The organism is Paenibacillus sp. J22R232 (assembly GCF_056269165.1).
Genome location: NZ_JBWDNK010000012.1, coordinates 1 through 57,671 on the forward strand (window position 1 = coordinate 1; position 57,671 = coordinate 57,671).

Consider the following 57,671-nt stretch of genomic DNA (forward strand, 5'->3'; position numbering starts at 1 on the left):
TCATCTGTGTTTCTTCACTAACTCTTCTTCCTCCCATAACGGATCATCTCCCTTGTCTTAAGTTTAAATTATTGGATGGGAGGACTCCAGTTTAATTAGGGGGCCTAAGAGATATTGCCTAGAAACTGCAAAGCACGTTGTAGTAAGAAAATTTCCTATAATAGATTGGTGGACCACCTGTTATGTGATGCCAAACGCTCTTTGCTAATACGCTGTATGTGATGCTTTCTCAAACAAGTCTGCACCAGCTAAGGCTACGTTGTAGTTTCTGCAATAGAAACCAGATTTATGAGGTGATTCATCAGCTACATTGCAGTTTTTGCAATAGAATCGATCTTTTAAGGCTGAATATGGCTGAGATTACTAGCTTACGTTGCATAAAGTACAATCTAAACCAATAATGAGGGAGTCAACAACACTTTCTGTTGTACTTTCTACAACGTACGATTACCATTCAGTAGCTATCGTGGATTATTGGGATGGGGATGAGCAACTGCTAGTTGGATAGTGAAAGCTGTTGCTTGGGAAGCACCTGGTGTGTAGGAATGCCGAAAATTCTGTTGTATTTTCTACAACGTACGATTACCATTCGGCAGCTATCTTTGTTTATTGAAATGGGGATGAGTACCTGTTGGTTAGAAAGTGAAAACTGGTGCTTGGGCAGCCCGCGACGTGTAGGTTAAGAAAGTGAAAGCGGATGCTTGGGAAGTCCGCGGCGTGTTGGTAAGTTGCTAATTGTTGCGACCTGCTGTTGGTTGAGGAGCTGGGAGCGCTCGATAGGCAGCCTGCGTAAACGAATAATGCTAGCCGATTGTTGCGACCTGCTGCTGGCTATGAAACAAGGACCGCTGCCTAGGCAGCGGTCCTTGAATGCTATTATGCTGGTTAGCTGCTTGCGGCAACCGTATCAACTGTTGCAGCTTCTGCCGTGCTTGCTTCTGCTTCAGCAAGCATAAATACAGTAAGGATAAACATCGCGTGTGACCAAGTAAGCGGCACGACCCAGGCTGTTTCACCGGTGTTTTTGTCAACTTGCTCGGGTAGCAGTCCCATTTCCGTACGGTGATCGATCGCCCATTTGAGCAGCTGCTTGGCTTGGTCAAGGCTTCCTGTTTGAATACGGTAATGGGCCAGCCATAGCGTGGTTAGAATCCATGGATTGCCACCGATATAAATGTCATCTTCATATCGTTTGATGCCACCAACGCCGGGCACGGTTAAAGCCGCTTCCACTGCGTCGGCTGTCCGGCGCATATATTCGTGATCAGCTGACACAGCCCCGAACGGAACCGCAATGCCGAGCAGGCTGACGTCGATGATCGAATCGTGATTGATGATATGCTTCTTATTGCCTTTATTGCCTTCCGCGATATAGCCCGTTGCGCCGTCAGCAATCGCCTGCGTATATTTGCTTTCATGAACGGTTAGCTCCACACCGCGATAGAAGGCACCGCCATCCTCGTTCCAGCATAGCTCTTTAATAGCTGATGCCATACGCTCAGCTGCAATCGTCCATTGTGCTGCTAGCTCCGTTTTATCCATAAGCTGCGCAAAGCATGCAGCTGCGGTCAATCCGCCGTATACGGCAGCGGAGGAGTAAGTATGGGAGGCTTCGCGTTCTTCCCATAAGTCGATGCTCGGTTTTGGCAGCCCGCTCTCGTTATCGATAAAGCTCATTAAGAAAAAAGCGCCTTTCTCAACGGCCGGCCATACTTGCTCCGCGAACAGCCGATCTTGTTTCTCCATGTAGTGCTGCCACATCCCCCAAATAATGGATGAGCCCTCGTCGATCTGAAGTCCCCATGATGGCGCAAGGCTTCCGTCATGATAATGGCGCTGTTGCCACGAGCCGTCAGGCGACTGTGCGGTAAGCGTCCATGCGTAGAAGCTGTCCGATAAGGAGCCTAGACCTGCTCTATCAAGCGCAGTTGTAATGAATGCGGCATCTCGGCCCCAACAGAACGAATATCCGCCGCAACGGACGAATTGTTCATCAAATTCCGGTGCCGCGATAATGCTTCCCGTCTGCTCGTCGGACATAAGCTTGAACATCAGCAAGGAGCGGTCATACAATTCGGAGATGTCTGCATCAGCAATAGGGCAAGGCACGGCCGAGGATAGGAATTGCTGCCAGTAGCCTGTCGTATCTCCCAGCCACTCAGCGCTTTCTTTCTCCTTCACCAAACGCATTTGCTGCAAAACGCTTTGTTTATCATGCCCTGCGGCAATATAAACGGGGATCGTTAGCGACTCACCGGCAGCAAGCGAACTAACCTGCCACTTTATTGCCCCGTCAGGCTTCATATCGATCTCGTTGCCATTCAACTGGCCGCTTTGGGCAGACTCCCATGAAAGCCCCGATTGAAAGTTTGTGCATACGTTTGCACTTGAAAGCGCAAAATAATATTTATGCCGAAAATGAACCAAAGCATCGTCAGTTGCCACGAACATTGTAGTGTTATATAGCTGATTTTCACTGACGAGAAATGAGGAATGAACGATAAAAGAGAAGGAGAGCGGTTCATTGCTTGTATTCGTAAAAGTATATTCCCGCACGATTGCATCTTGGCCAGGAATGGCGAAATGAAGGCTTTCAACCCGAAGCGGCTGCTGCACGGAGCTTGCTGCCACGCGGAATATGTTCGTTTTATCCACATATTGGGCTTCATGCTTCCAGCCATCGGTTTCTTCATCGAACCAAGATATGCTCCCTTGCTCATATTGGATCCCCGTTCGAATCGCATCGACATGCTGGGGAAGATCGATGTTTGGCCACCACAGGCGGTACATTTTGCCTGTGCGGCCAAGGGACGCGAGGAATTTGGAATTTCCGATGATTGCGTCAACTAAATAGGGCTTTTTATCTGACATGAGGTCAGCTCCTTTTGGATATGTTCTGTATAGACGACTCCCGAACAATCAATCTATGTGGGATGATCATTCTGTTTTGGTGCACGCTTTCCTCCTGAATGAAACGAATCAGCATTTGTGAGGCAGTATAACCAAGCTGGTAAGTTCCGATATCGATGGAGCTGATAGGAGGCGTTGCTAACTCGGATAGGGCAATGTTGTTGAAGCTGACAATGCTCAAATCATCCGGTACTTTGAATCCGAGCTCCGTCAGGCCGCGCAGTACGCCGAACCCGACAACATCGTCAATGACGACAAGGCCGCTTGGCCGCTCAGGCAAGCTCATCATGAAAGACATCGCGCGATAGCCGCTTTGCTGCAGAAACTCGCCTTCCACAATCCATTCGGACCGGACCGTGAGGCCTGCTTCGCGCATCGCTCTCCGATAACCTTCCATCCGGTCATGAGCTACGGTAAGCGTGGGTGGCCCGCTAACGAACCCGATCCTTTCATGGCCTTGCGAAATAAGATGCTGGGTTGCATCATAAGCTGCGAGCTCGTTGTCGTTATCGACGGATAAAATATTCGGGCGATCTTCCGTTCTTCCAATTAACACGGTAGGGAAGTTATGTTTGTTCAAGAGGTCTATTAATGGGTCATTTACTCGTGACGACAACAAAATAACGCCATCAACCCGGCGGCCGAATACAAGTCTGGATACCGTTTCTGTTTCGTCGCTTGGCGAGGTTGCGGCAGTAAGAAGCATGTCATAGCCAGCTCTTGTCGATTGTGCCAAAATACCGCGAAGCAATTCACCGAAGAAAAAATCTTGGAACAGCTCCTCGGCAGGTCGAGGAAGCATGATGGCCAGCGTCTGGGTTGTTTTTGAGACAAGGCTCTTCGCCATCACGTTAGGATGATAGCCCATCTCTTCCATAAACCGTTTAACCTTCAAGGTTGTTGCTTTACTGATTCGAGGGTGATTGGATACGACCCTAGATACGGTAGAAGGAGACACTCCGGCGGCTTTTGCAATATCTTTAATGGTTACCATAGTAAGTACCTTCCCCCATTGCGCAATCATGCATGCTTTATATGCTTCATCCTAATGCAATTGTTGCCTAAAAGTAAATATATATCTAAAGAAAGCGTTTCACAAATGATAAAAAACTGAATCAGAAAGAGAGAAAAGGAGAATAACGAAGAAAACGCAGTATTTGTTCCGTATAATGAACTGTGCAAACGTTTTAACAAATGATACAGCTTGTTGTATGATGAATCCACGAATAGAACGCTTTCAAAGCTGTTTACTCAGGTCGGCATCGCAAATAACGCTAAATTAGCCAAATGCGAGGCTATTTTTTTGACAGACTGTACAAACGTTTGCACTCATCGTGCAGGAAGCTTTTCCAACCGGAAAGGACGATTGCGGAAAGTGACAAATGAACAGTATTCGACGCAGTCTGCACATTCTGATCTGGAGAACCGTTTGAACGGCGTTGATTCAAAAAAAAGCATGGAACACATTATGGAGGGGGATCACCCAGCATGAAAAAGTGGTTTGTAATGTCATTAATTGTTTCCTTGTTTATCGTATCCGCATGCGGCGGTTCGAACAACGGAGGTAAAACGGAAAATGCCGCTAACGCTACAAATGCACCTGCTAACACAAACAACGCAGCTGGCAATGAGAGCGAAGGCGCAGCAGAATCCGACGAAATAACACCCGAGGAAGGCGCATCCTTGCTCGTATGGGAGAGTAAAGAAGAGCGTCCATTCGTTGAAGCGATTTCAAAGGAATTTACTGAAAAATACGGCATTGAAGTGAAATTCGAAGAGGTTGGCGCCGCTGACCAAGTAACGAAGTTGACGACTGACGGTCCTGCGGGACTTGGCGCAGACGTCGTTGTTTTCCCGCATGACAACCTGGGCAGAGCGGTAACGGCAGGCCTTGTTCTTCCGAACGATTTCTATGAAGAGCAAGCCAAAACGGATAACTCGGAAATTGCTGTAAACGCTGTTTCTTACGGCGGTACGCTGTACGGATACCCGCGCTCGATCGAAACTTACGCTTTGTTCTACAATAAAGCACTCATTAAAGAAGCGCCAAAAACGTTTGATGAAATCGTAGCGTTCGCCAAAACCTACAATGACGTACCAAACAACAAATTCGCTCTGATGTGGGAAGTAGGAAACTTCTACTTCAACTATCCATTCATCTCAACCGGCGGCTATGTTTACGGTGAGAATGGCCAAAACAAAGACGATATCGGCTTAAACACGGAAGGCGCGGTTAGCGGCTTGAAATATTACGGTTCGCTAAAAGACAGCATCCTGCCGCTTAATTCCGGCGACATCACGTATGACATCAAAAAAGGCATGTTCACTGGCGGTACGCTTGCAATGGACATTAACGGTCCTTGGACGATCGCGGATTACAAAAACGCTGGCATTGATTTCGGCGTGGCACCAATCCCGAGCATTAATGGCCAACCGGCGTCTTCGTTCTCCGGCGTTAAGGCATGGTATGTCAATCAATTCTCGAAATACCCGAATGCGGCTCGCTTGTTCGCGAACTTTGCTTCCACAAAGGCTGCGCAATTGAAGGATTTCGAATTGACAGGCGCGATTCCAGCCAACACAGAAGCAACGAATGATGCGGCCGTTCAAGGCAATGACATCGTCAAAGGTTTTGTTGCACAGTTCAACCAATCCACGCCTATGCCTTCGATTCCGGAGATGGGCAACGTATGGAGCCCAATCGCGGCAGCGTTCTCTGATGTATGGAACTCCGGCAAGGATGCGAAAGCGGCTCTTGATAACGCGGTCCAACAAATCAAGGATGCCAATAACGGTACGGCAGCAAAATAATATCCATATCCGGCAGAACCCGCCGAGCCATGCTCGGCGGGTGAGCCGATGTGTTGAATTCCGCGGCTTTTTTTGAGCATATGGCGGTTTAAATTGCTTTTGACATGAAAGGAAGGGAGCTTGGCGGGATGAAGCGTCATCGCAGCACCGCGGCTATATTGTCGTTACTCGTAATGGGTCTTGGCCAATTGTATAACCGCCAGTTTATGAAAGGCTTAATCATGCTTGCTGTCGAAGCGGCAGCGCTAATGTATTTTATACCGAATTTGGGAAGAGCCATCTGGGGTATCGTCACATTAGGTGAAAAAACGCAAGGTCTGGAGAAAATCGGAAAAATCAGTGTGCGCGTGGAGGGAGATCACTCGATCTTTCTATTAATCAGCGGTTTAATTACGCTTTTCCTATTTGTACTTTTTATCATCATTTACATTATGAATATTCGCGATGCTTATCGGAATGGCAAGCAGAGAGATGAAGGCGTGCTGCCTGCAAGCTTCCGGCAGACGTTGGCTTACGTGACGGACCGTAATTTTCCGCATTTGATGCTAACCTTGCCGGCGCTCGGCGTTTTGTTTCTAACGATCATGCCGATTATCTTCATGGTTATGCTTGCTTTCACCAACTACGCGTCGCCTGATCATATTCCTCCGGCCAAGCTGGTGGATTGGGTAGGCTTTCAAACGTTTGCTAACTTGCTCACGCTCAAAACGTGGAGCCACACGTTCATCGGCGTGTTTACCTGGACGATCATTTGGGCCGTTATCGCCACGGTAACGACGTATTTCGGCGGCCTGCTGGTAGCCTTGCTAATCGAGCAGAAGGGCATTCGTTTCAAAAAGCTATGGCGGACGCTGTTCATTATTCCATATGCGATCCCGCAGCTGATTTCTTTGCTCGTCATGCGCAATCTATTCAACGGGCAATTTGGTCCGATCAATCAGTACCTAGGTTATTTCGGCATGGGCAAGCTGCCTTGGCTGACAGATCCTTTCTGGGCAAAGGTAACGGTTATTCTAGTCAATATGTGGGTGGGCATACCCGTATCCATGGTGCTCATTCTCGGCGTATTGACCGCTATTCCGAAGGACCTGTATGAAGCGGCGGATGTTGACGGAGCGACGGGTATCCAGAAGTTCCGTATCATCACGATTCCGTTCGTACTGTTCTCCACAGCGCCGATTCTGATTACGCAATTTGCTGGCAACATTAACAACTTCAACGTTATTTTCCTGCTTACGAACGGGGACCCGGTAAAAGGTGATTATCAATTCGCCGGCAGCACCGACTTGCTCGTGACGTGGCTGTATAAACTGACGCTGAACAACAGTCAATTCAATATGGCCTCGGCCATCGGCATTATTATTTTCATCATTGTCGCTACATTCTCGATTTACAACTATCGCCGTACGCGGTCATTCAAAGAGGAGGATATGATCCAATGAAAATGGGGCGCAAAACAGCGAATGTTGTCCGTTTGACGTTAAGCTATGTCTTATTGATTGCGATTGCCATCTGCGCGATCTATCCGGCGCTTTGGGTGCTGCTGTCGTCGCTTCGTCCGGGCACGTCGCTTTTCAGTTCGAGCTTGATTCCGGAATCCTTTACGCTGGTCCATTATAAAGAGCTGTTCACGAACCCAAGCTTCCGTTACGGTGTCTGGTACTTGAACACGCTGAAGATCGCAACGTTGACGATGATTTTCTCTACGATTCTCGTTACGCTTAGTATGTACGCGTTGTCGCGTTTCCGCTTCCGCGGCCGCAAGATGACGCTGACGATTATGCTCGTACTGGGCATGTTTCCCGGCTTTATGAGCATGATTGCGATCTTTATTTTCTTGCTGCAGCTTAATTTGCTGGATACGCATGCAGCGTTGATCATCGTTTATTCGGCAGGTGCGGTACTCGGAGGCTTTGTTGTAAAAGGTTTCTACGATACGATTCCGCGCAGCTTAGACGAAGCGGCGCGCATTGACGGCGCATCTCATTTGCAAGTATTTGTGAAAATCATGCTTCCGCTGTCGCGTCCGATGCTTACGTATGTGGCACTAACGACATTCGCGGGCTCATGGGTTGATTTTATCTTTGCGAGATTGGTGCTGCGCAGCAAGGATAACTGGACGCTGGCCGTCGGGATGTGGGATCTCGTCAATTCGTATCAGAACAGTAACTTTACGCTCTTTGCAGCTGGCGCGGTCTTGATTGCCATTCCGATTACGCTGCTCTTCGTCTTCTTGCAGCGCTTCCTTGTGCAGGGGCTGATGTCCGGCGCTTCAAAAGGATAAAGGATGATAGACAAACGTTTGCATAATGTGAGTATTGTCCTGTTTAGTCTCATGCTGGTTGCCGCACTTTCTGCTTGCTCTGTGGGCGGCAATAGCACCGAGCCGCATTCGGGAAATTCGGTTCTAGGAAACAATGCCGTGAGTACACGAGATGGTGATGGCATAGGCGAGGTTAAAGGCGAACCGGCAGCAGCCGCTTATCAAGCGGATGAGCAGCCAGGCGGCGTTTATTATGAAATCTTTGTGCGTTCCTTCTACGATACGAATGGAGACGGGATTGGCGACTTGAACGGAGTTACCGCCAAGCTTGATTATTTGCAGGAGCTTGGCGTTAGCGGCATTTGGCTCATGCCGATCAATGCCTCTCCAAGCTATCATGGCTATGACACGACCGATTATTACGCCGTTAATCCGGAGTACGGTACGCTTGAGGACTTGAAGCAGCTGCTGGGTGAAGCGCATAAGCGCGGGATTAAGATTATTATGGATTTTGTCGTGAATCATACGAGCAAGGAGCATCCATGGTTCAAAGAAGCGCTCGCAGATGAGAATAGCCCTTACCGCAGCTGGTATACGTTCGCGAAGCTTGACGAGAAGGTCCGCGCAGACGGCGCGGTTGGCGGCGACCCTTGGCATAGCTTCGGCGGCTTGAAGTATCTCGGCGTATTCTGGGAGGGCATGCCTGACCTGAATTTCGATGAGCCTAAGGTTCGCGAGGAAATGGTCAAGATCGGTCAATATTGGCTGAATCAGGGATTGGACGGATTTCGGCTGGATGCAGCGAAGCATATTTACGGAGACTTCGCTTCTACGGCGAGCACGCCGGACATTCAGGCGAAGAACAAAGCCTGGTGGCAGGAATTCCGCATAGGCATGACGAAATCGAAGCCCGATGCCTATCTCATCGGAGAGGTCTGGGATTCACTGACCGTCATTGCGCCTTACTTTGACCAAGCGCTGGATTCCGCGTTTCACTTTGATTTGGCAGGGCGCTTGCTTAGCGCGGCAGACAAAGAATTGGATGCAGACTTGGCTTTCTCGCTAGGGCGCGCCTATGGCGTCTACGGGAAATCCTCGGGCGGCAAGTTCGTGGATGCGCCGTTCCTGAGCAATCACGATCAGAATCGCGTCATGACCGTACTGAACGGAAACGTTGATCATGCCAGAATGGCGGCGGCCATGCTGCTGACGCTTCCGGGAACGCCTTATCTCTATTACGGCGAGGAGCTCGGGATGAAAGGCGCCAAGCCTGATGAATACATCCGTGAGCCGATGCCGTGGTATAGCGATCCAAGCGGCGGCGAGGGTCAGACGGCATGGGAGAAGCCGCGACATAATACGGAGCCGCAAACGGTGTCCGTAGAAACGCAAACGAATGATGAAAATTCCCTACTGAACCATTACCGCCAATTGATAAAGTGGCGGAACGAGGAACCCGCGCTGCAGGACGGAAGTATTGCGGAGTTCAAGCTGGAGCCGGAAAATCAGAAACTTAGCGCCTATGTTCGGATGACAGCCACAGAACGCGTTCTCGTTGTTCATAATTTATCCGCAGACGAGCAAACGACGGCGTTGCAAGCGTCGCAAGCATATGGCAGCTTTGAGTCGCTTGTCAGGGCTACGAGCACAGAAGCCGAATTAGCTGAGGGCAGGCTCACACTACCTGCATACAGCACCGTTATATTGAAATGATGAAGAGGGAACTGCACATAAAGTGCGGTTTCCTCTTTTTTGCATGCAGAGTGGGGATGAACTGTCTGAGGAGCATCCGCGTGCTTGGGTTGCCTAGCAAGCGACAGGGTAGGAGATTTGCAAAAACATAAAATGTAATGCCTTTTTTAAAGGCCTGGGTCCCGCATGGGCAATGTGGGAATTTACGAATGTGCTGGTACTGGTTGGGTTCGTATATGTCGTACATCTCATCAGAAGCGGAATGGGGAACAAGACGACGGGTACTTCTTGACTAGGAAGGTTATTCTTTCCTGAACTGGGCAGGAGACACGCCAACATGTTTTTTGAATGCTTTCGAGAAGGAGAACAGATCGGGATACCCGACGGATTGAGCGATTTCAGCAAGCTTGTAGTCGGTCTGCTTCATAAGCAATCTAGCTTCGTTCATGCGCAGCTGCTGCACATATTTCATCGGTGAGAGTCCGAAAGCCTTGGAGAAGCTTTTGGAAAAATGAGTGCGGTCGATGCCTACGTAATCTGCAACGCTTTCAATAGTAATGCCGTCGGCATAGTGGATCTCCAAATAGTCCTTTGCCCGCTGCAGCCAGCTTCCGGAAGATGCGGGAACATCTTGCTGAACATTGCTTCTTGCGAGGATATCGAATACTTGATGGAAGATGGACAGGCGCGTCAAATCCGAAGCAGGTTCTACCTTGTCGGTGGCGAGGTTGAAGAATTGCCCCATTCGCTCAATCGCAGCATTGGTTAGGCCGTCCCGCAGATGGGGCTGATAGGGGGTTAACCCGACTCGCTCCAGGAGTGACAGTGCGTGTTTGCCATCGAATGCAAAGAAGATTTTGCGCAGCAAAGCATGCTCGCTTGTGTAATATTCATGCGTCACCTGAGGAAACAGGCAGTAGAGATCGTTTTTGCGCAGCGGATACGTTTGTCCACCTTGAATAAAGGTGCCTTCCCCTTCAAGCACCATAATCAAATAATAGTAAGGCGTAATTCGGGGACCGATATGATAGCCGGGCTTCGCGATATTGGCACCGAGTCGAATAGGCCAAGCTGCGCCTGCCTTCTCGAATGCAGACGGCGTGAAATAGTGGATCTCAAGCTGCTCGTGATGATCCTCTTTCATGTTATGGAACATGGCTGGCCCCCCTTTTTTACCATTGCTTTTCTGATGTGAAGCTTATCCTATGATTTGGTTCATACCTATGAAACCACAAAATGACAAACAACTCAAGCTACGAATTGACATTTACACGAAGGGTGCCTCCTTGCTATTATTCAAATAACAAATTAATCCGATAAATTTTGTTGGTTATCTACCGGACAACTGGTGAAACGGCAATATTCGCATCGTATGCGTTTGTTGTTGTATGACTCGAACATAGCATTCTTTACTTCACGACAACGAAGCGTAAAGGGGATAAACGAAATGAGCAAGCAAGCAAAGGTGGAATTTGGCTGGTTTATTCCGACAAACGGAGATGGCCGCTATATAGGCGTGAAGCCGGAACGGGAACCGTCGCAGCAGTATTTTGTAGAGGTTGCACAGGCCGCAGAGGAAGCGGGCTATGAGTTCGCGCTCATTCCGGCTGGAGGGGATTGCTGGGATGGCTGGATCGTAGGTTCTTGGGTAGCCTCGGCGACAACGAAGCTGAAGCCGCTAATAGCGATGAGGCCGGGTCTCGTCTCACCTGTGCTTGCTGCCCGCATGGCCTCGACGCTGGACCGGATGTCAGGCGGACGCGCGCTCATTAATGTAGTAACCGGACATTACCCGGCAGATCTAAAAGCAACCGGAGATCCGCTGCACGGCAGCCATGATGAGCGTTATGAGCGGACGAAAGAGTTTCTTGAGGTTGTGAAGGGTGTATGGCAGCAGCCCGAAAGCGAAGGAGTAGGCTTTAATTTTGCCGGGAAACACTATGAGGTAGAAGGCGGCCTTAGCAAGCCTGCGCCGATTCAAACGCCGCATCCCCCTCTGTATTTTGGAGGAAGCTCGGTCGCTGGCAAACGCGTGGCAGCGGAAACGGCGGACGTTTACTTAATGTGGACGGAGCCGCTTGATTGGATTGAGGGTCAAATTGCCGAAATGGAAACGTATCTGGCTGAGCTTAGAGCAGAGAAAGGTATCGAAAGAGAGCTGCGCTACGGCATCCGGGCACAGGTCGTGGTTCGGGAAACGGAAGAAGAGGCTTGGGCGGCAGCTTGGAACATTCTGAGCAAAGCCGATCCGGAGCAGCTGAAGGCTAAGGAAAAGCTGCATTCGAAGACGGATGCGACGAACCAGAAACGCCAGATGGATTTGTTCAGCCAATCGAAGGAGCAGGACTATGTAATCGGACCTAACCTTTGGTCAGGGCTGTCTGCGATTCGCGGCGGCGGCGCGGTGACGTTCGTCGGAACGCCGGAGCAGGTATCGGATCGTTTAATCGAGTTTATTGATGCAGGCGTCACCTCATTTATTTTATCGGGTTATCCGCATCTGGAAGAAGCCAAAATTTCTGGCGAGCTGCTGCTGCCTCTCGTGAAGCAGAAGCTGGCCGCTAAAGGAATCATCATTTAATCCATTGGGGGAATGAGAATGAAATCATTACGTAAACGGCAACTAGCGCTTCTGGCGCTAACGATTATATTGAGCGTGGTGCTGTCGGCCTGCGGTTCGAACAGTTCTGCGAATTCGAATACGGGCGGGAACAAGCCGGCTGAGGGTGCGGAGGAAGGCGGCAACGGAAATAAGCCTGTAACAATCAGCTTTATTCACTGGCGCGGCGAGGATGCTGCCGTGCTCGATGGCATCATTAAGAAGTTCGAGGAGAAGAATACGAACATTAAAGTGGAAACGCAAGTGTTCCCTTCCGATCAATATCAATCGACAGCTCAAGCGAAGCTGCTTGACGGTTCGGTAGGCGACGTGTTCGCTTCATTCCCGGGCGCCCAATTCGAGGCGATAGCCAAAGCCGGCTTGTTCACCGATTTGACAGGAGCCTCTTTCGTAGGCAACTTTACGCCATCCTTGATTGAATCGGGCCAAAAGGACGGCAAGCAGCTGGCGGTTCCTTACCAGCTGGTATACAACATTCCGATTTATAACGTAAAGCTATTCGAGAAATACGGCATCGAGGTGCCGAAGGATTGGGAGGGCTTCCTTGCTGCGGCTGAGAAGCTGAAGCAGGAAGGCATCGTGCCGATTGCATTCCCTGGAGCAGATATCGGACCAGGCCAATTCATGAACCCGATGGTGATGAATAACGCGCCTGATGAAGAGGTATTCGTGAAGCTTGAGGCGGGCGAAACGAAGCTTACCGATGAATGGTGGGTCAAGACGCTGTCTCAATTCAAGGAGTTAAATGACAAAGGCTATTTCCAGAAGGATGCGCTCGGAACGAAGGGCGATGCGGCAGGCGCATTGTTCGTGCAGGAGAAGGCGGCGATACTGGCTACTGGCTCCTACCAGCTCGTAGGCAATAAGAAAAACAACCCGGAGCTGCAGCAAGGCTTGCTTGCGCCGATTACGGTTTCTGCCGATCAAGCCGTGTTCGAGGGGATTCATACGACGACCTTCATGCTCGCCGTGAACAGCAAGTCGAAGCATCCGGAGGAAGCGAAGAAATTCATCGAATTTCTCAGCCAAAGCGATGTTGCCGGCGAATACGCGAACGGAACGGGACAGAACGTTACGGTCAAAGACGTGGCATACACGAGCGACGAGCTGAAGGCTGTTGCTGAATGGACGGCGAAGAAAACGCGGTTCCAACCGCGCTTTACGATTAAAAACGCAGAGGTTCAGAAAGCGGTCACCAGCTCCATACAAGCCGTGTTAGGCGGGACGGAGCCGGCGAAGGCCGCGGCAGACGCGCAAGCGATCGTGGACCAGCAGATAGGAAAATAAACGAATGAAAAAGGCAGCGAAGCTATTACCGTTTTTTGTACCGGGCATTGCCTTGTACCTTGTACTCTTCATTTATCCGACGGTTACCGGCTTTTATTATTCTTTAACGGATTGGGACGGCTTATCGCCGTCCTATCAGTTCGTCGGGGTGGATAACTATGCGAACGTAGCCAAGGATATTATTTTCCGCAAATCGATCGTAAACAACATTAAATTCATGCTCGCTGTCGTTGTGGTGCAGACGCTCGTTTCGCTGCTGCTTGCGCTGCAGCTGTCCAAGCAGACAAAGGTGAACGCAGCGCTGCGTTCCCTCTATTTTGTCCCAACGATTCTCTCGTCCGTATCGGTCGGTTTCATATGGACGTTCGTCTACGATCCCTCGCTCGGGTTATTGAATGGCTTGCTTGAGGCGGTTGGCCTGTCATCCTGGACACAAAATTGGCTGGGCGATGCAGGAATAGCGATATTCTCGATTGCGGCCGTTCAAGCTTGGGCGCATATCGGACAAATGGTTATTTTGTTCGTGGCGGGACTGCAGGCGATACCGGAGGAACTGGTAGAATCGGCAAAGCTGGACGGCGCAACGCGGCTGCAGCTGTTCTTTCGGGTGATCTGGCCGCTGCTCGCGCCGGCCGCCGCGATCGTAGTTTCTTATACGACTATCCAATCGTTTAAGGCGTTCGACCTTGTGTTCACGATGACTGGAGGCGGACCAGCGTATTCCACTGAAATTTTATCGACTTATATTTATAACTCGGCGTTCATGAATTATACGTTTGGCAAAGCATCTACGGCATCCGTATATTTCCTTCTGCTGATTTCGTTTATTACGTTTCTTCAATTCCGCGCGCTTCGGACCGATCGCGTATCCTATTAGCAAGCAGGCAGGTGAAATCATTGGTTCTCAAATGGTTAGGCAGATTGCTGCTGCTGTTGTTCGCAGCTGTTATTCTCGTTCCTTTATTGATCGTATTGTTTACCTCATTAAAGACGACACCGCAGTTCTATGCAAGTCCGCTCGGCCTGCCGGAATCGTTGTCGCTCCACAACTTCAAGGCGCTGTTCGACGGGCAACCGATGTGGGGATATTTCCGAAATAGCGTTGTCGTTACGCTGGCAACGGTAGGTCTGGAGCTACTGCTTGCCGGATTTATCGGGTATGGCATTATGCGCTCTGGACGCCGGGTAGGGGCATTCGTATTCGGTTTATTCGCAATTGGACTGATGGTGCCGTCACAAGTGAATATGATTCCGATCTACACGTTCGTGCATAAGCTGGGCTGGAGCAATTCGTTAACGGGATTAATTGTCGTGTCCGCATCGGTGCTGCTCCCGCTCTCCGTATTCATGCTGTCTGGTTTCATGAAAACATTGCCGAAGGAAATTCTGGAGGCAGGAGAGATCGACGGTGCAGGCGAATGGACGCTGCTTGCGCGTATCGCACTCCCTCTTAGCGCTCCTTACCTCGCGGCAACAGCAGCTTTTTTATTCGTTATCGTGTGGAATGACTTGCTGTTTCCCATGCTGCTGCTGAACGGAAAGGATAAGCTGACGCTCCCGCTCGCCATGCTGCAGTTCCGGGGAGAGTACATTACCGATTATCCCGTCCTGCTCGCAGGTGTCGTCATAACGGCATTGCCGATGATTGCTTTGTTCGTATTTCTTCAGCGTTATTTCATCTCGGGCGCGCTGGCAGGCTCATTAAAGGGTTAGCTTCTCTATGCACCTCCATTCAGTTATTGGAAGGCGCGGATAGCTGTGAAACGCCGGTAGGCGATCATGCCCGCCAGCAGCATGGCGGCACCGCTTGCGGCGATGATGACGGCAGGGCCGTACAGATCCGATAAGGTGGAGAAAACGGCCAGCCCGATTGGCGGTGCGACGCTGGTTAATGCACCCACTAGGCCGAATACCCTGCCCTGCATGGATGGTTCGACGGCAACCCGCAGCGCAATGAAAATAATAGTCGTGCTGAACGAGAAAAGGAAGCCGACAAGCAGGATAAGCGGTAGCGCTGCGCTTGCCGAAGACAGGAGCGAAATGGCGATAAACAAAGGCCCCATTAGGATCATGCTCCATAACGTCCATTTCCCTCTGCTTTTTAGCCGCGTATCAAGCCGCATGATTAATATCGAGCCAATCACGTAGCCTAGCGGGATACATGCTTCCATGAGCCCGAAGACAAAGGGCTGCGCATGCCACACCTTCACGGCCATAACCTGTATAAGCATAAAGGTCGATAGGAAGAAAAACATGACGAGCGGGAGCAGCAAAACAGCAGCTTTGGCAAATGGCTCCTTCCATACATAATGGAAGCCTGCTGCGAGATCTTCCTTGAAGGAGTTCTTCGCTTTGGCTACGTCCTTAGGTGCTTGGTAAGGGAATTTGCCTGCAACCAGCAATAGGATTGCCGAGAGGAGGAAGGTGGCAGCATCGATTGCAATCGCGAAGGCGCCGCCGAATGCAGTGACTGCTATGCCTCCGAGCGCAAAGCCGGATATACGGATGATATTATCGGAGATGCTGATTGCGCCTACTGCCTGGGTAATTTGCTCTTTGCCTACGATCTCGACAAGCGAAGCTTGGAAAGCAGGCGTACGGAATGCACCGGCAAATGCGACAAGCCCGGTTAACAGGACGATATAGGCAAAAGGCACATTTGGCAAGTAAATGAGTATAGCGATCGCTGCGACAAGCACAAAGCGTACCGCATCGGATACCCACATTAATGTGCGGCGGTCGGTTCGATCCGCAAAGGTACCTGCGAAGGACCCGAACAGCATGCTGATGACGAGATGCGTGATGAGAACGACGGACATGAGCTTGGCGCTTCCGGTCGTTTGCAGCACCCAGAGATTAAGCGCGATGCTGTGAAAGGTGTTGCCTAGCAGTGATAGGCTGTAGCTGGAGAATACGGCGAGAAAAGTCCGGTTTTTCCAAATGGATACCGCACTGCCGTCATACGGGAGAGCTACCGTATCGTTTGTAGACGGTTTTGCTATCTCAAGCATGAAAAAACCTCCTAAATGGATAGTTGGAATGAGGGGTGAGCCATTGGGCAATTTTTTAAAATTGCTTTTCGTTATTGTCACTTAAACGTTTAAGTTACCATAGATATGTGGATGGCTAACCGCTGTCCAAGCGATTGGACAGCGAATGAGCATCGTTAATTCGGTTTGACTGCTTTCACAAGCACATATTGGTTTTCGGGGCCTTCCCTCGGCGCTGCTAAGAGCTTCATCATTAATTGATAAGCAGCTTCCGGCTTGTGATCGCCAAACGTGATGCGTATGGCTGCGTTCGGTAGAATGTCCGGGCAGCCTGCTGAGCATATCACGGCTAAATTCGCCGGACTCACGTATTTGGCTGCCATGATGGCTGCAAATTCGCTTAATGCCAATCCTGTCTGATTCGTCTTGCTGCTCAGAAAGCGTGAGAGCGATTGCTCATCCTTTAGCAAATGGACCGCGTCCTGCCCCAAGCCCGAGAGAGAGGCAATATTCTGGCTAAGCTCCTCATTGTTGAAGCTGTCGATAATGATATACCCGAAGGGGGCGAGTGGGGATGCTTTTGCAAGGGCGAAGGCATCGCCGTAATCGTAATTCACCTTGTAAAACAAAGAATCATCAATGATGCTGTCCACTACGATAAGCGGTACGCCTACGGAGAAGCGACTTGAGATAAGGTGGAAATTTTCAGTTCGGACATCGACGACGAAGACGCCATCGAGCTTTCGCTCGGAAATAATATCGAGCTTCGGATCAGCAGCGTCGAGGCTGAATAATACAACATGATAGCCGCGTGCCGTGAGCAGCTGCTCCAGGCGATTGATGAATGGCGAATAATGCAGCTGCTTCCAAAAGCCTTCATTGTCGGTGCGATTGACCAAAATGCCAATCAAGCCGGACTTCTGCTTCACAAGCGATCTAGCCGCTAGGTTGGGCACGTAATTCAGCTGCTTGGCTGCTTCCAGCACGCGGCACTTTGTCTCCTCGGGGATCGTCTGCGTAGTCACGTTGTTGAGCACATAGCTGACGGTTGCGACAGACACCTCGGCGGCTTTGGCAATATCTTTGAGCGTAGCTTTCTTGATTGTCATGCAGCTCCCTTCCTCATTGCCTGTAAGCAAAAGTAGAATGGCATTGGGTTATATAACTAACTCATGCAGCACAATTATTATGACTTAAACGTTTAAGTTATTATGACATCATACAAGCTTCTTTGTCTAGGGGAATCGTAATGCAGCAAAGCCCAACTAGGTGAGGAGCAGCAGGGATCAGAAAGGAATGCCTGGCGTACCGACATCCACTCGAGACATTCCTTTCTGGGTTGCCTGTTATTATTCGCTTTGCTCTAATACAACAAAACCGTATGCCGGAAGTGTAAGGTCAAGCTTGCCGCTGATTGTCGCTACATTCAAAGCATCGTTTTCTGCAGGAGCGGAATCGCTTGAAAGCACCTTTGTCCAACGGGTTTCGCTCACATCGTCAGTCGTTTGGATGATGCTTGCTTCTGCATTCTTAGCTGTAAGCAATCCAACCGGCGGTTCTGAATCAGGGTTCGCAAAGCCGGTAAATACGATGGTTTGCGGCTGCAAGTCATCGCCATCTTGTACAGCTGCGATAGGGATGCTGATCTCCGCTTCATTCTCTCGCGCATTTAATGCGACCAGCAAACGCTGGCTGCCTTCACGCCGTTCATAGACGAGAATACCGTCTGTACTGCCGGCATGGACGAAGCGAATGTCTGCGCTGCGGAGCGCATCGTATTGGTGACGAAGCCCGATTGCAGATGAATAGAAGGCGAGTAGCTCGCTGTTCTGCCCGGCTGGATCCCATACCATGCATTTGCGGCATCCGGGATCTCCGGCACCGTCTATCCCGACTTCGTCTCCGTAATATATGCAAGGAGTACCAGGATAAGTGAGCTGGAACAGCGCAGCAAGCTTCATGGCTGCTTCGTTATTGCCGCAGATTGTAAGCAGCCTCGCCGTATCGTGGCTATCCAGCAGGTTGAAGGCCGTTTCGGTCACCTGCTGCGGGTAAGCCGCCAGCTGCTCGCCGATTGCCAGCGCAAATTGTGCGGCATCAATCGTCTGGTAGGCGAAGAAATCCAATACGGCGTTCGTGAACGGATAATTCATGACCGCATCGAATTGGTCCCCCTGCAGCCACATGATCGAATCATGCCAAATCTCGCCCAAAATGTAAGCCTCCGGATTAACCTTTTTCACCGTCAATCGGAATTCGCGCCAGAACTGGTGGTCAACCTCGTTCGCTACGTCAAGGCGCCAACCGTCGATTCCGATTTCCTCGATCCAATAACGCGCAACCTCGAATAAGTATTGCTTCACCTCGGGATGCTCGGTATTCAGCTTGGGCATAAGCGGCTCGAACGCAAACGTTTCGTAAGTCGGGACGCCGTCAACGACTTGCAGCGGCCATTCCCTTACATAGAACCAATCCGCGTATTTGGAATCACGCCCATTCTGCTGCGCATCGACGAATGGCGGGAAGGTTTTGCCGGAATGGTTGAAAACGGCGTCCAGCAGAACGCGAATGCCGCGGGCATGGCAAGCGTCAACAAGCTCTTTGAGCTTCTCATTTGTACCGAACTGGGGATCGACCTTCATATAATCCCGCGTATCATACTTGTGATTGGTCGTGGCCTCGAACAAAGGCGTGAAATAGACGGCATTAATGCCAAGCGCGGCAATATGGTCTAGGTGATCGATTACGCCCTGCAGGTCCCCTCCGAAGAAATTGTAAGGCGTCGGCTCACCGCCCCATGGCAGAACGTTGTCTGGATCAAGCGAAGGATCGCCGTTCGCAAAGCGCTCCGGGAAGATTTGATAGAATACGGCATCCTTAACCCAAGCAGGCGGCTTGAATACGTCAATCGGATTGATATAAGGGAAGTCGAAAAAAGTGTTCGGGTTATTCGGGAGCAATAGCTCGAAGCCTTTATCCGTGAGCAAGATGCTCTCCGAGCCGCTAGTTAAGCGAAAAGCATAGCGAAGGCGGCGAAAAGGGGGAATAACAGCCGTTTCCCAATAATCGAATCGCGTATCCGTGGACAAAATACGCATAGGCACCGCTGTGATGGTTTGGTCCCAAGCATATTTGTCGCCGACGATCGCCTCTACCGCGGCTACGTCATTTTTTTTGGTACGGATGCGAAGGTGCAAGGTTTGATCGTCGTAGGCATAAGCCCAGTTCTGCTTTGGTCTGTGGTATACCGCTTCTAATAACATCATAATCGCTCCTTTTAGCTAAATGGGAGAAAGGATGAAAACGCGAAAAAAGGTACAACCTCTGCTTATAAAAGCCGAGGTTGTACCTTCTCCCATAACACGTTCAGGCGCCGCTAACGCGATGCATAATGCGAACATATGGATGCGGTAGCATTGCCTTTCTATTGTAACTCTCAACACATTTATTATACATAATTTGCACGTATCGTACCAGTATGAATTTAAAAAAAATTTATGCGTGAATGGCTTCGTGTGCTTGCGATTCCAAGAAGCGCTCGCAATCCAGCGCAGCCATGCAGCCGCTGCCTGCCGCCGTAATGGCTTGACGGTAATTGCGGTCCTGAACGTCGCCGCAAGCGTATACGCCTGGGATGTTCGTCTCGGAAGTACCTGGTTTCACGATAATATAGCCTTGGTCATCGGTATCGATCTGTCCGCCAAGGAAGCTTGTATTCGGCGTATGGCCTATCGTAATAAACACGCCGTCCGTCTCAAGCAGCTCTTCCTCGCCGGTTTCATTATTGCGCACTTTCAACCCTTGCAAGCCCATGCCTGTCGCTGCCACTTCAAGCGGCGTGCGGTTGAGGCTCCATACGATCTTTTCGTTGGCGCGAGCGCGGTCCTGCATGATTTTGGAAGCTCGCAAATCATCGCGGCGATGGACGAGCCTGACCTCGGAGGCGAAGCGGGTAAGGAATACCGCTTCTTCCATGGCGGAGTCGCCGCCGCCGACTACAATGATTTTTTTGCCGCGGAAGAAGAAGCCGTCGCAGGTCGCGCAAGTGCTGACTCCGCGTCCGATATTGTCCTGCTCGCCAGGAATGCCAAGGTACTTGGCGGAAGCGCCTGTCGAGATAATAATCGACTCCGCTTGCAATTCGCCGATGCCCTCAACGTCGAGCGTGTAAGGACGCTTGCTGAAATCAACGCTTTTCACGGAGCCTATTTTGAATTTCGCCCCGAAGCGCTGTGCTTGCTTGCGCATGTTGGACATCAGCTCGCTGCCCAAGATACCGTCCGGGAACCCGGGAAAGTTTTCTACCTCTGTCGTTGTTGTAAGCTGCCCGCCTGGCTGCCAGCCTTCAATGACGAGCGGCTCCATGTTCGCGCGCGCTAGATAGATGGCAGCTGTTAAGCCTGCAGGTCCTGTGCCGATTATGATCGTTTTGTAAGTCATCTATATTCTCCTCCATTCCGTATACGTTCAATGTAATAAATACTACTTTAAAATTATTACAATCTATATCGAATGTCAATATCGTTCATGTAACGTTCATGTTCGTATTATATGCTGTTTGGAGAGATTGCTTGAGCGCGACTGGAGGACGAACGATATGCCGAAAATTGTAGTTGTTGATGATGACCCTAATATTCGCGAACTGGTCAGCCTTTTCTTGAAAAGGGAGGGCTACCAGGTGATCGAAGCCATAGATGGAGTAGATGCGTTGGAGCAGCTTGATGCGGTTCGCCCGGATTTTGCCATAATCGATGTGATGATGCCGCGAATGGACGGATGGGCGCTTTGTACCGCGCTGCGGGAAAGCTACGACATTCCGCTGCTGATGCTGACGGCGAAGGGGGAAACGACCCATAAAGTAAAAGGCTTCGAGCTTGGAGCGGATGATTATATGGTCAAGCCTTTTGATCCGCCAGAGCTGGTAGCGAGGGTCAAGACCTTGCTCAAAAGATACCGGATAACCGCGTCACAGACTGTCGAGTTCGGCGAGATTACAATGAATCAAACCGATTTCCACATGTCGGCAGGCGGAGAAAAGATTACCTTGCCTCCCAAAGAATTTGAGCTGCTGTTCAAGCTCGCCAGCTATCCAGGCAAGACGTTCGCGCGCGATCAGCTGATTGAACAAATATGGGGCATGGATTACGAGGGAGACGAGCGGACGGTCGACGTACATATCAAACGGCTCAGGGACCGTTTTCCGGAGGAGTCCTACCGCTTCCGTATCGTTACGATTCGCGGGCTTGGATATAGGCTGGAGGAATGGTCATGATTCGCAGCTTATATGTCCGCATTACAGCAACTTTCCTCGTCGTCGTCTTAATTAGCATCGGCGTTGCCTTTTTGTTTACGAATCAAATGTTCAAGCGCGACGCAAGGGGACAGCTGCCGAACCAGATGGAGAAAGCGATTAACCGGATCGAGCAGCTATACGCCGTTTCCAAGCCTGCATCGCTGAAAGAGTTTTTGGAAGAGGTATCGGATCAGCAGGGCTTGTCGATCATTGCAGTCAGCAGCGCGAACCGGCTCGTGCAGGCTGGCGAGCGAAGCGAAGCGATGGTGAATAGGCTGACCTATGAGCAGCTTGGCAACGTATTCCGAGGGAGCATGGTCAACATGGGGATGTTCAATCGCGAGGAAGGAAGTCCGCCGACGCCGCCTGCCATGGGCAGGCTGGTTCAGTTCGGAAGCGAGAAATGGGCATTGTTCGTGCAGCCGGACGCATTCCCGCAGAACAGTAACTTTATATGGACGGCCGTTACGCTGCTCGTCACGCTGCTCGTCGTCGGAAGCTTGCTTATTCTCGTAGCTGCCCGCTATTTGGTCATGCCTTTGAAAATGATGACGAATGCGGCGACGAGGATGTCGGAAGGGGATTTCACCGTGCGCCTGCCCGTCAGGCACGGAGACGAGCTTGGCGAGCTCGCCGAGGGCATGAACAAGATGGCGCTGAGCTTGTCGCAGCTTGAGATGATGCGGCAGGACTTCGTCTCGAACGTCTCCCATGAAATACAGTCGCCGCTTACGTCGATTGGAGGTTTTGCCGAAGCGCTGCGCAGCGAAGAGGTGACCGAATCGGAGCGTGATCGCTATATCAGCATCATCAAGCAAGAAAGCATGCGGCTTTCGCGCTTAAGCGAAAATCTGCTCAATCTGGCTTCTTTGGATTCGCGCCAGCACCCATTTCATCCAAGGCCGTACCGCCTGGATCGGCAGCTGCGCGATGTCGTGCTTGCTTGCGAGCCGCAATGGATGGCGAAGAGGCAAACCGTGGAGCTCCTAATGGAAGAAACGACGATTACGGCGGACAGCGATCAGCTCAATCAGCTATGGATGAATTTGTTCGCGAACAGCATGAAATTCACGCCGGAGGATGGAAAAATATTTTTTGGGCTGAGCGAGCAGGATGGGCTTGCTGTCGTACGGATATCCGACACCGGGATAGGCATCAGCGAAGAGGTTCGGGAGCGTGTCTTCGAGAGGTTCTATAAAGGCGATATGTCGCGTGATCGGAGCCAAGGAGGCAGCGGTCTTGGGTTATCGATCGCGCAAACCGTTGCCCACATCCATGGCGGCAGCATAGCGCTGGACCCGCATGCGGACCAGCTGGCAGGTGCAAGCTTCATTGTGAAGCTCCCTCTCGTAGCAATCGAGCGGTAATACGTTGTGTGTCCATCTTGTAGCGTTGGAGCGGTAATACGTTGTGTGTCTTTCTTGTGGCGTTGGAGCGATAATGCGGTGTGTGTCCTTCTCGTGGCTTTGGTACGCTAATGAGGTGAGACTCCTTCTCGTGGCGTTGGAGCGATAGTTGTGGTATGGCTCCCTTATTAGTAATGCCTAAAGCATAGATAATCCTAGGCAGAGCGGTTATGATGGAGGGAGATTATTTCATACATGTAACGTTTTGGGGGAGAAGCTCGAATGGAGAAGCGGATACGGAAAGCCATCATACCGGCGGGAGGGCTAGGGACAAGGTTTTTGCCTGCAACAAAAGCGCAGCCGAAGGAAATGCTCCCGATTATCGATAAGCCTGCTATTCAATATATTGTAGAAGAAGCCGTTCATTCCGGCATTGAGAGCATCGTCATTGTCAGCGGGCGCAACAAACGGGCCATCGAGGACCATTTTGACAAATCGGCCGAGCTTGAGATGGAGCTGGAAGCGCGCCATAACGAGGAAATGCTGGAAATGGTGCAAAAGATATCGCAGCTGGCGGACATTTATTACGTTAGGCAGAAGGAGCCGCTCGGGCTCGGGCATGCCGTATTATGCGCGCGCCGCTTTATCGGGGACGAGCCTTTCGCAGTCCTGCTCGGCGACGATATTCTGAAGTCAGACCCGCCTTGCTTGCGTCAAATGATGGATATTTACGAGCGTGACCAATCATCGGTCGTAGCCGTTATGGAAGTGCCATGGAACCAGACCCATAAATACGGTATCGTCGACATCGAAAGCGGCAAACAGATTGCACGCGTACGCGATATTATCGAAAAGCCGGCACCCGGTCAAGCACCTACCAATTACGCGGTTGTAGGACGTTACGTTCTTAATCCCGCTATATTTGAATTGCTGGAAAACGCAGCGCCTGGGAAGGCGGGCGAGATTCAGCTTACGGACAGCCTGCAGCAATTAAACCGGCTTTCTTCATTGACCGCTTACCGCTTCGATGGGCGCAGGCATGACGTAGGCGACAAGCTTGGTTTTGTTCAAGCTACGATCGACTTTGCGCTGGAGCGCGCGGATCTAGGCGATGACGTAAGAAAGTATATGCTGGAGCGTTTGAAGGAAACCAACGCTTAAGATAGTGAATGAGAACCGCAGATTAAAGTAATGAATGAGCGATAGTCAGAACCACAGATAGAAACACAGATAGAACTACAGATAGAACTACAGATAGAACTACAGATAGAACTACAGATAGAACCAGAACTGTCTTCCGCGGAGGAAGGAACTGCCGGGTCTCTAAACAGTGGGGATCAAATACGCACAAGTCATAAGCAGCCTATCCGGTCATTGTTTTCGTGATCGCAAAGGCTGCTTTTTGCATGTCATGAATTAACGGGGCATTGTATGGTATCCGCATGATGATGCCTTCGTTTAATGATACGTAATTCCCACTAATTAAAAATGGAGATCATTTACTTTTTGAGATAGAATAGATAAATGTGTATAGAGAGAGATGAGAGAATTATGGTCTGGGGGATGAACGGGAGTGTATTGCCATCATTGCGGAAAGAAGCGCACAGACGATGCGGTTTATTGCAGCCAGTGCGGCAGATTGCTTGCTGCTGAAGAGAATGAAGCGGCAGGCGTTAGCTCGGAAAGTACGTTGGCCGTATTGGAAACGGCTGCTTCCATTGAGACAAGGCGAGCAGGGACGCTGGAGAGTTTGAGCGTGCCAGCTGGCGTATATCGGGGAAAGAGAAAAGGATCGGCCTGGGCATGGCTGCTGCCTGTTATTCTTTTGCTAATTACGGGTGCCTCGCTGTTTAGCTATTATATATATCAAGCTGGGATTAATGATAGAGTGATCAAGCTGCAAGCAGAAGCGAGGACGTCAGCGCTGGAAGGCAAGTATGAAGCGGCGCAGGCCAAGCTTAAAGAGGCGGGAGATGCTAGGCCTGCTTTTGCCTCGGTACAAAAGGACGCGGATATCGTTGCGATGGCAATTGAGCTGTCGCGTTCTGTCGCAGCCGCAGGCAAGCAACTGGAGGAGAAGAAGCTGGAAGATGCCGAGCTGACTATCGAGAAAGCTAAAAATGAGCTGCATGGTCATAGCGAGCCGATTTTTTTGAGTATGAAAGAACAGCTGAGGGATTACGCCGTAAAGCTTAACGTATTGAAGCTGACAGCGGAGCTGGCTGATTTGAATACGGTGGATGAGCTGGGAGCGAAGCTCAGCATCGCAAGCCAGCTGGACGGTGAAGAAGCTGCTGCCGTGAAAGAGCAAATTATCGTTAAAATCGTAGAGATTAGCATAAAGGAAGCAGATGCTTTACTGAAGAAGAAAAGTTATTCCGATGCTTTGGCGGTAACGGGCAAGGGGCTGTCGTATGCTAAGGATGAGGCCAAGCTGATTAATTTGGAGAAAAAAATTACCGAAGCTCAGGCTGCGTACGAGCGGGATGAGCAGCGCCGGTTGGAGCATGCCATGCAGCAAGCGGCAGCGGAGGATTTGAAAAATCAAACTGCCGCCGTTGAAGTCGTCCAGATTGAATCTACGCTGGATGAATTCGGTGACCTGAATATCGAAGGCGAGTTAAGAAATGCGGCAACGCGTCCGATCTATTCGATTTCCGTGAAATTTATCGTACACGATGCCGAAGGCAATGAGGTAGGCTCGGGCACGGCGGAGGCCACGCCTGATTATGTGGAACCGGGCGAGAGCATTCGTTTTACGAGCACCGTATACAGCGTCTACGTTCAGAATACGACTGTCGTCGTGGATCATGCGACATGGTACTTGGATTAAGGTGGTGGTGAGATGAGCAAACGAGCGTGGATCAGTGCGATCGCTTCCGTCTTGATCGTGTGCGGAGGAATGGCGGCTGCGGCTGCTATCCATTCAGAGGTGCCAAGCAGACTAGAAGGAAAGCCGCTGCTTGCAATTGCCGATGAATCGAAAAAAAAGTCATTGAAGGATATTATATTCGAAACGCAGAAGCTCGTTGTGATGATCGAAACGGATGACGGCACACAAGGCTCCGGGTTTCTCTATAACTCGGAGGGAGACCTGATTACGAACGCACACGTCGTTGCAGGCGCCAAAAAGGTGAAAATCAAAACCGCTGACGCCCGGGAGCTCGAAGGCGAAGTCATCGGCATCAGTACGGAGACGGATGTTGCCGTTGTGCGTGTCGAAGCGCTGGCAGGCACCGAGCCGCTGCAGCTTGTTCGGGACGAAAAGGCAGAGGTTGGCGACGAGGTAATGGCGGTAGGAAGTCCGCTCGGCTTTCAGAATACGGTGACAACCGGCATTATTAGCGGGCTCGGACGGAGCTTCGAGATCGAACCGTATCTTTATTCTGATTTGTACCAAATATCGGCGCCAATCGCGCCAGGCAATAGCGGAGGACCGCTGGTCGATCGAACGACAGGCGCTGTGCTAGGAATCAATTCGGCTGGCTACGAGCAAGGCTCCATCGGGTTCAGCATGCCAATCTCGAACGTAATCGATATGGCGGAGAGCTGGTCGAAGGAGCCTATGGCGGAGCTTCCTGAGCTGGAAGTATCGGAGGAGTCTGCAGTTAACGAGGCTGACGCGAAAGTAGAAGAGTTCGCAGGTTATCTCGTGACGCATTTCTATGACAGTCTTAATAATGCCGATTATGTCTACGCCTACTCGCTGCTCGGAGGGAATTGGAAAGAAGGCACGAGCTATGAGAAGTTTAGGGAAGGATATCTAGGTACCTTGAATGTCGTTATCGACGATATGCACGTGAAGGACAGCAGAGACGATAAAGCGACGGTCATTGCGGTTATTTCGGTGGATGAGCGCGTTGACGGCAAATATGTGTTGAGCAAGTACCAAGTCACCTATGAGGTTGGCTATGAGAATGATCAATTGAAGCTGATAAGCGGCAAAGGAAAAGCGATCAAATAAGCAAGCTCCAACTAGCATGACAACGCACAAAAAAAGAGCGAGAGAACGCCGTTCAGGGGAAACGGCTTCTCTCGCTTTTTGCTATCGGAGCAGGTTGGATAGGATGACGAACCTAGTCCTGCTCGTTAGATGATTCAAGGGAGTTCTGCTCATAAGCGAGCTCGGCTTCCTCTTCGCGCAATATCGGATTGAAAATAAGCACGAGTGCTACAGAATCGTTGCGTTGGACAGGGAAACTAAGCAGCGATGCCGGTATGACGCGCCCGTTCAACTGAAGCTGATAAGTGGTTCTGCCGCCAATGGGTACGCCGCTGACGGAAACGATTTGTCCGTTGAAATTGAAGCGAACGGCTCCTGTTTCCGCTAAAGCCTGATAAATCGTCAAGCCTGGGCGGAAAGGCACCCTGTAAGCCTGCGTGACGTTAGGGAACGTTCTTCCGCCGTTGATTACGACCGTCACCGATGCTTGCTGCCCAGGAGGAAACGGCAGTGGAATGGGAAACGGAATAGGGAAAGGAAATGGAAACGGCGGACGCGGCGGAGGGAACGGCCATGGCCCTGGAGGGAACGGCCCTGGTCCTGGAGGGAACGGCCCTGGTCCTGGAGGGAACGGCCCTGGTCCTGGAGGGAACGGCCCTGGCCCTGGAGGGAACGGCCCTGGTCCTGGAGGGAACGGCCCTGGTCCAGGAGGGAACGGCCCTGGCCCTGGAGGAAACGGCCCTGGCCCTGGAGGGAACGGCCCTGGTCCTGGAGGGAACGGTCCTGGTCCAGGAGGGAACGGCCCTGGCCCTGGAGGGAACGGCCCTGGTCCTGGAGGGAACGGTCCTGGTCCAGGAGGGAACGGCCCTGGTCCTGGAGGGAACGGTCCTGGCCCTGGAGGGAACGGCCCTGGTCCTGGAGGGAACGGTCCTGGCCCGGGAGGAAACGGCCCTGGTCCTGGCCCTGGAGGGCCGAAGCCGCCGCCTGGCGGAGGAGGCGGCATAATGGACCTTGGCCCGCCGCAGCCGCAGTCGCTGCCGGTTGGAATCGCTTGCTGCGGGTACGCAGGAAATTGTTGCTCGTTAGTGTAAGTATAATCCATGCAAGCACTCATACTCCTTTACGAAACAGATTAGGCATCTATCCTTATCTATCGTATGCGGCAACTGCCTATCCGGTGTACGAAGCGTAGAACGCAAAAAACGGCGCCGTCTCATAAATGAGACAAGCGCCGTTTCTATGCCAAACGATTATTTTACAGCTGCTTCGTAACGTTTGCCAACTTCATCCCAGTTCACTACATTCCAGAACGCCGCGATGTAATCAGGGCGTTTGTTTTGGTAGTTCAGGTAGTAAGCGTGCTCCCATACATCAAGACCAAGAACTGGCGTTTCGCCTTCCATGATCGGGCTGTCTTGGTTCGGCAAGCTGTATACTTTCAATTTGCCGTTAGCTACTGCTAGGAATGCCCAGCCGCTGCCGAAACGAGTAGTTGCTGCTTTAGCGAAATCAGCTTTGAAAGCCTCGAAGCCGCCAAGCTCGCTTTCGATTGCAGCTGCAAGAGCGCCAGTCGGTGCGCCGCCAGCGTTCGGAGCGATTGTTTCCCAGAACAAGCTGTGGTTAGCATGTCCGCCGCCGTTGTTGCGAACAGCTGTGCGAATGGCTTCAGGTACGCTTGCAAGGTCAGCGATCAATTCGTCGATCGATTTGCTTTGCAATTCTGGAGCGGACTCCAGTGCAGCGTTAAGATTAGTCACGTATGCATTATGGTGACGGCCGTGGTGAATTTCCATTGTAGTCGCATCGATGTGCGGCTCAAGTGCGTTGTGCGCGTAAGGCAAAGCTGGTAGTTGATGTGCCATTATTTACAGCCTCCTAATTTGTATGTACTTTTCCAATACCATTATCCCTTATCCGATCGAATAAATCAACATTATTGTTTCAAAAGTCGAAAGGGGATCATTGCTCGAAATAGGGTATCACCGTCCTATGGAAATTATACGAAGTAGGCGCAAGGAACGGCATCCGTTAACACAAAAACCGATTAAATGACTGTAAGCGCTTAATATAAAGCGTTTTCACGAGATAATCGATGATTTGTTTAATTTTTTTAAGGAATATTAAAGATACAAGCAGGATTTCGTTAAATTTTGTCGTAATATATTCTAAATGCAGTACTATGACATGGTATAGAAGGTGTAATTTTAATGAATGTTCGTTCCTTCCAGCTGTCCGATTACCGACCAATTACAGCACTGCTTGAGGATGTTCTTACCGAAGAGTGCTACGAACAAACGATGGAGGCTTTTGCCCGCCAGTTGTCATGGGATAGTGATTTGGTTCTTGTCGCTGTCGAAAATTCGGAGATTGTGGGCATGATCATCGGTACGATTGATAATAACAAAGGTTATTATTATCGCATTGCCGTGTCTCCCCTCCACCAACGGAAAGGGATCGGCAAAACGCTTATCCAGTCACTGCGCCAGCGCTTCGAACAGCGTAATGTCACAAAGATACTAATTACCGCGGACGAGCACAATGAGCCTGTTCTGCCGCTGTATGAATCGATGGGTTACGTCGCCAACGATTTTATCAGATCCTTTCAGAAGCTTAGCATTGTAGCCGGTTAACGCGAACTTTACTGCATGTATGTTGTACGCAGGGCATATCTGCATCGCCATTGCTTTTGGCGGTCAGATATGCTTTTCTTATTACTATATACTTTTATGAGGAGAACGGGATGGAACCATATCGGCACTGTGTCATCAAAAGCTTTAAACATAACGGTCACATTCACCGTACTTGGCAGCAGAATTGGCTTGTTCCGGACGAGCTGCTTGATGACGGGCATAAAGCGGAAGCGATGAAGGTGTTCATTAACCGCCAAACGCCAATTCAAGAGTCGGACGGGAAGATATGGATTAGCCGCGTGCCGGCAGTCTCGTTTTTTATACCGAAGCAGTGGTTCAATGTCGTTGCTTTATTGGAAGAAGGAGGCGTGCGCTACTATTGCAACATTGCTTCTCCTCCTTATTTGCAGGGCGATGTATTGACCTATATTGATTACGACCTGGATGTCATTCGTACGGCAGGCGGCGAGAGGTCCATCGTGGACCAAGATGAGTATGAACTGCATAAGGCGGCCTATCACTATCCGAAGATGGTGGATGATAAGGTGCAGATCGGCCTTGCCGCGCTATTGGAGCGCATGGACCAGAACCTGTCTCCTTTCCAGGATGAGCTCGTGACATCCTATTATGAGGCTTGGGTCAAACGCAGCGATGAGGTGGAACAATGAGCATGAACGAGCTGAGCGGCAGCCGAGACAAGGGTCAAGCTGCCGAGGACCAAGAAGCCGGCACTTCCAAGCAGACGCCTGCTGGCAAGCGGCCGCGCTGGATGACAGAGACAGAGGATTGGGCCAAAACGCTGATCATTGCTTTTTCGGTCGTGCTGCTCCTGCATTTTTTTGTATTCAACCTCTCTAAGGTTGAAGGGCATTCCATGGAGCCGACGCTTACCGAACATGAATGGCTGTTTGTAAACAAATTTATATATCTCGTCAGCAAGCCGAAGGTTGGCGATGTCGTCATCCTGAAGGAACCGGATACGGGCGACGGGGAGCAGAAGTACTTAGTCAAACGCATTGTCGGCATTCCCGGCGACCGCATCGAGGTTCATGACCAGCAGCTTTATCGCAATGGACAGCTTGTCGATGAGCCTTATACGGACACGGTGATAGAAGATATGAGCTACGGGCCTGAGGTTATTAACGAGGGGCATTACTTTGTCATGGGAGACAATCGCCATGCTAGGGCCAGCTTGGACAGCCGATCGTTCCATGCGGTGCCGAAAGGGCTTATCAGGGGCAGGGCGGATTTCATCCTGTGGCCATTCAAAGAGATAAAAGCGCTCTAAGGAGGATTCGACTATGAAGGACGTTATGATCTATACGGATGGAGCATGCTCTGGCAACCCGGGTCCGGGCGGCTGGGGAGCGGTGCTCTTTTTTGGCGTCCATCAGAAGGAGATCTCAGGCGCGGAGAAGCATACGACAAACAATCGCATGGAGATCCAAGCGGTGATTGAAGGTCTGAGCATTCTGAAGGAGCCGTGTCAGGTCAAGGTGTATAGCGATTCCGCGTATGTCGTCAATTGCTTTCAGAAGGGCTGGATAAAAGGCTGGCTGCGCAACGGCTGGAAGAACAGCAAGCAGGAGCCTGTGGAGAATCAAGAGCTTTGGAAGGCGCTTTGGGAGCTTATGAAGAAGCACAAGGTAGAATACGTAAAGGTAAAGGGCCACAGTGACAATGAATGGAACAATCGCTGTGACGAGCTTGCTCGCGCGGCAATTAAACGGTTATAGCGCATGAATGATAAATGGGAAAAGCTGAAAGCGGAGATGAAGGCGGCTGCGAAGAGTCTGGGTATCGACAAAATCGGCATTGCCTCGGCAGATCCGTTTGTTTCTCTGAAGCAAATTTTGCTGCGCCACCGGGAGCTTGGCCGCGAATCGGGCTTCGAGGAGCCTGACCTCGAGAAGCGTACGAATCCCGCGCTGTTGTTCGATAATCCGCAATCGATCATTGCGATTGCAATCGCATATCCCTCGAAGCTGAAGGATCCGCCCAAATCGGAGCCAGGAGCACGGCGGGGTATTATGTCCCGTTCGGCGTGGGGAGAAGATTACCATAAGGTGCTTCGCGACAGGCTGGCCAAGCTTGAGGCGTGGCTTCGAGAGCGGGTTCCTGAGCTGCGGGTAGAGAGCATGGTCGATACGGGAGCTTTGTCGGACCGGGCCGTGGCAGAGCGTGCGGGCATTGGCTGGAGTGCTAAGAACTGTTCCATCATCTCGCCTGAGCTCGGATCATGGATATATCTTGGCGAGATGATTACGAATTTGCCTTTCACACCGGACGAGCCTGTCACCGAAAGCTGCGGAACGTGTACGAAATGCATCGATGCATGTCCGACTGATGCGCTAGTCGGACCGGGAGAGCTGAATTCGAGCCGCTGCATCTCCTTCGTCACGCAGACGAAGGGCATGCTGTCAGACGAGTTTATGCGCAAAATCGGCAACCGGCTATACGGCTGCGATACGTGCCAAACCGTCTGCCCTGTGAACCGAGGCAAAAGCTGGACACATCAGCCGGAGCTGCAGCCCGAGCATGAGCTGGTAAAGCCACTGCTTGTTCCTTTGCTTACGATCGGCAACAAGGAGTTTCAGACCAGATACGGCCGCACCTCTTCGGCATGGCGGGGTAAAAAACCGATTCAGCGCAATGCGGTTATCGGGCTCGGCAACTTCAAAGAGGCAAGCGCGGTACCGGATTTAATACGGGTACTGGAGCAGGATACGCGTCCGGTGCTGCGCGGAACGGCAGCATGGTCCCTTGCGAGAATCGGCGGAGAGCAAGCGAGCGCTGCATTGCAAGCTGCATCTGCTAAAGAGAACGACGAAGAAGCGCTGCAAATGATTCATAATGCGCTATTCACGATAAGTGAAGGCAAAGGAACTGTTCAATCTAGTACAGAAGCAGGTGGCCACGTTGAGTGAAACGTTTTTTGCAGCAACGGTCGAAACGCCTATCGGGCCATTGACGCTGACTGCTAACGACCATGCAATTTGTTATTTGGATTTTGCCCCGTACGGTGCTGCTTCTGAGAGGTTCAGGCAGTGGGCTGCCCGGCAAATCGGCAAGCATTCTGCAGAGGTGGCATTGGTCGAAACGGCTGACCATGCTTTGCTTAATGAGGCGGACAAGCAGCTTAAGCTTTATTTTGAAGGAAACCTGCAGCAGTTCGATCTTCCCCTCGACATGTACGGCACGCCTTTTCAGAAAAAAGTGTGGGCGGCCCTTCAGCAAATCCCATATGGAGAGACAAGGACCTACAAGGAAATTGCCGTCATGCTTGGCCAGCCAGGCGCGATGCGCGCTGTAGGCGGGGCGAATAACCGCAATCCGGTTTCGATTATCGTGCCATGCCACCGAGTGATTGGAGCAAGCGGCCAAATGGTTGGATACGGCGGCGGTTTGCCTATTAAAATAGCACTGCTCGACTTGGAGAAAACGGTTATGGATAAGTGATGGATTCTGTTCCAAAATAGGAAGAACCTGCAAGAACACGTTCGTTGCGCGTACGGGGCGAACATGCTATCATGGGAACATTATACACACAGCAGGAGATATAGAAAGGGTCAGGTGAAGGATATGTCTTGGGTTAACATCGTTGTACCTATCGTTACTTTATTGGCAGGAGCGGTTGGGGGATTTTTCGTAGGCGTATTCTATCTGCGCAAGCAGCTTGAGAAGATGCAGAACGATCCGGAAATGATTCAGAAAATGGCCAAGCAAATGGGCTATAATCTCAACAAACAGCAAATGCAAAAAGCGCAGCACATGATGAAAAACCAAAAAATGCCTCGGAGATAAAGTTTCCGTGAGGGAGGCGAGAGGAGAATTCGGAAATGGCGGGAAGGAAAGACTACGTCAATTCGTCTGTAACGAGCAATCGGGAACAGATTGAATATCATATAAAAGAAGTATTGAAGCTGATTGGTGAAAATGTCGAGCGCGAAGGCTTGCTTGAAACGCCTGCCCGCGTAACTCGGATGTACGAGGAAATTTTTGCCGGTTATGAGGTCGATCCCCGCGAGGTGCTAGGCGTTACATTCGATGAGCAGCATGAAGAGCTGGTCATTGTCAAAGACATCGTCTACTACAGCCAATGCGAGCATCATATGGCTCCATTCTTCGGGAAAGCACATATCGGCTACTTGCCTAGCGGCAAAATAGCAGGGCTCAGCAAGCTTGCAAGACTCGTAGAAGCGGTCACCCGCCGCTTGCAGGTGCAAGAGCGCATTACATCACAAATCGCTGATATCCTCGATAAGGAGCTCGGTCCTCATGGCGTAATGGTCGTGGTGGAGGGCGAGCATCTGTGCATGTGCGCGCGCGGCGTGAAAAAACCAGGCAGCAAGACGGTTACATCCGCCGTGAGAGGCGAATTCCGTACCAATTCCGCCCTTCGTTCCGAGTTCCTTACTCTGCTTAAGCAATAGCATGACAACATAAAGTCCGACTAGGGAGCATCCCTGTCGGGCTTTTGTTTTGTTGTATTACGGGACTAAAAGGGAGCCCATGTTAGTTTTCTTGCTTCCTCAAAGCGCTCGTTCACGAACGGCCATATGACGACGTTCCACCAGCCTTGCACATATGCGGAACGATTGTTTTGATGCTTGAGGTAATAGGCGTGCTCCCACACGTCGAGTGCGAGTATAGGAACGACATCCCATTGGGACAGGTTCTGATGCTTCTCGGCCATCAATATTTCGAGTCTTCTGCTGCGCGGGCTCCATACGAGAAGAGCCCAGCCGCCGCCTTCCACCTTTACGGCTGCTTCGTTGAACTGTCTTTGGAAAGCAGCCGGGCTGCCGAAGTCGGTGCGGAGCTGCTGGCTCAGCGAACCGACCGGCTCACCCCCGCCATAAGGCGACATGATGCTCCAGAACAGCGTGTGCAAATAATGCCCGGCGCCGTTGAAGGCAAGCTCGCGCTCCCAATGCTTGATGAGTTCGAACCTATTTGACTCACGCGCGGCTTGCAGCTGCAGCTCAGCTTTATTAAGGCCGTCGACGTAGGCTTGATGATGGATATCGTGATGGATACGCATCGTTTGCTCATCTATATAGGGTTCAAGCGCATCGTAAGCATAAGGGAGCGGCGGAAGCTGATGCCCGCCAATGGGTACCCGTTGAAGCGGTGCGTGCTGCTCGCTGCTCGAAGAACGGTTGTCGACGTGGCGATAAGCGCTCATTAAGCCGACGTAATAGTTTGATTCCCGAATCGCATGCAGGATGACGGTTCGGGATAGTGGCGTTGAGACAGCAGCCGTGCGCTCCATAAGCTGTGACAGCTGATCCATATACGTACGGGACTGCTCGAGCGCCGCATCTATGAGAGATTCGACCGTCTGCTCCATATAGGCAGGCAAGCGGGTAGGATACGGAAGCCAGTCGTCCAGCCGCTGATTCGTATAATGGGCGGTTTGTGAGAAAACGGGCTCCCAGGACTGAATAAGCTGAACGTATTGCGGTTCGAGTTCCGGCGATGCTTGCAAAATAACAGTAGCATGCTCCTTTTCTTGCAGCTTCCAATGGCGAATCAATTCCATGACGCGAACGGGCATGAGCGCTCCGTAAACAAAAAGCACGACCATCGCCTCCTTTTGTTGCAACAATAGCATCTATGTTAGATGTATTCGTTGCCAAACGGGCTTATGTCGTGCTTGTCGATTATATTCGTTCAGCTTGGAGCTGCTGATCGACTTGGCTGAGAAACAAAGCAGCTCTCTGAATGTACTCGCTCGGATGAACCTGGAAAAGCAGCTCGTGCTTGCCATCCTGTACGATCCAAGAGCGGGAGAGGACGTTTCCTTGGCCTTCGGCAATCGCTTCGGCTGTTTCGAAAGGGGCTTTCACGTCGTTTGTACCATGGATGATAAACAGCGGGATATCATACACGTTAGCGATGACTTCGCTGGCTGGAATAGAGCCGAAGCTCGTTCCCGTCCATAATGGAATCATGGATTCGATTAACGGCAATGAGAAATCCGGCAAGGATACGAATTGGTTCAGGTTATCGAACAACGCTTCCGAGCTAGGGATAAATAAGCTGTCAAGAATCATGGCATCGATCACGTCAGTCTGAAGGGCAGCTTGCAGCGCAGTGCCTGCGCCCATTGAGAAGCCCCATACGACGATATCCTCTGCCCCGCGCGACTTGGCGTAATCAACGGCTGCGAGCAGCTGCTGCGACTCCTCAAGGCCTCCTGTTGCCGGAGCTTTGTACTGCTTCGAGGCGTATCCATAGTCGAAAAGCAATATATTATAGTTCAAGCCGTGAAGCAGCTTGGAGAGTTCGTACATAGGTACCCATGATTCTTCTCGGTTCGCGCCGTATCCGTGGCTGAAAACGACCGTTCGAGCAGAGGGCTCAGACAAGGAGCTATCCGCTTCTGCAGGAATAAACCAGCCGCTGACTGTCGTATCGCCGCTTTTGCTAGGAAAAATGACATCCTCGTAATCTAGGCCGATAGCAGCTTGCGGATTGGAGGAGAGCGGAGCCACATAAGGATAAGCAAGCATCCAAGCAACATAGCCGTGAAAGATAAGGATGGCAAGCAGGCACATGGCGGTTACGGAAGCGACAGACGCAATAAGCAAATGCTTGCCGCGGCTTCTCGTTCTTCGCAAGAGGAATGAATGGTCGGAATCTCCGAGCGGAAAGGGTTGAAGGCTCTGCGGGAACCCGCCTTCAAGCGGCATTGGTGTCATCATCGTGCTCATGTCGGTGTCCTCCCTCTGCGTGCGAACGTCTATATGGTTTTAAGCAAGCCATAAGTTGTAAGCGCTTTTCGTTTCTAGTACTTTTATCGTAGTCCGGTCCTAGGAGCCTGTCAATTGATGTCGAGGTATTGTTAATCATTTGTAATGTTGCTGTAATGTAAAGAACTTTTCTTTACGTGAATGGAACGTATGAGTTATACTGAATGAGAATCGGTTTCATTGGATGAAACCCTTTAATAGGGAGGTGCAGCTGCATGGAAGAAGGGAAATCGACGGTTCGGGCAGTGGATCGGGCACTGGACATTTTACTGTGTTTTACTTCGAAAACAGACTGGGCGATGACGGAGATTGCCGAGCATGTCGGCCTGCACAAAAGCACGGTTCACCGGATGCTCGCGACGCTTGAAGAAAAGGGCTTCATTGAGCGGGATCGCTCGACGGACCGTTATCATTTAGGCATGAAAATGTGGGAGCTATCCGCCAATATATCACGTTCTGACGATCAAGCTACGATTTGGCTGCCAGAGATGGAACGGCTTCGCGATCAGCTGGGAGAAACAGTTAGCATATACGTAAGAGACGGCTCTGAGCGGATTCGCATGCAGGCCGTGCAGAGCAACCAACCCGTGAGGCGGGTGGCGCCTGTGGGCGCAAGGCTGCCGCTTTATGCGGGTGCTTCGAGTAAAGTACTCATCGCCTATTCGGACCCATTGGTGCAGGAGAGCATATTCGGCGACCCGGCGTGGCTGTATTCGATTGATCTGGATCTTTATAAGCAGCAGCTGGAGGAGATTTGCCAGCAAGGGTACGCCACAAGCTTTGAGGAGCGGGAGCCTGGCGCTGCTGCGTTGTCCGCCCCAATATTCAACCGGACGGGCAAGCTGGCAGCTGCGTTGTCGGTATCGGGTCCCGCAAGCAGATTAACGATGCAGACGATGCGGGATTACGCTCCTGTTATGATGGAGTCGGCCAAACGCATGGGAATTATGATTTTGTAGGCATGTAGCAGGTCTGGGAGGTATTCCGGAGCTGCTTTTTTTTGTGTGTATTGAATTGCATGCGGCTTTCCTAAATAGCCATTTCTCGGGAATTAGTGCGTACGCGTTGCGCGTAACGGTCAATATAGGAAAAAAAGAACCTTCAGCACCACTTGTAGTGGTGTTGAAGGTTCTTTTGCGCCTTTTATGGGATTGACCACGCATGGGCTTACCCATTTGGGACAATCCAATTGTTCAGCAGTTAAGCAGTCGTATTCATGTTCGCAATCATTTGGCGAAGCACCGTTTGAAGGATGCCGCCGTTGCGGTAGTAATCAACGTCAACAACGGAGTCAAGACGAACAATCGCAGGGAAATCGAATGTCGTGCCATCTTCGCGCGTCGCCGTAACCGTTACTTGCAAGCCTGGCGTTACGTCATTGGACAAGCCAACGATGTCGAACGTTTCACGGCCGGTAATGTTAAGCGTCTTCCAGCCTTGGCCTTCTGGGAATTGAAGCGGAAGTACGCCCATGCCGACAAGGTTGGAGCGGTGAATACGCTCGAAGCTTTCAGCGATGACAGCTTTCACGCCTAGAAGGAAAGTACCCTTTGCCGCCCAGTCGCGCGAGCTTCCTGTACCGTACTCTTTACCGGCAAGAACAACAAGGTTTTTGCCGTCTTTTTGATATTTCATGGAAGCATCGTAGATGGACATGACTTCGTCAGTCGGCAAGTAAGTCGTTACGCCGCCCTCTGTGCCAGGAGCCACTTGGTTACGAATACGGATGTTCGCGAACGTACCGCGCATCATGACTTCGTGGTTACCGCGGCGTGAGCCGTACGAGTTGAAGTCTTCGCGTTTAACGCCGTTTTCGATCAAGTATTGGCCGCCTGGGCTGTTAACGGTAATGTTGCCGGCAGGGGAGATATGATCCGTTGTTACGGAATCGCCCATTAGCGCAAGCACGTTTGCCGAATGAATATCTTTAATGTCGGTTAGATCCGGTCCAAGGTTTTCGAAGAACGGCGGGTTTTGGATGTAAGTTGATTTGTTATCCCACTCGTAGCTTTCGCCCTTAGGAACCGAAATAGCATTCCAACGCTCGTTTTGCGTAAATACGTTCTCGTATTTGTCGCGGAACATTTGCGGGTTAAGCGCAGCAGTCATCGCGTCGTTGATTTCTTGGGACGTCGGCCAGATATCTTTGAGGAATACCGGTTTGTTGTCCTCTGTATAACCGATTGGATCGGTTGTCAAATCGATGTTAGTCGTACCTGCAAGCGCATAAGCGATAACAAGCGGCGGCGAAGCCAGGTAGTTAGCTTTTACTTGCGCGTGGACACGGCCCTCGAAGTTACGGTTACCGGAAAGCACGGCGGAAACCGTCATATCGTTGTCGGCAATCGCTTTGCTAACTTCATCCGGAAGCGGACCGGAGTTACCGATACAAGTCGCGCAGCCGTAGCCTGCAACGTGGAAGCCAAGCGCTTCAAGCGGCTCGATTAGATTTGCTTTTGTTAGGTATTCCGTAACGACGAGCGATCCCGGCGTAAGGGAGCTTTTCACGTAAGCAGGTTTTTTAAGTCCAAGGGCTACGGCTTTCTTAGCCACAAGGCCTGCGCCAACCATTACGCTCGGGTTAGAGGTGTTCGTGCAGCTTGTAATAGCAGCAATTACGACTGCGCCTGTGCCCATTTTGCTCACTTGGCCGTCATTGTGCTTAACTGTTACGACTTGTTCGATTTTCTCATCGCTTAGGCCGTATCCGCCTTTGTCGATCGGCGTACGAATGATGCTGTTGAACGATTCTTTCATTGCAGTAAGCTCAACGCGGTCTTGCGGACGTTTCGGACCTGCAAGAGAAGGGACGATGGTTGAAAGGTCAAGCTCGACTACATCCGTGAATACCGGATCTGGAGTCTCGTCCGTACGGAACATGTCTTGAGCTTTATAGTAAGAGCCTACCAGCTCGATAAGGTCTTCAGAACGACCCGTTTGCTGCAGGTAGCTTAGTGTTTCGTTATCTACAGGGAAGAAGCCGATCGTAGCGCCATATTCCGGAGCCATGTTGGCAACTGTAGCACGGTCAGCAAGGCTGATGTTCGAGAGGCCAGGGCCGAAGAACTCAACGAATTTGCCGACAACGCCTTTTTTACGCAAAATTTGTGTAACGGTAAGCGCAAGGTCAGTTGCAGTGGAGCCTTCTGCCAGCTTGCCAGTCAATTTGAAACCGATAACTTCAGGCATTACAAAATATAGCGGTTGGCCAAGCATACCGGCTTCAGCCTCGATACCGCCAACGCCCCAGCCTACAACGCCGAGTCCGTTGATCATCGTTGTATGCGAATCCGTACCAACGAGGGAATCAGGGAATACGACCGTTTCGCCGTCAATGGTTTTAGTTGCAGCAACCGATGCAAGGTACTCTAGGTTAACTTGGTGAACGATACCCGTGCCCGGTGGAACCGCGCGGAAGTTATCGAATGCCGTTTGTGCCCAGCGAAGGAAGCGGTAACGCTCTTCGTTACGCTCGAACTCAACCTTGGTGTTGTACTCAAGCGCTTCAGGTGTTCCGAAAGCGTCAACCATGATGGAGTGATCGATTACAAGGTCAACGGGAACGAGCGGATTGATTTTTTTCGGGTCTCCGCCAGCTTTTTTCACCGTATCGCGCATTGCCGCAAGGTCAACGACAACGGGAACGCCCGTGAAATCCTGCAATACGATCCGAGCAGGGATGAAAGGAATTTCTTTGTCTTCGCGTCCGTCAGCCCAAGTAGCCAGCTGCTTTACATGTTCTGGAGTAATGGCGCGTCCGTCGAATTGGCGAACAGCTGCCTCAAGCAATACTTTAATAGAGAAAGGCAATTTGGAAATATCGCCTAATCCTTGTTCTTCAAGTCCGCCCAGACGGTAGTAAGCGTAAGATTTGCCACCCGCGTCCAGCGTTGTGCGAACCGAATAATGATTTTGTGTAGCCATCGTCATTCTCCTCTTTGAATGTAGTTTGTGTTTCATACTGTGAAACACAATTTCAAAATCGCTATATCTACAGTATATCGTTAAAATAGTGCTTACGTAAAGTCCAATTATGTCTTTTTCGGCATGCCCGTTACTCCAAAACGTAAACTTACGAATGTTACATGAAACGGAAGCCTGCTTCATATAATGAAGCAGTTAATCTGCGTTAAGCTTGCAGTCACGACTAAGCGAAGGAGGGATTGCTTTGCCGCGAACAGGTAACCGGGGACAGGGGTATACGGGTCCGAAAAAAACGCAAGCTCCGCCAAAACAGACTGCCTCCGATCGCAAACCGCAGCTAAAGGCCGCGTTGCCTCCTGCTTCGAAGCAGCAGGCTGTTGCCGACTCGCAGCCGACTCGCCAAGCTGAACTTAACCGCCATGCGCCACTTGACCGGGAACGCTCGAACCAGGATTCAAAAGCGCCAAGGCAGCAAACGTCTAAGCTCAATTCGCTACTGCGTTCATCCGATTACGAGCAGCGAGCCGGGGAAGAGAAGCTGATTGGCTGGAAATCAGCCGTTCACCGGTATGTGAGCCTGTACAATCAGGCGGAAGCTAACCAGCATGCAGCCGTACTTACCGACTACGTAACCGACTCGGATCATTGCGACCGCCTTCGGGGGAGGCTCGAACGCCTAAGAGAGCGCGACTTGCTCAGGGGCGCGCTTCCGGCAGGCAGCGAAACGAAAGCGGAGCTCATTCGTGTGAATGAGTCTTCCAGCGAGGTATCGGTCCTTGTCAGGCTGCATATCAAACGCAGAATGGAGCAGTCAGGGCGGTATTATATGGAGGAAAGATCCGAATTCGAGCGTCTTTGGCTCGGATTGTCAGGCGGCGCCTGGGATGTGCTGCGCGTTGAGCCGATTATTGCAGAGCGCAGACCACGTTTTGGCACAGCAGCTGACAACTGGATGACCATCGATGACTATTCGGAGCTATTTGGCGATCTATCGTCACCGTCAACACCATACTTAAATTATGACCTATTACAGCAATTCAAACACCGACCATCGGGTATTCGGTACAGGAGAGATTTGGTTGCGGCATACGCGGATCGTTGGTGGAATGAAGGAAACCCTGCCTATGAGCTTTTTGAGGTGAATTGTACCAATTACGTGTCGCAGTGCATCTTTGCAGGCAATGCCCCGATGAACTATACTGGTAAAAGAGAAACGGGCTGGTGGTATAAAGGACGAAATAAAGGCAGTGAATGGTGGAGCTACAGCTGGGCCGTCTCGAATGCGATAACCAATTATTTGACCGGCTCCAAGTCTTCCGGCTTGCGCGCGGAGGTTATGCAGTCTGCTGACGAGCTGCAGCTAGGGGATATCATTACCTATGACTGGAATGGCGACCAACGCTTCCAGCACAGCACGGTCGTAACCGCCTTCGACTCGTTCGGCATGCCGCTAGTGAATGCAAACACCGTTTCCAGCAGGCATCGCTACTGGGATTATCGTGATTCCTATGCATGGACGGAACAAACGAAATATCGTTTTTTTCATATTGCCGATCTATTATAAATTATTGTACCGGAGGATATGCCATGGGGAGCAAGGTTCGAGTAGGTTTAGTTTACGGGGGAAAATCGGGAGAGCATGAAGTTTCTCTGCAAACGGCTTACGCGGTAATGGGTGAGTTCGATTACAGCAAATACGAAATCAAACCTTTTTATATTACGAAGCAAGGCGAATGGAAGACGGGAGACGTACTGCATGCGCGGCCGTCGACCGTCGAGGAGCTGCGATACGCATCTGGAGAGGCGAAGCAGGCAGGCTTCGCTCTGGCTCCGTTGTTCGCGCGTTTAGGCACTGAAGGATCGTCTGAAACGGCTGGGGAACCTGGCCTTGATGTCATTTTCCCGCTGCTGCATGGCACGTTCGGCGAGGATGGCACGATTCAAGGGCTATTCGAAATGGCGAACATGCCATATGTCGGAGCGGGCGTTCTCGCTTCTGCCGTTGGCATGGACAAGATTCTGATGAAGAAAGTATTCGCGCAGGAGGGCTTGCCACAATGCGTGTTCCGTTATTTCAACCGGACGCAGTGGGAGCGCGATGCATCATTCTTCATTATGGAATGCGAGGTTTCGCTTGGCTATCCATGTTTCATCAAGCCGGCCAACCTTGGCTCCAGCGTCGGTGTTTCGAAGGCGAAAAACCGCGAGGAGCTTATTGCAGCGGTTAACTATGCTTTCCAGTTCGATCGTAAGGTTATCGTCGAGGAGTTTGTCGATGCCCGCGAAATTGAAGTAAGCGTGCTTGGCAACGATGATGCAAAAGCGTCTGTTCCGGGCGAGATTGCGCCATCTAATGAATTCTACGATTATAAAGCGAAGTATATTGACGGCAAATCGACGATGCAGATCCCGGCTGTTTTGTCCCCGGAGATAACAGAGTCTATTCGAGAAATGGCAGTTCGCGCGTTCCAATCGATTGACGGTTCCGGCTTGTCGCGCGTTGACTTTTTCCTCCGTAAAAGCGATAACCAGATCTTCATTAACGAAGTCAACACCTTGCCGGGCTTTACGCCATTCAGCATGTATCCGCTCATGTGGAAGGAAACCGGCATTCCATATAAAGAACTGTTAGACACCTTGATCGCGCTCGCGCTTTCTCGCCACGCCGAGAAGCAGCGTATAGACTTTACCGGCGAAGCAGCAAAATAAGATTTAATTCTGTGCTGAGCTAAGCCGCGCAGATCCCCATTGCATAAATCCAGAGGGGCAGCTCTCTGGATTTTTATTTGTTTAAGAAATTATACAAAGACGAGAGGCAAATGTAAGCACGCATTGGTTCTTACAGCAGCCGAGTAATATGAAAGTGTGTGCTGTAAGCACGCATGCGTTCTTATGGAGCCCTAGGTCAGCGTATGAGTGAACTCGAAAAGCAACTGTAAGCACGCATATGTTCTTACAACAGCCAAGTAAACCGAAAGTGTGTGTAGTAAGCACGCATGCGTTCTAATGGAGTCAGATCAGCGTAGAAGTGAGCTCAAAAAGTAGCTGTAAGCACGCATATGTTCCTACAGCAGCCGAGTAAATATAATTAGTTTCTGTAAGCACATATGTGTTCCTACGGAGCCAAGTCAGCGTAAGAGCGAACTCGAATGGCTGTTGTGAGCTTATCTATGTTCTTAGAAAGCGAATGCTACTATGGAGTCCGACGTAAAGCGTGTCCCACAGGGACGAAAGCGCTCCCTGAGCAAAAGCAGCTATAACGCTCTCCGCAGCATGGACGTTAGTTCAATTGCAGGAGTCCAGAGGGTGCAACCCTTGGGGCCCTCCCTTGGAAGGGAGGGTTTGGGTGGGTTCGAAAATCTTTGAAGGTTGGTAGTAGACCTTTGAAGGTTGGTAGTAGACCTGAAGGTTGGTAGTAATTTGTATTCTACTGAAAGGAGGGAAATCAAATGGGATTTGCAACAGAGTTTAATTCGGTGTGTAAATTTAAGTCCGAGCAAGAGCTGTATGAATTGTTGGAGTACGGTCGGGGCAAAATGGTCAAGAGCGGCTTTCGCGTATTTCCAACGGGACAGAAGGTCATTGCCTATACGCCTGGCAATGAAGCGATCGCGATTGTCCGCATCTTAGCTTCGATTGCCGAGATTAATTTTCAAGGCGAAGAAGTGACACAGGTGGAGATGGAGCTCGTGAGAAAGTTGACTGAGGAAGAATCAAAAATTCAAACGGCGCTTGCTTTTGAAATGTTTTTCGGAGAGAAGGCCTAATCGATGATCGTTAGATTGGGTTTTGTTGCAATGAGCCTGCAACTCGAGAATGCCTCTCCTTCCAAAACGATGACCTTTGCCAGTTTCTCTAAGCTTGGCGACCGCGAGGCGGGGATTCGGAAGCTGGAACGGATTGCTGAGGAGAACCTCCGCAGCTCGCTGCGCATTCTCAAGCATTGCAAAGCCAGCGACATTCACATGTATCGTTTTTCCTCCAAGCTCATTCCGCTCGCTACGCATGAAGAATTGGCGGATTGGGATCCTTTCGTAGCGCTTAAGCCAGCTTTTCGTGAGGTTGGCGAATATGCGGACAAGCATGGTATCCGAGTTTCTTTCCATCCGGACCACTTCTGCGTGTTCAGTACGCCGAGGCCGGAGGTGCTTGCCAAGTCGGAGCTCGATTTAATCAATCATGTGCGAATGCTGGAAGCCATGGAGCTGGGCGAGGCAACCAAGTGCAATATACATATTGGCGGTGCTTACGGCGACAAGGCAGTAGCCGGAGAACGATTTGTTCGTCAATTCGGAGCTTTGCCTCCGCGTCTAAAGCAACGGGTTACGCTTGAAAATGATGACAAGACGTTTAATGCGCGGGAAACGCTTGATGCGGCGGAGCTGGTAGGGGTGCCTATGGTGCTCGATATCCATCATCATGCGGTCAATTCCGGCGATATTGAAGACGAAGAGCTGTATAACGGGCTTTGGCCGCGGATTGTCCGTACTTGGGACAAGGAGCGAGCAAGGCTCGGATTGACAGACGAACGGCAGCTTCCGCCCAAGATTCATGCATCGAGTCCCAAAAGCCTATCCGATCCGCGCGGCCATGCCGACTATCTGGAAGCAGAGCCGTTATTGCGGTTTCTCCGGCATGCGGCTCGAACGAGCGAGCATGTGGATTGCATGCTCGAAGCAAAAAGCAAGGATGAGGCACTGTTTAAGCTGATGGCTGACTTCAAGCAATTGGAAGCGGAAGGCGAAGGCGTCAAAGTGCTCGACGGTGGACGGATAGAAATATCTGCCGTGGATTAATTAAACGGGAAACACCGCCAAGGCATGCTTTGGCGGTGTTATTATATGTCGGCAATCCGTCACGTCCCGCACAATGACCACATGGAAAAGGTGATTAACATCATGGAATGGATCTTATTAGTATTGTTAGGCGTCGTAGCCGCCATGTTTGGCAGTATTGTCGGTCTGGGCGGCGGCATTATTATCGTTCCCATGCTTATGCTTATTGGGCCCGTATTGACGGGAGGCGAAATCGGGCACGCCACAGCGGTGGGCATTTCGTTAACCGTACTCGTCGTAACGGCATTGGCATCAACGTTAAGCTATGCCAAACGGAAAATTGTCGATTTCCGCAGCGGCTGGTTGTTTTTTATAACGAGCGGACCTGCTGCTATGCTGGGCTCGGCGTTGACTGGCTTGCTGCCAGCGGGAGCATTTCAGCTTATATTCGGTATTTTTATGCTGCTTATGGCGTCGCTGCTCATAGCTCGCGACTATATGAAACCGTTTTCCAAGGAGTGGCCGATCGTACGGACGATTACGGATGCAACAGGACAGGTTCATACCTATAGCTATGGGATTGTGCCTGCGCTTGCAATAGGCTTCGGTGTTGGGCTAATGTCTGGCTTGTTTGGCATTGGTGGCGGCTCGCTGTTCGTACCGTTAATGGTGTTATTGTTTCGTTTCCCGCCGCATATGGCGACAGCCACCTCCATGTTCGTTATTTTCCTATCTTCCATACTTGGCAGCGGCATGCATGCATATTTGGGGGAGACGGACTGGCTGCTCGTGCTGGCACTAGTGCCAGGCGCTTGGATCGGCGGCAAGCTGGGTGCGGCAATCGCGGTGAAAATGAGCGGAAAAGGTTTGCTGTGGCTGCTGCGGGTGACGCTGCTGCTGCTTGCTGGACAATTAATCATTGAAGGTATTGGTTCATTTTGATATGGTGGAGTAATCATAGGCGAAACTTGCGTGAAGCTTCATACGTAGTAGAGGATAACATGGTTTTTTGTTCGAGAATTTACATAGAGGGAAGAGTGATGGATCGTGAGTGACCAGAACAATGCTTCCGTCGTTGGCGGGAAAAGCTTTACTGCTGTCGCAATCAACTGTGCGTCCAAAGCAGGAGAATGGATTAAGACGAAGCTTGGCAATTATGCGAGCCTTGATATAAAGTATTCCTCGCATGACTTGGTGACCGAGATTGATAAAGGCTCGGAGCGCTTGATCAAAAATTTAGTCATGACTCATTTCCCGCATCATTCCTTTTTGGGTGAAGAAGGCGTGGAGCCAGGGCCGGAGGCTTCGGCTAAGGCGCTTGCAAATATCCGGGACGCGGAATATTTGTGGATCGTCGATCCGATCGACGGAACGACTAACTTTGTTCACGGCTTTCCGTTTTTCTGCGTATCAATCGCGCTCGCTTATAAGGGTGAGGTTATCGTTGGCGTAGTGTACGATCCGATGAAGGATGAGCTGTTCGTCGCTGAGAAGGGCAAGGGAGCCTACGTCCACGGCAAAAGAATGCAAGCATCGAAGGATGAAACGCTGAGAGGCAGCTTGGTGGCAACGGGCTTGCCCGCTGACCACCACTACGCGCTGCCGTTAAATCTGAAAGGCATCCAAGCGATTGCTCCGCAGGTTAGGAACCTGCGGATCGCCGGGTCTGCTGCGCTGCACCTGGCGTATGTGGCAGCGGGACGCTTGAGCGGATTCTGGGAGATCGGGCTTAGCAGCTGGGACTTAGCAGCTGGAACATTGCTTGTACAGGAGTCTGGCGGGATCGTAACCGACACGATGGGCAAGCCTTATGATTTGGGCGTTCGCAATGTCGTAGCTACCAATGGCCATATTCAAGATGAGTTGGTTGCGGCTCTTGCCGCGTCGAACGCAAACGAATAAACGAATGGGACAGCGTACTGCGACACTCGCAGCTGCGGTGTCCTTCTCTGTTTAGAGGAGGAGTCAATCCAAATGACCGCAAAAAAACGAATTGCTGCAATGATTATGACGACCCTATGCCTAGGAATGCTTGCTGCTTGCGAATCGAACGAAACAAAGGAGGCACAGCCGGCCACTGAGGTGCCGGCTGTGACCGCGACAGAGCTACCCAAAGAAACAGATAACGCCACGGAAACGACTGAGCCTGATACGACTGATCCTGAAATGGGCGATGAACCCTATACCGTGCTTGCAGAGGAGTTGCGCGTCCCATGGGTTATTGCATTTCATGAGGATATTGTCTATATAAGCGAACGCGAAGGGAACATCGTAAAGGTCGATGGCACGCAGATGACGCGCCAATCCGTCCATTTGAAGAAAAACGTACAAGGGGTAGGCGAAGGTGGCTTCCTCGGGTTTGTATTAAGCCCGGACTTCGCGGAGTCGAAGACAGCTTATGCCTATCATACCTATGAGGAAAAGGGACGTCTTCTGAACCGTGTCGTTCTTCTCGAACAAAGCGGCGACCAGTGGAACGAAATGGAAGCTTTGCTTGAGGGCATACCCGGAGCCGCTAATCATGACGGGGGAAGAATGGCTTTTGGCCCGGACAAGCAGCTGTATGTAACGACGGGAGATGCGCAGCAGCGGGAGCTTGCTCAGGACATAAACAGTTTAGCGGGTAAAATATTAAGGATGACGCCGAGCGGGGGAATACCGGAGGATAATCCTTTCCCGGACTCCTACGTTTATTCTTACGGGCATCGCAATCCGCAGGGCTTGGTATGGAATGACGAAGGCATCTTGTTCAATACTGAGCACGGTCCTTCAGGCAATCCGGGAGGGCATGATGAAATTAATTTGATCGAAGCGGGAGGGAACTACGGTTGGCCCGCCATATACGGGGATTCAACCGCAAAAGGCATGATTGCGCCAATCTACCATACCGGCGAAGAGGCGATTGCTCCTTCGGGCGCCACGCTTGATGCGGGCAATCGCATGCTGATCGCTACCTTAGTGGGCGGTGCGCTGTATCGTTATGATCCAGCTACCAAAGAGATGAGTGTCGTATTTGAAGGCGAGGGAAGACTTCGGGACGTGAAGCTAAAGGACGGACGCGTGTATGTGATTACGAATAACACCGATGGACGAGGCACGCCTTCACAGAATGATGACAGGCTTTTACTGCTCAGGGATCTAAATAAGTAGTAAAGGATCGATTGAATAAATTCGGTGTTGCTTTGCTTTATACACCTCCGCAACCACTTAGGGATAGGAAAACTTCCCTATGACTTGGTTGTGGAGATTTTTTTTGTAGATAATGAACTTTATTAGCCCGTGGGATCTCTTATTTATGAAAAGGGGTGAGAACGTGAATATAAGCCGTCTTGTTAAACAAGCCCAAAGAGGCAACAAGGAAGCTTTACTACAACTAATCATAGCCGATCAAGACGCTTATTATCGACTTGCCTACAGCTATATGAGAAATGAGCATGACGCGATGGATGCAATGGAAGACATGATTGTTACGCTGTACGAGAAACTGGACCAATTGAAAAAGGGCGAAGCCTTTTACAGCTGGAGCAAAACCATTCTCGTCAATCGCTGCAAAACCATCCTCCGCGGCAAGGAACGATTTGTTCCGCTGGAGGGCGAGGGTGAACCCTCGATTGCTGCATGGGCAGACGATGATCCATACCGCGCTACGGAGTCTGAGATGGACATGGAGGTGCTGCTCTCTCATCTGAATGAGCGGCAGAGGGAAGCAATTGAGCTTCGTTACGTACATGATCTTCCTTACCAGACAATTGCGGATATGACCGGTACGCCGCTAGGCACAATCAAATCAAGAATTTCGCAGGGCATACAAAAGCTGAAAACCATGATCGGAGGTGATCGTTATGAAAACGATCGAGGAGAGATTACAGGAGCACAAGCAGAGCTTGAATATCGTACAGGCCCCGTCAAAACTTGAGGACAGGCTTCGACATGCGCTTGAGCATGTGCCCGCTAAGAAAAGAAAGATAAACAGAGCGATGACATGGGTTGCAGCATCGGCGGCAGCGCTCCTTCTCATTGTCGGGACTTATCAATATCCTGCATTTGCTTATTACGGAGGTAAGCTGTTAAATAAAATCGAGCTGAGTTCTCTAAGCTTTTCTGAGGTGGCGGAGCAAGGCTACGGACAAACGGTCAACAAAAGAAAAACGCTTGCAGACGGCACGGTCATTACCATTAACGGGGTCATTGCAGACGATAACGGAATGTTAATGTATTACACCATCGATCGGCCCTCAGGCTCCATATATACGGACGATCGTTCCACACGTTACGGCGTAGGTCAAATGAAAGGATTTTTGACGAATTCAAGCCCGAAAGAAGGAGGCGGCAATCACAGCAAAGACGAGACCCATTTCGAGGGCGTATATAAATTCGAGCCGGTCAGCCCGTTCGCCAGAACGTTAACCGTTACCTTTGACGAGTGGGTAGAAAATGGAGAGAAGGCATTGTATCCGATTTCCTTCAAGTTTGATGCAAATAAAGCGATGAACAGTTTGCTTAAAGAGGACATCTCGAAATCTGTTTCTGTCGATCAGGGGACAGTCTATTATGACTCCATTACGGCGTCACCCACCTCAACCGTTGTGAAGGGACATTATGAAATGGAGTATGAGGGATCCCCGAGATTTCCAGGAGAAACAGAGCTTTATGTGAATGGAACGGAAATAAAATCATGGGGAATGAGGTCGGAACGTTTCAATGAAGAGGGCGACACGGGATTTGAACTTGAATTTGACGTTCTTCCGACAGACAAGCTTGAAAAGATTGAACTTGTATTTAAAAATTTCCCCGGATACCAAAAAGTAGAAGAACCGATTTCCCTAGCTTCTCCTTCGGATCTATCGATCAAAATCGGCGAAGAAAAGATATGGATTCGAAGCGTCACAAAAAACGGTTCAGGTTATGATATTGTAATTGCCAGAAAACAATTTACATTCATAGAAACGGAGAATTTAGCCATTCAAGCCGGAGACATGGAGATCCCCGTATCTGCCATTTCCACTCCGCGTCCTTGGGATCTGAAAAACGGAAACATCCTGTGGGAGCAGACTTATTCTTTTAAAACAATGGAGAAACCGGAGCAGTTGCTTATAGATGGATTTCAGTATATTAAAAAATACGATAAGACCATATCCATACCTGTAACTGCTAAAAAATAAAATCTTCGTCATATGACAGCTATTTTAGCTCATTTGCTGCTTAAGTTTTAATTCGTATATTGAATACGAAAAATGAATTGGCAAAAATAATATATATTGGTATATTTGGTTTATTGTATTTGTTCATAAGATAGCGGAGGGGATTAGCGATGAGACTTGCGGAAGCGCTTGTCATGCGAGCGGACTGCCAACGGAGGGTTGCTCAGATTAAGCAGCGTCTTGGGCGAGTTATAAAGGTACAAGAAGGAGAGAAGCCTCCGGAATCGCCAACCGAGCTGCTGGATGAATTAAGAAGAACGCTGGATGATTTGGCCGTCTGGGTGAAGAAGATTAATAAGACGAACGCCTTAATCGCGTTCGATACGAGCATAAGCTTAGCAGATGCATTGGCGGAACGTGACCGCATCATGCAGCATCGGAATATTCTGAATGAATTGCTTAACGAAGCATCGATTAAGCAGGAACGATACAGCCGGCAAGAAGTGAAATTCCACACGACCATTGAGATTGCTGGGCTGCAAAAAGAAGTAGACGAGCTTTCCAGAAAATACCGCGAGTTGGACTTCAAGATCCAAGAGAAAAACTGGAGCACGGATTTGCTGGATAGCTAAACAAGTTGGTAGCCGAAATCGTACAGGCGAGCACAACCCGCCAACGGGTAGTTGGACCTTAAGTAGATGCAGGGCCATATCTACAAACATAATAAATTAGCCCAATAATGTAACAAGATTGCGCGATAGCATGTAACTAGGCTGTATATGTTTTAATGTAACTACCACGTGCTGATGTATCGATTAGGTGAGGGCGGGTTCGGGGACTTGTTCATTTGTATTTGATGAGACAGTAGGCATTTAGCTGATCTGTCTTTTTTTATAGCTGAAGAAGTAAGGCACTTGAAGGGGATGAAAGAAACGATGGAAGATTCCGTAGTTACGCAAGCAGAACGGATTGCAGGCGATTTTCTTCTCGAACAAGTAAAAGCATCCTACCAGATCATAGGGAAAGGCTTCGTAAATCAGGTTTGCGTTGTCGAAACAGTGAGCCGAAAGGTCGTTGTTCGCATGAACGAAGCAAGTACATATCCAAGCTATGTGAAAGAAAAATGGTGCATGGAACAGGCTTCCGCAATTGGCATTCCCGGTCCTGAGGTGTTGTCCATCGGCATCGCTGATGAAACCGCATATATGATTCAATCCTTTGTTGATGGAGACAACGGGTTAGATAGTACGGTTCTCAAGTCCACTGTCTGGAGGCAGCTCGGCCAATATGCCAAGCGTATTCATTCGATTCAAGTGAAGGGATATGGGGAAATTCTGATTGACCCGGTCCATGGCGTATTTGAATCGCCTTCCCATGCAGGATCGGACGGCAGTTGGGTAGGGTATGTGCAGTATAATATCAATAGCTTGACAGAGTATGACCGGTTGATCGAGCTTGGAGTAATTACTCAGAAACAATCAGTGAGAGTGCGACTATTGTTTGAGAGTTTAAAGAAAGCAACGTTCCGCTTTGGATTAATCCATGGAGATATCTCATTGAAGAATGCGATTGTTAATGATACGGGACAAGTCATATTATTGGACTGGGGCAATGCAGAAGTAAGAACGGTACCGCATGGAGATATTATTGCGGTGATGCAGAATCAGATGCTAGACGGAGATCCGAATAAAGAAGAATTCAACGCATTTCTAGACGGTTTCGGTATAAGGGAAGAAGAACTTGCCGACATGAGGAATTTGCTGCTATTAAAAGCGTTTGATAACCTGAGGTGGGCTATTGACCAAAGCCCGGACCGGATTGAATCCTACGCTGCGATCGCGAAGCAAGTTGTTAACATGATTATAGATTAACAGAAATTTAGCGGTGTTAATGCTGTTCAGGTTAAACGGCAAACGGCAAACTACACATTTAAATATTCTTCCGATCGCCATTGCTCAGGGATTCCTTTGAATCAACGAAGAGAGGCCCTAATCCCTTCACAAAAACGACCGCTGACGCTTCTCCAGAATCATTTAAATGCTCCGTTTTAAAGAAATCAGCAAGAGACCAAAATCAAAAACAAGCGTTGCAAAATAGCTCTCTGCAACGCTTGTTTAATGCGAATTACTTCTTATCACCTAATATAATTAAAAAAGGAGTTATCCATGATGAAAAAAACATGCTTTGGTTTTTTTGTTGCGATCCTTTTATTTATTACAGCTTCAACTGCTTATGCAGCAGCCATTCAAATCAAAATTGATGGAGTTACTATTGCATCCGATGCGTTGCCTGAAATGAAAAACAAACGCATAATGGTGCCTCTTCGTGCGATTAGTGAAAATTTGGGCGCAAACGTCAATTGGTCGAATTCAGCGGTTATTCTCGCTAAAAACGATATGAACGTAATCGTATCGCTAAACAGTAGTACAGCGGTGAAGAACGGTGAGAAAGTACCGCTTGACGTAAAACCTTATATGAAAAACAATCGCATGTTTGTTCCGCTTCGTTTTATTGCAGAGACGTTTGAATGCAACGTTAATTACAGTAAATTAGCAGTGATTGTCGACACTAAACCACTTCTCATAGACGGTGTACAGGTGAAAACCATGCAACAAGAATACCATATGATCATGGGCGGCGTAGTACAGCAAATGAATGGGAATGCATATATCGAGGCGAGCTATCGTACCTTTGTGAAAAACAAAGGCGAAATGGTCGCAGCCCCTGCTAACTATTCATGGAGTCTTCAGCTTGAAATACTTGGGTCTTATTATAAAAACGGTCAATATGATTTTGAAGACCATAAAGGGAACAGGTTAGCAAGCTTTGATATTTATACTTTAACTCACTCGTATCCTGTTGAGGCATTGTCAGGATACCCCGAAATTTTAATGCATGACGTTAAGGAAGATGAATGGTTTTTGTTTAGTGAATCCGCATTGCAATCCATCAATCATATCATGGGCACCGCTGTGAAAAATGGTTTTCTGACGACTATTAGCAATACAGTTGCGTAAAGCGAAAAAGTGAGGTATGAGCAATGACTGCATATGAGAAACCAAGCTTGGATATAAGCGAGGTTGAAAGAGTATTAAAGACTCAGCTAGGTTCTAACGTGGCAGAGATAACGCCAATGGCAGGCGGCAACTTGAGCAGTGTTTTCTCTTTTAACAATGAAGGGAAAGGATACGTCATTAAGTTTAGTGACATGGAAGGCGCATATCAGACGGAACGTTATATTTCAGATATGCTTTCTAGGCAGGGGATTCCATTCCCCAGATGCCTTGGACAAGGGAAAGCCGGACTTCTGGCATATTCTATCCTGGAACGGATGGATGGCCGCAATCTTGCGGATTTCTCAGCGGAGGAGCAAACCCGCCAGGTTCCGGAGCTTATCAAAATATTGACGCGCCTAAACCATGTGGATCTCGGGCAAACAAGCGGATATGGGTGGATAGGGCCTACAGGCGACGGAGCATACCGGACATGGAAGGACTATTTGGTTGCGGCATTCTCGGAGGAACAGACAGGGGGCTTCTGGGATAATTGGCATGAATTATTCCAAAACACGTGTTTAGAAAAAGACGTCTTTGATGAATGCTATAGCCGCTTGATGGCGTACTCACCTTACAATGAACCGCATCGTTACTTTATCCGTGGGGACTTTCATCAATGGAATATCCTATCCGACGGCACGCGTATTACCGGTATTATTGATGGCAACTGCGCATATGGAGATTTTCTTGTCGATCTCGCCATTCTCGATAGACATATGGAGGGGCGTGAAGTCATTCGAAATTATCAAGACTACCAAGAAAAAGCGGGAATAATGATTCCGAATTTCGAAGAGAGATTAATAGGAGCATATTATTTTAAAGGAATGGACGGACTTCGTTTTTATGCAAAAATGGGGTGGGAGGATGCTTATTACAGTACGCGCAACTTTCTTCTCCGTTTAAACAGCTGAGTCGCTTTATGATTATAGGCTCTAAATAGGGATTTTTGAAAATACGTTATCCGATGGCACATAAAACAGCGACAGCTAGACCGTATTCACCCGGTCATGGTTGTCGCTGTTTCTATTAGCAGGGTAGTTTATTGGGATGCGGAAGCTGCTAACGCACTTGTCGCATTACGCCGTGCATCCAGCTGTTTCTGTACTTCCTTTATTACCTGTTCGATGCCTGCTTGCTTTAGCTCCTCATTAAATTTGGGTAGGATCGAGTCAACATCGACGGTACCCGTCATGAGGCTCGGATAGTATTTTTTCCAAATCATCTCAATGTTTTCGATTTGGGCGGACAGCTTGGATAGATCGGGAGTGAAGCCGAGAACGGTCGACTTGACTGCTTCAGCGTTGTATTTGCGGAATTGCTCCCATTTATCGAGTGGTTCAGGGTTATCGCCGCCCATGGTTTTCAGGATAAACCAGTTGCCCTGCGTATATTGCACGCCTGCATAGCTTGCTGGCGCATCCGGAATGGGGTCGCCTTGGCTGTCCTTACCTGGAATGGGAATCGCTTGCCCTTGTTCGCTCAGCGTGTAATGCACCCCTTCAATCCCATAATTGAATAGGTTGCGTAGTTCAGGGTCGGTATTGAGCAGATTCAGAAATTTAATACATGCAATGGGATGCTTGGTGTTGGCATTAACGGCCATGATTCCGCCACGGACCGATTCCGTGGTGACGACGCTAGGAGTTACGGGATTCGATACAACCTTGTAGCCGCGATCCTTGCTCCAAGTCGTCTCCGAGATGGGGCCGCCGCCGGAGGACTTCCAGAACACCTTATCCCCACGCTTGAGTCCGCCTGGCTCCCGCAGCGCAGCGTCTTCGTTAATGAAGCCCTCTTTATAATAACGCCTTAATGTGTCCAATACCTGCCGGGCTTCTTGAGTCTCGAAGATATTGACAACTTTCGCGCTTGCATCCAGTGATTTTACCATTAACGGAACTTTGTTGTTCACAATGTATTCGTAGCCATAGAGCGCGAAAAAATTGTGGGAATCCCGGTCCAATTCCATCGGAATGTATGCAGGCTCATGCTCTTGAACCATCCGGAGCAAAGGTTCAAGCGATTCGAGCGTATTGTATTCGGTAATGTCGATATCGTACTTTTTCACGATTGAAGCGGGGTACATCCAATGATCACGCACGGCAAGCTCTTTATTGGTCGGTACCCCATAGATGCCTCCGTCATTCATTTGCAGCCCTTGCCAGAAGGTTGGGTCAATGGCATCGTACAGATCCTTGCCCAGGCTTGTAAGATAGTCATTCAGTCTTAGCCATGCGCCGCGCATAGCGGTGTTTGCATAGTTGGGTGCAAATGCAATGTCGAAAGGAGTGCCTGCGGAAATAAGCGTGTTCAGCCGGTCTTCATACTCCTGCCACCCAATCTTTATATAAGTGATCGTCACGCCAATTTTACGAGCCATGATTTCATTGATTTTATCATTGACGAGCTTCAGATCCTTGTCTGGCTCTCCAATCGTGTAATAAATCAGATTTACGGTTTCACCATACTCTTTATCATCGATATTTCTGCCAGGCTGCCGGGAGCAGCCGGTTGAATACGCTGTGAGCAGCAGTATAATACTGATCGCCATGAAGATTCTACTGTATCTAGAGCGCTTTAGCATCCATATTCTCCATTCTGCCTTGATCGTTATTATCCTTTTCCCCGCAGATCAGAGGGAGATTTCCCGAAAAAGCTTTGAAAGTGAGTATAGAAGTAGTTGAGATTGTTGTAGCCTACGGAAACGGCGATCGAAGAAATCTTCTCATCCGATGATTGAATGCGTTCTTGTGCGAGCAGCATCCGGTACGCCATGAGGTATTCCGAAAATTTCATTCCGGATTCTTTAAGGAATAATTGGCCGAGATAGGTGCTGTTCATCTGGAAGAGCTCCGCGACTGATTTCAAGGTAATATTCTGAGCATACTCGCTCTTGATCATCAGCAGTATGCGGTTGACCAGCTTGGATAAGCGGTCATAGCTTACACCAAGTACCGGATCCTTGTTCAAGCTCTCGCAGCTTATATTGCCTATCGTACCACCCAGATCTTCAACAATAATTTTCTCGATCACTTGCTGCAGCTTCGTACGATCCAAAGGCTTGAGCAAATAATCTTTAACGCCACAACGAATGGCCTCTTGGGCATACTTGAATTCACTATAACCGCTCATGATGACATACTTGGTAGGAATTTGGAGCTCGTTCAGTCTTTGGATCGCTTCGTAGCCAAGATCCTTGCCAACGCAGACATCAAAGATCGCGACATCCGGCAGCAGGTCCACGACCTTAGACATGGCCACCTCGGTAGATTCGCAGGTATCTATTCGACTGAAACCGTATTGTTTCCAGTCTAGAATTCGCTTCATGCCCTCCAAAATCTGCGGTTCGTCATCCATGATCAGCAGTTTGTACATCTTCAATCACCTCTTTTGGAATCCGTACAGAAATCTTCACTCCAGCTTCCTCATTGTTTCCAATCTCTATGGAAAAGCTTTTTCCATAAAAGAAGTGAAGCCTTGTGTATACGTTGCGCAAGCCGATGCTCTCGGAGGAATTGTCATCTTGGTTAGACAGTGTGGTTCGTACCGCATGTAAACGCTCCGATTGAATGCCGCGCCCATTATCCACGAATTCTAACACATAACAATGTTCAGCTTCCCAGCCGTTCACGATATACAAGTTAAACGCATTGCTAGCGTTAAAGCCGTGGATGAAAAAGTTTTCAGCCAAGGGCTGCATCCAAAATTTCACGGTGGGAATCGAGAGTAGCGCCGGGTCCACATTGACTTGATAAAAAAAACGTTCCGGATATTTAAACTCCATAATCTCTAAGTACTTCTGCAGCAACTCAAGCTCGCTTGCCAGCGTTATAATATTTTCCTTTTTGACTATTTCGCGATAGAGGGCCCCTAAGGTAGCGATGGCATCAGCGGTATCCCTATCCTGGTTAACGAGAGCGGTGGAACGTATGACCTCTAGCGTATTATATAGAAAATGAGGGTTAATCTGATTTTGGAGTGCTTTCATCTCGGTTTCTTGCTGCTTTAGTTTAAGCAAATATTCATTCCGGATATGCTTATCGAGCTGCTGAATCATATCGTCCAATTCCCTTGCGATCATCCCGTACTCGTTGCGACGGTAACGGGCAGGGCGATTAGGCGTGAAATTGGCTGTCTTGACGCGTCCTATCGATTGAATGATGCGGTGCAGGAAGCGGGAATCGTCCCGCATATTGTACACGATGAGCAAGAGTACGCTAATCATGGTTGTT

General features: G+C 50.0%; 51 protein-coding genes (1 of these 51 running past the window's edge). 36 read left to right on the forward strand and 15 right to left on the reverse strand.

From position 1 onward, the window contains the following. Positions 1 to 885 precede the first annotated feature (885 nt). Together AC0YN3_RS25335 and AC0YN3_RS25340 are read right to left on the reverse strand one after the other, a co-directional pair. Positions 886 to 2,871: a glycoside hydrolase family 15 protein gene (locus AC0YN3_RS25335; RefSeq protein WP_475777710.1), complete on the reverse strand. Its 1,986-nt coding sequence runs from the start codon at positions 2,869 to 2,871 to the stop codon at positions 886 to 888. 4 nt (positions 2,872 to 2,875) lie between these two features. Further along, positions 2,876 to 3,904 (reverse strand): LacI family DNA-binding transcriptional regulator, encoded by a 1,029-nt coding sequence (locus tag AC0YN3_RS25340; protein ID WP_475777711.1) that lies wholly within the window; start codon positions 3,902 to 3,904, stop codon positions 2,876 to 2,878. 494 nt (positions 3,905 to 4,398) lie between these two features. Between AC0YN3_RS25340 and AC0YN3_RS25345 the strand changes: the two genes are divergently transcribed. The 4 genes from AC0YN3_RS25345 to AC0YN3_RS25360 all read left to right on the forward strand — a co-directional run bounded on the left by AC0YN3_RS25345 (position 4,399) and on the right by AC0YN3_RS25360 (position 9,697). Next, entirely contained in the window at positions 4,399 to 5,721 is a 1,323-nt protein-coding gene (locus AC0YN3_RS25345; protein ID WP_475777712.1) for a sugar ABC transporter substrate-binding protein, read from the forward strand. Between the two features lie 128 nt (positions 5,722 to 5,849). Then, positions 5,850 to 7,163: a carbohydrate ABC transporter permease gene (locus AC0YN3_RS25350; protein ID WP_475777713.1), complete on the forward strand. Its 1,314-nt coding sequence runs from the start codon at positions 5,850 to 5,852 to the stop codon at positions 7,161 to 7,163. Between the two features lie 2 nt (positions 7,164 to 7,165). Further along, the gene (locus tag AC0YN3_RS25355) at positions 7,166 to 8,005 is read left to right on the forward strand and encodes a sugar ABC transporter permease (protein ID WP_475777851.1); all 840 of its coding nucleotides are present in this window, start codon (positions 7,166 to 7,168) and stop codon (positions 8,003 to 8,005) included. Positions 8,006 to 8,143: 138 nt separating this feature from the next. Further along, the gene (locus AC0YN3_RS25360; RefSeq protein WP_475777714.1) at positions 8,144 to 9,697 is read left to right on the forward strand and encodes an alpha-amylase family glycosyl hydrolase; all 1,554 of its coding nucleotides are present in this window, start codon (positions 8,144 to 8,146) and stop codon (positions 9,695 to 9,697) included. A gap of 280 nt (positions 9,698 to 9,977) precedes the next feature. On the opposite strand, the gene AC0YN3_RS25365 is transcribed toward AC0YN3_RS25360, so the two are convergent. Then, positions 9,978 to 10,832 (reverse strand): helix-turn-helix transcriptional regulator, encoded by an 855-nt coding sequence (locus AC0YN3_RS25365; protein WP_475777715.1) that lies wholly within the window; start codon positions 10,830 to 10,832, stop codon positions 9,978 to 9,980. 291 nt (positions 10,833 to 11,123) lie between these two features. On the opposite strand from AC0YN3_RS25365, the gene AC0YN3_RS25370 reads away from it, so the two are divergent. The 4 genes from AC0YN3_RS25370 to AC0YN3_RS25385 are packed head-to-tail and all read left to right on the forward strand — an operon-like array spanning position 11,124 to position 15,296. After that, a complete protein-coding gene (locus tag AC0YN3_RS25370) occupies positions 11,124 to 12,257 on the forward strand; it encodes an LLM class flavin-dependent oxidoreductase (protein WP_475777716.1) in 1,134 nt (377 codons plus the stop codon). An 18-nt stretch (positions 12,258 to 12,275) separates the two neighbouring features. Beyond that, positions 12,276 to 13,583 (forward strand): ABC transporter substrate-binding protein, encoded by a 1,308-nt coding sequence (locus AC0YN3_RS25375; protein ID WP_475777717.1) that lies wholly within the window; start codon positions 12,276 to 12,278, stop codon positions 13,581 to 13,583. A gap of 4 nt (positions 13,584 to 13,587) precedes the next feature. Then, positions 13,588 to 14,460 carry a carbohydrate ABC transporter permease gene (locus AC0YN3_RS25380; RefSeq protein WP_475777718.1) on the forward strand — a complete coding sequence of 291 codons (873 nt, stop codon included), beginning with the start codon at positions 13,588 to 13,590 and terminating at the stop codon, positions 14,458 to 14,460. A gap of 20 nt (positions 14,461 to 14,480) precedes the next feature. Further along, positions 14,481 to 15,296 (forward strand): carbohydrate ABC transporter permease, encoded by an 816-nt coding sequence (locus tag AC0YN3_RS25385; protein WP_475777852.1) that lies wholly within the window; start codon positions 14,481 to 14,483, stop codon positions 15,294 to 15,296. A gap of 23 nt (positions 15,297 to 15,319) precedes the next feature. On the opposite strand, the gene AC0YN3_RS25390 is transcribed toward AC0YN3_RS25385, so the two are convergent. The 4 genes from AC0YN3_RS25390 to trxB form a co-directional block, all read right to left on the reverse strand. Then, on the reverse strand, positions 15,320 to 16,594 hold the full coding sequence (locus AC0YN3_RS25390) for an MFS transporter (RefSeq protein WP_475777719.1): 1,275 nt from the start codon (positions 16,592 to 16,594) through the stop codon (positions 15,320 to 15,322). 155 nt (positions 16,595 to 16,749) lie between these two features. Then, complete coding sequence (locus AC0YN3_RS25395; RefSeq protein ID WP_475777720.1) at positions 16,750 to 17,682, reverse strand: LacI family DNA-binding transcriptional regulator; 933 nt, start codon at positions 17,680 to 17,682, stop codon at positions 16,750 to 16,752. 240 nt (positions 17,683 to 17,922) lie between these two features. Next, positions 17,923 to 19,836: a glycoside hydrolase family 13 protein gene (locus AC0YN3_RS25400; RefSeq protein WP_475777853.1), complete on the reverse strand. Its 1,914-nt coding sequence runs from the start codon at positions 19,834 to 19,836 to the stop codon at positions 17,923 to 17,925. 232 nt (positions 19,837 to 20,068) lie between these two features. Further along, a complete protein-coding gene (trxB, locus tag AC0YN3_RS25405) occupies positions 20,069 to 21,013 on the reverse strand; it encodes a thioredoxin-disulfide reductase (protein WP_475777721.1) in 945 nt (314 codons plus the stop codon). Positions 21,014 to 21,170: 157 nt separating this feature from the next. On the opposite strand from trxB, the gene AC0YN3_RS25410 reads away from it, so the two are divergent. The 5 genes from AC0YN3_RS25410 (at position 21,171) to AC0YN3_RS25430 (ending at position 27,176) form a co-directional block, all read left to right on the forward strand. Beyond that, entirely contained in the window at positions 21,171 to 21,845 is a 675-nt protein-coding gene (locus AC0YN3_RS25410) for a response regulator transcription factor (RefSeq protein WP_475777722.1), read from the forward strand. After that, complete coding sequence (locus tag AC0YN3_RS25415; protein ID WP_475777723.1) at positions 21,842 to 23,233, forward strand: HAMP domain-containing sensor histidine kinase; 1,392 nt, start codon at positions 21,842 to 21,844, stop codon at positions 23,231 to 23,233. The genes AC0YN3_RS25410 and AC0YN3_RS25415 overlap by 4 nt, the downstream gene beginning before the upstream one ends. Before the next feature lie 261 nt (positions 23,234 to 23,494). Beyond that, entirely contained in the window at positions 23,495 to 24,373 is an 879-nt protein-coding gene (gene galU / locus AC0YN3_RS25420; RefSeq protein ID WP_475777724.1) for a UTP--glucose-1-phosphate uridylyltransferase GalU, read from the forward strand. A 412-nt stretch (positions 24,374 to 24,785) separates the two neighbouring features. Further along, positions 24,786 to 26,045 (forward strand): FxLYD domain-containing protein, encoded by a 1,260-nt coding sequence (locus AC0YN3_RS25425; protein ID WP_475777725.1) that lies wholly within the window; start codon positions 24,786 to 24,788, stop codon positions 26,043 to 26,045. A gap of 12 nt (positions 26,046 to 26,057) precedes the next feature. Beyond that, positions 26,058 to 27,176 (forward strand): S1C family serine protease, encoded by a 1,119-nt coding sequence (locus tag AC0YN3_RS25430; RefSeq protein ID WP_475777726.1) that lies wholly within the window; start codon positions 26,058 to 26,060, stop codon positions 27,174 to 27,176. 112 nt (positions 27,177 to 27,288) lie between these two features. Here the strand turns inward: AC0YN3_RS25430 and AC0YN3_RS25435 are convergent, their stop codons facing one another. Beyond that, positions 27,289 to 27,636 carry a hypothetical protein gene (locus AC0YN3_RS25435; protein ID WP_475777727.1) on the reverse strand — a complete coding sequence of 116 codons (348 nt, stop codon included), beginning with the start codon at positions 27,634 to 27,636 and terminating at the stop codon, positions 27,289 to 27,291. Positions 27,637 to 27,695: 59 nt separating this feature from the next. Between AC0YN3_RS25435 and AC0YN3_RS25440 the strand changes: the two genes are divergently transcribed. Beyond that, the gene (locus AC0YN3_RS25440; RefSeq protein ID WP_475777728.1) at positions 27,696 to 28,160 is read left to right on the forward strand and encodes a hypothetical protein; all 465 of its coding nucleotides are present in this window, start codon (positions 27,696 to 27,698) and stop codon (positions 28,158 to 28,160) included. 245 nt (positions 28,161 to 28,405) lie between these two features. Here the strand turns inward: AC0YN3_RS25440 and AC0YN3_RS25445 are convergent, their stop codons facing one another. Beyond that, positions 28,406 to 29,017, reverse strand: coding sequence for a superoxide dismutase (locus AC0YN3_RS25445; RefSeq protein WP_138755821.1), 612 nt, complete (start codon positions 29,015 to 29,017; stop codon positions 28,406 to 28,408). Between the two features lie 345 nt (positions 29,018 to 29,362). On the opposite strand from AC0YN3_RS25445, the gene AC0YN3_RS25450 reads away from it, so the two are divergent. From AC0YN3_RS25450 to folE, 8 genes are all read left to right on the forward strand, one after another. After that, positions 29,363 to 29,785: a GNAT family N-acetyltransferase gene (locus tag AC0YN3_RS25450; RefSeq protein WP_183570570.1), complete on the forward strand. Its 423-nt coding sequence runs from the start codon at positions 29,363 to 29,365 to the stop codon at positions 29,783 to 29,785. A gap of 110 nt (positions 29,786 to 29,895) precedes the next feature. Continuing rightward, positions 29,896 to 30,453, forward strand: coding sequence for a DUF402 domain-containing protein (locus AC0YN3_RS25455; protein WP_475777729.1), 558 nt, complete (start codon positions 29,896 to 29,898; stop codon positions 30,451 to 30,453). A 2-nt stretch (positions 30,454 to 30,455) separates the two neighbouring features. After that, positions 30,456 to 31,073 carry a signal peptidase I gene (lepB, locus tag AC0YN3_RS25460; RefSeq protein WP_475777730.1) on the forward strand — a complete coding sequence of 206 codons (618 nt, stop codon included), beginning with the start codon at positions 30,456 to 30,458 and terminating at the stop codon, positions 31,071 to 31,073. Between the two features lie 13 nt (positions 31,074 to 31,086). Then, entirely contained in the window at positions 31,087 to 31,521 is a 435-nt protein-coding gene (gene rnhA / locus AC0YN3_RS25465) for a ribonuclease HI (RefSeq protein ID WP_441946270.1), read from the forward strand. Positions 31,522 to 31,524: 3 nt separating this feature from the next. Continuing rightward, on the forward strand, positions 31,525 to 32,712 hold the full coding sequence (gene queG / locus AC0YN3_RS25470; protein WP_475777731.1) for a tRNA epoxyqueuosine(34) reductase QueG: 1,188 nt from the start codon (positions 31,525 to 31,527) through the stop codon (positions 32,710 to 32,712). Further along, on the forward strand, positions 32,705 to 33,244 hold the full coding sequence (locus AC0YN3_RS25475; RefSeq protein ID WP_475777732.1) for a methylated-DNA--[protein]-cysteine S-methyltransferase: 540 nt from the start codon (positions 32,705 to 32,707) through the stop codon (positions 33,242 to 33,244). Before queG ends, AC0YN3_RS25475 begins: the two co-directional genes overlap by 8 nt. Positions 33,245 to 33,367: 123 nt before the next feature. Next, the gene (locus tag AC0YN3_RS25480; RefSeq protein WP_169085972.1) at positions 33,368 to 33,589 is read left to right on the forward strand and encodes a YneF family protein; all 222 of its coding nucleotides are present in this window, start codon (positions 33,368 to 33,370) and stop codon (positions 33,587 to 33,589) included. Between the two features lie 35 nt (positions 33,590 to 33,624). Next, the gene (gene folE / locus AC0YN3_RS25485) at positions 33,625 to 34,218 is read left to right on the forward strand and encodes a GTP cyclohydrolase I FolE (RefSeq protein ID WP_475777733.1); all 594 of its coding nucleotides are present in this window, start codon (positions 33,625 to 33,627) and stop codon (positions 34,216 to 34,218) included. Between the two features lie 65 nt (positions 34,219 to 34,283). Here the strand turns inward: folE and AC0YN3_RS25490 are convergent, their stop codons facing one another. Then, positions 34,284 to 35,369 carry a Fe-Mn family superoxide dismutase gene (locus tag AC0YN3_RS25490; RefSeq protein WP_475777734.1) on the reverse strand — a complete coding sequence of 362 codons (1,086 nt, stop codon included), beginning with the start codon at positions 35,367 to 35,369 and terminating at the stop codon, positions 34,284 to 34,286. Positions 35,370 to 35,451: 82 nt separating this feature from the next. Continuing rightward, positions 35,452 to 36,504, reverse strand: coding sequence for an alpha/beta hydrolase (locus AC0YN3_RS25495; protein ID WP_475777735.1), 1,053 nt, complete (start codon positions 36,502 to 36,504; stop codon positions 35,452 to 35,454). Between the two features lie 254 nt (positions 36,505 to 36,758). On the opposite strand from AC0YN3_RS25495, the gene AC0YN3_RS25500 reads away from it, so the two are divergent. Further along, positions 36,759 to 37,502 (forward strand): IclR family transcriptional regulator, encoded by a 744-nt coding sequence (locus AC0YN3_RS25500; protein WP_183570554.1) that lies wholly within the window; start codon positions 36,759 to 36,761, stop codon positions 37,500 to 37,502. Between the two features lie 241 nt (positions 37,503 to 37,743). Here the strand turns inward: AC0YN3_RS25500 and acnA are convergent, their stop codons facing one another. Then, positions 37,744 to 40,467: an aconitate hydratase AcnA gene (gene acnA, locus AC0YN3_RS25505; protein WP_475777736.1), complete on the reverse strand. Its 2,724-nt coding sequence runs from the start codon at positions 40,465 to 40,467 to the stop codon at positions 37,744 to 37,746. A gap of 244 nt (positions 40,468 to 40,711) precedes the next feature. Between acnA and AC0YN3_RS25510 the strand changes: the two genes are divergently transcribed. The 13 genes from AC0YN3_RS25510 to AC0YN3_RS25570 all read left to right on the forward strand — a co-directional run bounded on the left by AC0YN3_RS25510 (position 40,712) and on the right by AC0YN3_RS25570 (position 54,350). Continuing rightward, positions 40,712 to 42,031 carry an amidase domain-containing protein gene (locus AC0YN3_RS25510; protein WP_475777737.1) on the forward strand — a complete coding sequence of 440 codons (1,320 nt, stop codon included), beginning with the start codon at positions 40,712 to 40,714 and terminating at the stop codon, positions 42,029 to 42,031. 23 nt (positions 42,032 to 42,054) lie between these two features. Next, a complete protein-coding gene (locus AC0YN3_RS25515) occupies positions 42,055 to 43,176 on the forward strand; it encodes a D-alanine--D-alanine ligase (RefSeq protein WP_475777738.1) in 1,122 nt (373 codons plus the stop codon). 740 nt (positions 43,177 to 43,916) lie between these two features. Beyond that, positions 43,917 to 44,234 carry a hypothetical protein gene (locus AC0YN3_RS25520; protein WP_183570632.1) on the forward strand — a complete coding sequence of 106 codons (318 nt, stop codon included), beginning with the start codon at positions 43,917 to 43,919 and terminating at the stop codon, positions 44,232 to 44,234. Between the two features lie 3 nt (positions 44,235 to 44,237). Then, positions 44,238 to 45,263 carry a UV DNA damage repair endonuclease UvsE gene (gene uvsE / locus AC0YN3_RS25525; RefSeq protein ID WP_475777739.1) on the forward strand — a complete coding sequence of 342 codons (1,026 nt, stop codon included), beginning with the start codon at positions 44,238 to 44,240 and terminating at the stop codon, positions 45,261 to 45,263. A 102-nt stretch (positions 45,264 to 45,365) separates the two neighbouring features. Further along, positions 45,366 to 46,184 (forward strand): sulfite exporter TauE/SafE family protein, encoded by an 819-nt coding sequence (locus AC0YN3_RS25530; protein ID WP_475777740.1) that lies wholly within the window; start codon positions 45,366 to 45,368, stop codon positions 46,182 to 46,184. A gap of 105 nt (positions 46,185 to 46,289) precedes the next feature. Beyond that, positions 46,290 to 47,144, forward strand: coding sequence for an inositol monophosphatase family protein (locus AC0YN3_RS25535; protein ID WP_183570544.1), 855 nt, complete (start codon positions 46,290 to 46,292; stop codon positions 47,142 to 47,144). A 72-nt stretch (positions 47,145 to 47,216) separates the two neighbouring features. Further along, a complete protein-coding gene (locus tag AC0YN3_RS25540) occupies positions 47,217 to 48,392 on the forward strand; it encodes a PQQ-dependent sugar dehydrogenase (protein ID WP_475777741.1) in 1,176 nt (391 codons plus the stop codon). Between the two features lie 163 nt (positions 48,393 to 48,555). Continuing rightward, positions 48,556 to 49,158 (forward strand): RNA polymerase sigma factor, encoded by a 603-nt coding sequence (locus AC0YN3_RS25545; RefSeq protein ID WP_475777742.1) that lies wholly within the window; start codon positions 48,556 to 48,558, stop codon positions 49,156 to 49,158. Next, positions 49,085 to 50,404: a DUF4179 domain-containing protein gene (locus tag AC0YN3_RS25550; protein WP_475777743.1), complete on the forward strand. Its 1,320-nt coding sequence runs from the start codon at positions 49,085 to 49,087 to the stop codon at positions 50,402 to 50,404. The genes AC0YN3_RS25545 and AC0YN3_RS25550 overlap by 74 nt, the downstream gene beginning before the upstream one ends. A 149-nt stretch (positions 50,405 to 50,553) precedes the next feature. Beyond that, complete coding sequence (locus AC0YN3_RS25555; protein ID WP_475777744.1) at positions 50,554 to 51,015, forward strand: DIP1984 family protein; 462 nt, start codon at positions 50,554 to 50,556, stop codon at positions 51,013 to 51,015. 303 nt (positions 51,016 to 51,318) lie between these two features. Continuing rightward, entirely contained in the window at positions 51,319 to 52,254 is a 936-nt protein-coding gene (locus AC0YN3_RS25560; RefSeq protein WP_475777745.1) for a phosphotransferase family protein, read from the forward strand. Between the two features lie 297 nt (positions 52,255 to 52,551). Next, complete coding sequence (locus AC0YN3_RS25565; RefSeq protein WP_475777854.1) at positions 52,552 to 53,400, forward strand: stalk domain-containing protein; 849 nt, start codon at positions 52,552 to 52,554, stop codon at positions 53,398 to 53,400. Positions 53,401 to 53,423: 23 nt separating this feature from the next. Then, positions 53,424 to 54,350 (forward strand): phosphotransferase family protein, encoded by a 927-nt coding sequence (locus AC0YN3_RS25570; protein ID WP_475777746.1) that lies wholly within the window; start codon positions 53,424 to 53,426, stop codon positions 54,348 to 54,350. 128 nt (positions 54,351 to 54,478) lie between these two features. Here the strand turns inward: AC0YN3_RS25570 and AC0YN3_RS25575 are convergent, their stop codons facing one another. From AC0YN3_RS25575 to AC0YN3_RS25585, 3 genes are all read right to left on the reverse strand, one after another. Then, positions 54,479 to 55,990, reverse strand: coding sequence for an ABC transporter substrate-binding protein (locus tag AC0YN3_RS25575; protein WP_475777747.1), 1,512 nt, complete (start codon positions 55,988 to 55,990; stop codon positions 54,479 to 54,481). Between the two features lie 62 nt (positions 55,991 to 56,052). Continuing rightward, the gene (locus AC0YN3_RS25580; protein WP_475777748.1) at positions 56,053 to 56,814 is read right to left on the reverse strand and encodes a response regulator transcription factor; all 762 of its coding nucleotides are present in this window, start codon (positions 56,812 to 56,814) and stop codon (positions 56,053 to 56,055) included. Continuing rightward, positions 56,789 to 57,671: the 3' portion of a sensor histidine kinase gene (locus AC0YN3_RS25585; protein ID WP_475777749.1), read on the reverse strand. The gene runs 881 nt beyond the window's last position; the window shows 883 of its 1,764 coding nt (coding positions 882–1,764); the start codon falls outside the window, past its right edge — the gene reads right to left on this strand; its stop codon occupies positions 56,789 to 56,791. The genes AC0YN3_RS25580 and AC0YN3_RS25585 overlap by 26 nt, the downstream gene beginning before the upstream one ends.

Bases quoted from the DNA above. Each gene is read 5' to 3' on its own strand.
- AC0YN3_RS25335 (WP_475777710.1), bottom strand. From the start codon at position 2,871: ATGTCAGATAAAAAGCCCTATTTAGTTGACGCAATCATCGGAAATTCC.
- AC0YN3_RS25340 (WP_475777711.1), bottom strand. From the start codon at position 3,904: ATGGTAACCATTAAAGATATTGCAAAAGCCGCCGGAGTGTCTCCTTCT.
- AC0YN3_RS25345 (WP_475777712.1), top strand. From the start codon at position 4,399: ATGAAAAAGTGGTTTGTAATGTCATTAATTGTTTCCTTGTTTATCGTA.
- AC0YN3_RS25350 (WP_475777713.1), top strand. From the start codon at position 5,850: ATGAAGCGTCATCGCAGCACCGCGGCTATATTGTCGTTACTCGTAATG.
- AC0YN3_RS25355 (WP_475777851.1), top strand. From the start codon at position 7,166: ATGGGGCGCAAAACAGCGAATGTTGTCCGTTTGACGTTAAGCTATGTC.
- AC0YN3_RS25365 (WP_475777715.1), bottom strand. From the start codon at position 10,832: ATGTTCCATAACATGAAAGAGGATCATCACGAGCAGCTTGAGATCCAC.
- AC0YN3_RS25370 (WP_475777716.1), top strand. From the start codon at position 11,124: ATGAGCAAGCAAGCAAAGGTGGAATTTGGCTGGTTTATTCCGACAAAC.
- AC0YN3_RS25375 (WP_475777717.1), top strand. From the start codon at position 12,276: ATGAAATCATTACGTAAACGGCAACTAGCGCTTCTGGCGCTAACGATT.
- AC0YN3_RS25380 (WP_475777718.1), top strand. From the start codon at position 13,588: ATGAAAAAGGCAGCGAAGCTATTACCGTTTTTTGTACCGGGCATTGCC.
- AC0YN3_RS25390 (WP_475777719.1), bottom strand. From the start codon at position 16,594: ATGCTTGAGATAGCAAAACCGTCTACAAACGATACGGTAGCTCTCCCG.
- AC0YN3_RS25395 (WP_475777720.1), bottom strand. From the start codon at position 17,682: ATGACAATCAAGAAAGCTACGCTCAAAGATATTGCCAAAGCCGCCGAG.
- AC0YN3_RS25400 (WP_475777853.1), bottom strand. From the start codon at position 19,836: ATGTTATTAGAAGCGGTATACCACAGACCAAAGCAGAACTGGGCTTAT.
- trxB (WP_475777721.1), bottom strand. From the start codon at position 21,013: ATGACTTACAAAACGATCATAATCGGCACAGGACCTGCAGGCTTAACA.
- AC0YN3_RS25410 (WP_475777722.1), top strand. From the start codon at position 21,171: ATGCCGAAAATTGTAGTTGTTGATGATGACCCTAATATTCGCGAACTG.
- AC0YN3_RS25415 (WP_475777723.1), top strand. From the start codon at position 21,842: ATGATTCGCAGCTTATATGTCCGCATTACAGCAACTTTCCTCGTCGTC.
- galU (WP_475777724.1), top strand. From the start codon at position 23,495: ATGGAGAAGCGGATACGGAAAGCCATCATACCGGCGGGAGGGCTAGGG.
- AC0YN3_RS25430 (WP_475777726.1), top strand. From the start codon at position 26,058: ATGAGCAAACGAGCGTGGATCAGTGCGATCGCTTCCGTCTTGATCGTG.
- AC0YN3_RS25440 (WP_475777728.1), top strand. From the start codon at position 27,696: ATGGAAACGGCGGACGCGGCGGAGGGAACGGCCATGGCCCTGGAGGGA.
- AC0YN3_RS25445 (WP_138755821.1), bottom strand. From the start codon at position 29,017: ATGGCACATCAACTACCAGCTTTGCCTTACGCGCACAACGCACTTGAG.
- AC0YN3_RS25450 (WP_183570570.1), top strand. From the start codon at position 29,363: ATGAATGTTCGTTCCTTCCAGCTGTCCGATTACCGACCAATTACAGCA.
- AC0YN3_RS25455 (WP_475777729.1), top strand. From the start codon at position 29,896: ATGGAACCATATCGGCACTGTGTCATCAAAAGCTTTAAACATAACGGT.
- lepB (WP_475777730.1), top strand. From the start codon at position 30,456: ATGAACGAGCTGAGCGGCAGCCGAGACAAGGGTCAAGCTGCCGAGGAC.
- rnhA (WP_441946270.1), top strand. From the start codon at position 31,087: ATGAAGGACGTTATGATCTATACGGATGGAGCATGCTCTGGCAACCCG.
- queG (WP_475777731.1), top strand. From the start codon at position 31,525: ATGAATGATAAATGGGAAAAGCTGAAAGCGGAGATGAAGGCGGCTGCG.
- AC0YN3_RS25480 (WP_169085972.1), top strand. From the start codon at position 33,368: ATGTCTTGGGTTAACATCGTTGTACCTATCGTTACTTTATTGGCAGGA.
- folE (WP_475777733.1), top strand. From the start codon at position 33,625: ATGGCGGGAAGGAAAGACTACGTCAATTCGTCTGTAACGAGCAATCGG.
- AC0YN3_RS25495 (WP_475777735.1), bottom strand. From the start codon at position 36,504: ATGAGCACGATGATGACACCAATGCCGCTTGAAGGCGGGTTCCCGCAG.
- AC0YN3_RS25500 (WP_183570554.1), top strand. From the start codon at position 36,759: ATGGAAGAAGGGAAATCGACGGTTCGGGCAGTGGATCGGGCACTGGAC.
- acnA (WP_475777736.1), bottom strand. From the start codon at position 40,467: ATGGCTACACAAAATCATTATTCGGTTCGCACAACGCTGGACGCGGGT.
- AC0YN3_RS25515 (WP_475777738.1), top strand. From the start codon at position 42,055: ATGGGGAGCAAGGTTCGAGTAGGTTTAGTTTACGGGGGAAAATCGGGA.
- AC0YN3_RS25520 (WP_183570632.1), top strand. From the start codon at position 43,917: ATGGGATTTGCAACAGAGTTTAATTCGGTGTGTAAATTTAAGTCCGAG.
- uvsE (WP_475777739.1), top strand. From the start codon at position 44,238: ATGATCGTTAGATTGGGTTTTGTTGCAATGAGCCTGCAACTCGAGAAT.
- AC0YN3_RS25530 (WP_475777740.1), top strand. From the start codon at position 45,366: ATGGAATGGATCTTATTAGTATTGTTAGGCGTCGTAGCCGCCATGTTT.
- AC0YN3_RS25540 (WP_475777741.1), top strand. From the start codon at position 47,217: ATGACCGCAAAAAAACGAATTGCTGCAATGATTATGACGACCCTATGC.
- AC0YN3_RS25550 (WP_475777743.1), top strand. From the start codon at position 49,085: ATGAAAACGATCGAGGAGAGATTACAGGAGCACAAGCAGAGCTTGAAT.
- AC0YN3_RS25555 (WP_475777744.1), top strand. From the start codon at position 50,554: ATGAGACTTGCGGAAGCGCTTGTCATGCGAGCGGACTGCCAACGGAGG.
- AC0YN3_RS25560 (WP_475777745.1), top strand. From the start codon at position 51,319: ATGGAAGATTCCGTAGTTACGCAAGCAGAACGGATTGCAGGCGATTTT.
- AC0YN3_RS25565 (WP_475777854.1), top strand. From the start codon at position 52,552: ATGAAAAAAACATGCTTTGGTTTTTTTGTTGCGATCCTTTTATTTATT.
- AC0YN3_RS25570 (WP_475777746.1), top strand. From the start codon at position 53,424: ATGACTGCATATGAGAAACCAAGCTTGGATATAAGCGAGGTTGAAAGA.
- AC0YN3_RS25575 (WP_475777747.1), bottom strand. From the start codon at position 55,990: ATGGCGATCAGTATTATACTGCTGCTCACAGCGTATTCAACCGGCTGC.
- AC0YN3_RS25580 (WP_475777748.1), bottom strand. From the start codon at position 56,814: ATGTACAAACTGCTGATCATGGATGACGAACCGCAGATTTTGGAGGGC.